Here is a 57,671-nt window from a genome sequence, read left to right as displayed (position 1 = left end):
CTCCGGCGGCGGAGTCACGTTCTCCACCCATCTCGATACGGTTCCGCCTCACATCGCTCCGAAGCTCGATGGCGACAAGCTTCGCGGACGCGGCGCATGTGACGCGAAGGGAATCGCTGCCGCGATGCTCGCCGCAGCGGACCGGCTCGTCGCTGCCGGCGAGGATCGCATAGACCTTCTCTTCGTCGTCGGCGAGGAGCAGGGCTCCGACGGTGCGCGAGCGGCCAACAATCTCTCCGCGACGAGCCGTTTCCTCGTGAACGGAGAGCCCACGGAGAGCAAGCTCGCGAGCGGCGCCAAGGGATCGCTCCGCGTGAAGGTCAGGACGCGCGGCCGCGAGGCGCATTCGGCCTATCCTCATCTCGGCGAGTCTGCCATCGAGCCGATGCTCAAACTGCTTCCAACGCTTCATGATCTGCCGCTTCCGTCGGACCCGGTGCTTGGCGAGACCACGATCAACGTCGGCCTGATCAGTGGCGGCACCGGCGCCAACATCATTCCTGCCCACGCCGAGGCCGAGATGATGATCCGTCTCGTCGGCGACGTCGAGCCGATGAAGAAGATGATTCGCAGCTGGGCGAAAGGGCGCGCAGAGGTGGAGTTCGGATCGCACATCCCGGCGCAGCGCTTTCATATAGTGGAAGGATTCGACGTCGCCCCAGTGGCGTACACGTCCGACATTCCTCTGCTGTCGCGGTGGGGAACGCCGTTGCTGTTCGGACCCGGCTCCATCCACGTCGCGCACACGCCCGACGAATACATAGACGTCAACGAGCTCCGCGCGAGCGTCGGCGCCTACGAGCGCATCGCGCGGCAGCTGCTCGCATCATGACATACTCACCGCCCAACGGACAGAAGTGGCCCGTCGCCATACTCGGCGCGACCGGCGCGGTTGGGCAGACGTTCATCCGGCTGCTCGCGAATCACCCGTGGTTCGAGATTGCCGAAGTTGCAGCCTCAGAGCGCAGCGAGGGCAAGCGCTACTCCGACGCAGCGTGGTGGCTCGAGGGAGAAATGCCGACCTCGGTCGCAAACATGATCGTGAAGTCCACGGATCCAGCCGGAATCCGATCGCCGATCGCGTTTTCGGCGCTCGACTCTTCCGTCGCCGGTGACGTCGAGGGCGCCTTTGCGGCTGCGGGAAAGTTCGTGCTCAGCAACGCGAAGAACTTCCGCATGGACGCCGATGTGCCGCTGGTGATCCCCGAAGTGAACGCGAGCCATCTGCAGCTTATCGAGAGACAGCGCTGGGAACGTGGCTGGACCGGCGCTATCGTCACGAACGCCAACTGCGCCGCGACCGTTGCGGCGGTTGCGCTCGCGCCGCTTCAGGAGCGGTTCGGAATCGATCAGCTTTTTCTGACGACGATGCAGGCGGTCTCCGGCGCGGGCTATCCAGGCGTTGCGTCACTCGACATTCTGGGAAATGTGATTCCGTACATCGCCGACGAAGAGCCCAAGCTCGAGTCCGAGATGCTCAAGCTCCTTGGCCGGTATGCGGACGGTGTCGTCGAGCTCGCGAACATGAAAGTCAGCGCGCAGACGAACCGGGTGGCGGTGGAGCACGGACACACCGTGTGCATTACGGCGTCGTTCCACGAGCCCGCCACCGCCGAGCAGGCGCTGGCGGCGCTGCGCGGATGGCGCGGAGATGAGGCCACATGGAATCTGCCGAGCCATCCCGAGCGTCCGCTGGTCGTCGCCGATGAAGCGAACAGGCCGCAGCCGCGCCGCGACGTCAACGCTGGCGCCGGCATGACGGTCACCGTCGGACGCGTGCGAGCAGACACCGTACTCGACATTCGGATGGTCGCGCTGGGGCACAACACGATTCGCGGGGCCGCGGGCGGGTCCGTTCTGAACGCCGAGCTTCTCGCCGCGACCGGCCGACTCGGCAAAGCGTGATCGTCATCAAGTTCGGCGGCACCTCGGTAGCCGATGCGACGGCGATTCATCGCGCCGCCGACATCGTCAAGCGGAAGCTCGATCGTTCTCCGGTCGTCGTCGTATCCGCGCTCGGCGGCACGACCAACGCGCTTCTTGCAATCGGAGAGCAGTCGGCCAAGGGGCATCTCATCGGAGCGTTGCGCGGCGTGGAGACTCTGCGCGACAGGCATCTCGGCGAATGTGAAGCGCTCCTTGGCGGGACGGATGCGGCCGATGAGACAGCTGCCGAGCTCAGCGCGATGTTCGACGAGCTCGCTCATCTCGCCGAAGCGCTATCCACGCTTGGACACGTGACTCCGCGCTCGCTCGACACCATCGCCGGCTACGGCGAGCAGCTCTCCGCGAATCTTGTCGCGGCGTTCTTTCAGAGGATGGGGATCGCGGCGGAGTATGTGGATGCGCGCGACGTGATGATCACGGACGAGCATTTCATGGAAGCCGAGCCGCAGACGGACATCATCGCGGAACGCTCGCGCGAATTGATACGACCGCTCGTGGACGGTGGGAAGGTTCCGGTGATGGGCGGGTTCATCGGCTCGACGACCGGGGGAATCACGACGACACTCGGCCGCGGCGGATCGGATTACAGCGCGTCGCTCATCGGGGCCGCCCTCAATGCGGAAGCGATCGAGATATGGACCGACGTGGACGGGATGTTGACGGGAGATCCACGAGTGGTGGAGGGATCGCTGCTGATCGAACAGATAAGGTTCGATGAGGCGTCGGAACTGGCGTCGTTCGGCGCAAAGGTGCTGCATCCGAATACGATCGCCCCCGCTGTGCGCCTTGGCATTCCTGTTTTTGTCTACAACTCGCGGAATCCGGACGGAAAGGGAACACGAATCACTTTCGACGCGCCGCACAGGCCGGTCAGCGCCATCGCTGGAAAGACCGATGTGACGGTCGTCAAGGTGACGGCGGCCCGCATGCTTCTGGCGCATGGTTTTCTGCGCCGCGTGTTCGAGATCTTCGAAAGGCACAAGACATCGGTGGACGTCGTCGCGACCTCCGAAGTTTCGGTATCCGTCACGATAGACGACCCGGCACGGCTCGACGCGCTGTTGGTGGACCTGCGCGACCTGGGTGATGTCTCGATCGAGCGGAACCGCGGCATCATCGCGATCGTGGGCGCGGGGATCTGCGACGCGGGCGGCGCGATGGGGCGGGCCCTGATGGCGCTCGGCGACGTGAAAATTCACATGATGTCGCTCAGCGCGACGGGGATCAACCTGACCGTCATTGTGAACGCCGAGAACGTGCAGCCGGCGATGCGCCGTCTGCACACGGAATTCTTCGGGAACGCGTCCGCATGAAAGAGCCGGCGATCGCCATCATCGGCGACGGAAAAATGGGCCGCATCATCGGCCAGATGGTGCAGGAGCGCGGGTGGCACCTCACCGCGATGCTGGGCGAAGAGCACAATCGCGATGGCGTCGGAATCACACGGCGTGCGCTCGGCGACCCAGACGTTGCGATCGAGTTCACCGAGCCGTCATCGGCGGTCTCCAACATCATGGCGTGCATTCACGAGGGAGTGCCGGTGGTAATCGGCACCACCGGATGGTACCAGGCGTTGCCGCTGATTACCGCGACCGCCAACGAGGAAGGCGCATCGCTGCTGTGGGCGCCCAACTTCTCGGTGGGTGTCACGCTGTTCGTCGAGCTTGCGCGAGAGGCGGCGAGGATCATGTCGCGATCCGATTTCTCCGCGGCGATGGTCGAGACGCATCACTCTGCAAAGAAGGATGCGCCGTCCGGCACCGCGCTGGCGATCGCGCGCGCAATGGAAGGTGTGATGGGAAAGCCGCTGCCGGTGACCAGCATCCGCACCGGCTCGGTGCCGGGTACGCACGAGCTGATATTCGACGGAAAGTTCGAGCAGATCATCATGCGTCATGAAGCCCGCGACCGGCGCGTGTTCGCCGATGGCGCGCTCCGTGCGGCTCAATGGCTGATCGGAAAGAAAGGAGTGTTCACGATGCGTGACGTCCTCGGGTTTTCACCGGAAGGGACGCCGGAGGCGAAATGATTCGAATGCCCTCCGATACCAGGTTGAGGCCGCTCCTGCGTGGCTGCGGTACCGCGCTCGCCACGCCGTTCACGGATTCCGGAGAGCTGGACGAGGCGGCTCTGCGCGCGTTCGTCGAGTGGCAGGTGACAGAGGGCATTCACTTTGTGGTCCCTTGCGGCTCGACGGGTGAAGCGGCAACGATGACGCCGGACGAGCACCGGCGCGTGGTCGAGATCACCGTCGAGCAGGTGAACGGCCGCGTGCCGGTAGTGGCCGGCGCCGGCTCGAACGACACGAAGAAGGCGATCGCCCTGTCGAAGGAGATGCGGTCCGCGGGGGCGACGCACCTCCTCCATACGTCGCCGATGTACAACAAGCCGCCGCAGCGAGGAATTATCGCGCACTTCCGGGCGATCGCCGACGCGGTGGATCTGCCTCTGGTCGTGTACAACGTTCCCGGGAGAACCGGCAGCAATGTCGAGGCGGCGACCACCCTCGAGCTTGCGGAACACGGCAACATCACCGCTGTGAAGGAGGCGTCGGGAAACCTCGGCCAGATCGCCGAGATCATTCGCAACCGGCCCGAGAACTTCACGGTGCTGTCGGGAGACGACGGTTTGACGCTGGCGGTGATGGCCGAGGGGGGGGACGGGGTCGTCTCGGTCACGTCGAACGTCGTTCCGCGGCTGGCGTCGAAGCTCGTCGAGCTCTACGACGCGGGGGACACGAGCGGCGCCCGCGAAATCGCGCACCGCCTCGCGCCGTGGACGACGGCCGCGTTCGTCGAATCGAACCCCATGCCTGTGAAGGCGGCGTTGGCGATGATGGGGCGCTTTCGAAATGTGCTGCGCCTTCCGCTGGTGCCGCTCAGGGACGCGCACGAGGGTTTGTTACGCGACGCTCTTCGCGCCGCCGGAGCGATGGACGCGTGACGCCGTGAGCAACGCAACCGCGCTGCGAGATCGTATAGAGTCCGCGTTGTCCGATGCCGCCGCCGGCAAGCACGCGGTTGGCGCACGCGAGGCGGTGGACGCGCTGCTCACTTCGCTGGAAGCGGGCGAGGTCAGAGCAGCGGAGCGGGGTACAGATGGATCCTGGAATGCAGTTCCGTGGGTGAAGCGGGGAATTCTTCTCGGATTTCAGGTCGGCACGCTGACGGACATGTCGAGCGGCTTCAGTTTCTTCGACAAGGACACTTATCCGCCGCGTAACCTCACGCTCGCCGACGGCATTCGCGTGGTGCCGGGCGGCTCGGCGATCCGCCGCGGAGCGTACGTCGCCGCGGGAGTCGTTTGCATGCCCCCGATGTACATCAACGTCGGCGCGTACGTCGGAGCGGGAACGATGGTTGACTCGCACGCGCTCGTCGGATCGTGCGCGCAGGTCGGAGAGCGCGTGCATCTCAGCGCGGCGGCTCAGATCGGTGGCGTGCTCGAGCCGGTGAACGCGTCGCCGGTCGTGGTCGAGGATGACGTCATCGTCGGCGGCAACTGCGGCATCTACGAAGGCACGGTCGTGAGGGAGCGTGCGGTGATCGGAGCCGGAGTCATACTTACGAGAGGAACGCCGGTGTTCGACCTCGTGCGCGAAACAGTGTACCGGGGGACGGCGGACAGGCCGCTCGAGATTCCAGCGAGCGCGGTGGTCGTTCCAGGCGCGCGGCGTGTGACGTCGCGGTGGGGTGAGAGCGAGGGACTGTCTCTTCAGACGCCTGTCATCGTGAAGTACCGCGATGACAAGACGGATAGCGCGACAGCCCTCGAAGGCTGGCTGCGATGACGGGGCGCGGCACCGTCCGCGTACCCGGTGACAAGTCCATCTCGCACCGCGCGCTGATTCTCGGCGCGCTTGCAACGGGCCAGTCGCGCATCGGAGGAATTCTCCAGTCGGCGGACGTGCGTTCGACGGCTGCCGTGCTTCGCGCGATGGGTGCGCGCATTCCTGACCTGTCGCCGAGCTTCAGAATCGCCGGCATGGGATTGCGCGGACTCACCGAACCCGGCGCCGCCCTCGACGCCGGCAACAGCGGGACGACAGTGCGCCTGATGGCCGGAGTCGCCGCTGCATATCCGTTCTCGTCGCGCTTCGAAGGCGATGCCAGTCTCAGCAGGCGCCCGATGAAACGCATCGCGGAGCCACTCACCGCGATGGGGGCCCGGTTCGAGTTCGCGCGCGGCGACGGGCTTCCGATGACGGTGCATGGGGGCCACCTCTCGGCCATCGCGTGGAACACGCGCGCCGCAAGCGGGCAGACGAAGAGCGCGATCCTCCTCGCCGGCCTCGTCGCCGGAGTCCAGGTGTCGGTCCGCGAGTCCCACAAGTCGCGGGATCACACCGAGCGCATGCTCGTCTCGCTCGGCGCGGCGGTCTCGACCGATGATGTCACCGTGAGTCTGGCGCCCGTCGCGTCGCTCGGCCCGCTGGACATGGAGGTGCCCGGCGATCCGTCTTCCGCCGCCTATCTCGTCGCGCTCGGCATATTGCGTGGCGGGGGAGAGGTCGTCCTGCCCCGTGTTTGCATCAATCCTACTCGCACGGGGTTCCTCGACGCACTGGCGGCGATGGGGGCCGACATCGAGTATGTGGAGAGAACGGCTATCGCGGGAGACAGCGCGGCCACTGTCGTCGCGCGTCCCTCCAGACTTTCCGATGCGGTGATCTCCGGCGAAGAAGTGCCGGCGATGATAGACGAGCTGCCGCTCATGGCGTGTGTTGCGGCGGCGGCGGGCACAAATCTCGAGGTGACCGGAGCCGCGGAGTTGCGGGTGAAGGAGAGCGATCGTATCTCGACGGTCGTTTCGAACCTCAACGCAATTGGCGCCACCGCCGAGGAGCTGCCCGATGGCTTTCGTATTTCAGGGCGGCGCATGCCTCTCACGGGCCGCGTAGCCACGGCTGGCGATCACCGGATCGCGATGGCCTTCGGAATCCTCGGCGCGCTTCGTGGAAACGCCATCGAGATCGACGATCGCGAATGCGTCGAAGTGTCGTATCCGGGATTCTGGGCCGATCTCGAACGATTACGACAGTAGCCGGACGGCAATCGTCTTCATGAAAGTTCTTTTCATCGTGACGGCTTATCCGCGCCATGAGGGTGACGTCATCACTCCGTGGATGGGCGAGACCATTGACCGGCTGCGGATGGCGGGCACGGAGGTCGAGGTTCTCGCTCCATCGTATCGCGGATCGCGAACAGGTACGATCGGTGGCGTGAAGGTCCATCGGTTCCGATACGCGCCCGCGAGGCTCGAGACGCTCACGCACGACGTGCCGGCGCTCGACAGGATCGCCGCGAATCCGTTGTTCGCCGCTCTGCTGCCGTCATATCTGGCCGCCGGCTCCGCGGCTGCGGCGCGCATCGCACGCGAAGGGGAGTTCGATGTCGTGCACGCATTCTGGCCGATCCCGCATGGCCTGTTCGCGATCGCCGCGAAGCGGGCGTCGCGTGCGGCGCTCGTGTCCACTTTCTTCTCGTCGGAGCTGAACTGGACGGGCCCTGCGCGAGGCGTGTTCGGACCCCTTCTGCGCAGCATCGTGCGAGCCTCCGATGCCGTCACCGTGATTTCCAGCCATACCGCCGCGCGGCTTCGCGAGCACGTGCCCGGCGCACAGAGCGTCACGGTGCCTTTCGGCGCGGCCGCGGTGAGCCGCACTGATTCTTCCGGCTCAGCTACCGTCGTGCGTCGTCGCGACGATCCGTTCGAGCTTCTCTTTGTGGGGAGACTCGTGCGCAGAAAGGGAGTGGACGTGTTGCTGCGCGCCGTCGCCCTCATCGCTTCGGATGCGCGGCTCCATCTTCGGATCGTGGGCGGAGGGCCGGAGAAGGAAAATCTGATCGCGGCATCGGAGGCGCTCGGGCTCGGGAACCGCGTGACTTTCGAAGGCGTGGTGGACAAGAAGCGAGTGAACGAGCTGTTCGAAACCTGCGATGCGCTCGTCCTTCCCGCGATCGTCACCGCGACGGGCGAGACGGAAGGGCTCGGCGTCGTATTGATCGAAGCGATGGGATACGGGAAGCCGGTAATCGCCGCGTCCGCCGGCGGCATCGTGGACATCATCTGCGACGGCGATACCGGCCTCCTCGTTCCGCCGGGTGACGCAGTGTCACTGGCCGTCGCTATCTCGAAGGCGATGGACGATCCGGCAGAGCTTGCGATGATCGCCAGCCGCGGGGCAGCGTACGCTGGACGTGCCTTCGGATGGAACACCATCGTATCGCGTCTTCTATCGGTCTACGAATCGGCGATCGCCGCGAAAATCGCCGCGAAAAGACTGGCGCGAATCGGGGGCCATTGAGAGCTTTGTGGCACGCCGGCACGGGGCTCGCCTCGCCTGGCGCACGAAGGCCTTCCATCCAGGACCCCGACATGGTCTCCCACGGCCCTTCAATATTGCCACACAAGTGAGCGCATCCAAACAGGCTTCGCGGAAGGACCGGCAAACGCCCGGTCCGCGCACGACGGTCCCGGCGCGACCGGCCGACACTGACCTCGTCGTGCCGTTCCGCCTTGCTGCCGCTATTTTCTTCGCGCTCGCGATCATTTACTTCGCTCCGGCGTTTCTGCCGGACCGCGGGATTTTCGGCACGGATTATCTCGCCGGCGGTTACCAGTTCATGGAGTTCCTCTCCAGCCAGCTGCGCGCGGGAGTGATTCCAAAGTGGGTGCCGTACGTCTACGGAGGCGTTCCCCTTCATGCCAATCCGGGAAGCACGTACTACCCGACTCGCCTCCTGTTGATGTTCCTTTTGCCGGACTCCCGGATTTTCCCCGCGCTGCTGCTGACGCAGTTTGCGATCGCGGGGACCGGGATGTATCTGTTCGCGCGCGAGCTTGGAGTGCGCACCTGGGTCGCGTTCGTCGCCGGTCTCGCTTTCATGTTCACCGGCATGACGATGTCGGGCGTGTACAGCGGGCACGATGGCCGGATAATCGTCGCGACATTCTCGCCGCTCGTGTTCTGCTGCATCCACCGGGGCATGCGCACCGGCGCAATCGCCCCCTTCGTCGGTCTCGCGGCGACGCTGGGCTTCTCGCTGCTGTCATTCCAGATCCAGAGCAACTACTACCTGCTGCTCGTCGCCGCCGCGTGGACTCTCTTCTGTGCGTGGCAGTTCCGCACCGCTGGCCGGCCGAGGGTCGCGGCACGAATGGGGAAGGCGCTGCTGGCAGTGGGCTTCGCGTTCTCGCTCGCCGCGGTGAACTTCCTCCCGTTCCTCGACTACGTCGCAGAATCTCCGCGAGGTGCCGCCGGCGGGCGCGGGTACGAGTACGCAACGTCCTTCTCGATGCCCCCGGCGGAGATCGCCGGCCTGGCGATTCCCGAGCAGCAGGGCACGCTTCAGACGTATCACGGCAAAAGCTTCTTCAAGCAGCACACTGAGTACGTCGGCGCGTTCGTCATCGCCATGCTTCTGCTCGGGTTCTATTTCTCGAGGCGCAGCCGCTACTGGGCATTCTTCGGCGTGACTGCTCTGGTCGCGACAAGCATGTCGTTCGGCGGATACACACGACTCTATAAGGTGTATTTCAACTATCTGCCGGGAGTCAACAAATTCCGCGCGCCGTCCATCTCGTTCTTCCTCGTGTCGGTATCGCTCGTGACGATGGCGGCACTCACCCTCGAGGCGATCGCCCGTGTACGGGACAACGCAGCGGAGAGCGAGCGCACAGTGAAGAGGTCGGCGAAGGCCGGAACGAAAATGCGGACCGACGCGGACTATGCGCGCTACATGACGGCGGGTCTGATGATTCTCGCGGTGCTCCTGCTGTTCACGTCTCAGGCGATTCCGTCGCCGATGGGAGAGGCGGTCGGGTGGATTCGATTCGGGCTCTTCCTTGGCGTGACCTCGTTCCTGCTGTGGCGGTGGGCATCCAACAAGCTTTCGTCTCGCGTGCTGGCGACGGCGCTCAGCGTCCTCACACTCACCGATCTCTGGGTAGTGACGCGAAAGTTCTTCCAGACGGTGCAGCCGCCGGACCAGGTGTACGCGGCGGATGACGTCGTCGAGTTTCTGAAGTCACAGGGCGACAGCGGTCGCGTGTGGGTGTTTCCATTCGGCAACCAGGCCGTGTACCACGGAAACGACCGCGTCGGCAACAATAGCATTCCTCTCCGGAACTACCTGATGCACTTCGGGTTCGAGCAGGTCGGCGGAGAGCACGGTAATCAGCTCGAGCGCTTCAACAAATTCGCCGGCGCTGGACGGCAGGTGTATGTGGATTGGCACAACTTCACACAGTGGCCGGCGTTCATGAGCGCCGCGAACATCCGCTACATCGTAAGCGGCCTGGAGCTCCAGATGTTCAGCACCGACAGCAACAAGGCGACGCCGGACATCGAGGAGGTCTATCGCGGGTCCACAGCGATCGTGTATCGGAACAACCGGGCGCTGCCGCGCGCATACATCGTCCCCGAGGTGCGCGTGATTCCGGATGCCGACAGCGCTCTCGCGTTCATGAAGCTCAACGGATGGGATCCGGCCTTCGTCGCAGTCGTCGATCGCCCGGTCGGCGAACCGCTGCCGCAGACGCCGTTGACGCAGGCCGCCGCCATCACGGAACGGAAGCCCGACCGCGTGGTAGTGCGCACGACGACCAACCGGCCCGCGCTGCTCGTTCTCAGCGACGTTTACGCACACGGGTGGAAGGCATGGGTGGATGACAAGCCGACACTCATCGCGATCACCAACGTCGCGTTCCGCGGAGTCCCCGTGGGAAGCGGCACGCACGTCGTGAGATTCGAGTTCGACCCCGACTCACTGACGAAGGGACGCATGATCAGCTCGATTCTCTTTCTCGTACTGATCGCCTACGGAGTCGGTTACGCGGGGGTGAGCGCGCGGCGGCGGAAGGGCGAGCCCGAGCCAGCGTGACGAAAGCTCCCGCCTTCACCGTCATCATTCCGGCGTACAACGAAGCCGAGAACATCGGGCCGTTGTTCGACGCGCTGGAGGCGACTTTCGCCAGGCACGGTCTCGATGGAGAAGTGATTCTCGTGGACGATGGATCCACCGACGAGACGTGGGCTCTCTCGGTCGCAGCCGCGACGCGAATGGGAGACCGTGCGCGCGTCGCGAGACATCGCCGGAATCTCGGCAAGACCGAGGCGATACTCACCGGTGCGCGTGAATCCAGGGCCGATGTCTTCATCGTGTTCGACGCGGACCTGCAGCATTCGACCGAGGAGATCCCGCGGTTCATGGCGGAGATCGACTCCGGGTGGGACATCGTGACCGGACGAAAAGTCGGCGCATACGAGAAGCGCGCCGTCAGCTCCGTTTACAATCGGCTGTCGCGCTTCCTGTTCGATGTCCCGGTGCGCGACCTCAACTCGATGAAGGCGTTCCGGCGGGAAGTTCTCGACAGCGTGTCCCTGCGCCACGACTGGCACCGCTTCTTCGTGGTGATTGCGTACGCCAACGGGTTCTCGGTCGCCGAGATTGACATCGAGCTGTTTCCCCGACGCGCTGGAGTTTCGAAGTACACCGGCGCGGGACGCGTGACATCGAGCGTCGGTGATCTGCTGGTCGTGTGGTTCTATCTCCGCTTCAGTCGCAAGCCGATGCAGCTGTTCGGCGGGGCAGGGCTGGCGCTCACCGGTCTCGGCGTCCTGATCGGGCTCATCGCGACAATCCTGAGGGGATTCGGGATCGGGCCGCCGCCCACGGGATACCGCCCCCTGCTCGGCCTGGTCCTGCTGCTGATCGTCGTCGGAATCAGCTTGTTCGGATTCGGCTTCACGGCCGAAATGATCGCTCTGCTGCGGAGTGAAGTGGAGCAGCTCAGGCGCGGCGACAAACGGTCATCCACCTAGCCGCGCCGATTATATTCGGCTGATGTCAAGTCAGAAGATGGTCGTCGCGATAGATGGCCCGGCAGCATCCGGAAAATCATCCACCGCGAAAGCGATCGCCCGTGCACTCGGATTTCGTCATGTCGATTCCGGCGCACTCTATCGCGCCGCCACGGCCGCGCGCGTTCGCATGGGCGGGGCTGTCGAAACGTGGACCGAAGAATCGGTCCTCGAAGCCGCGAAGATCGTATCGCTTGCACCTACCCAGTCGGGATTCACTCCGCTGCTCGAAGGTGTCGTCGCCGAACGGGAAATGCGCGGTGAAGCGGTGACCAGCAAGGTATCGGTCGTGGCGAAGATGGCCGCCGTCCGGGAGTGGGTGAACTCACTCGTTCGCAAGGCGGGCGAGGAATACGACGTCGTCGTGGATGGGCGCGATATAGGCACGGTCGTTTTCCCGAACGCGCGGCTCAAGGTCTTTCTCATTGCAGCGCCGGGCGAGCGCGCGAGACGTCGCCTCATCGAGCGGCTGGAGCGCGAGCCAACGGAGAGTGAGATCGCGGAAGAGACGGAAAAAATCGGCCTCCGCGACGAGATGGACGCTGCGCAGAGTGCGCGCGCGCCGAAAGCCGTCGTCATTGACACTACGCATCTGGCTCAGGCGGAGCAGATAGAGCGCATAGTGTCGCTCGCCCGGGCGGCCAGGGGCTGACCGCGTCGCCGGTGATCGCGCGACGGAAAGGCCACAAAAATGGGTGCTCCTCACGCTCCTCGCGTTCGAGTAAGGCATCGCTCTTGCCGAGATTGACTGGTAAGGCCGTCACCGGCGGCGGATCGATAGCCGACGTCCGGACGGGCGGTCGAGACACCAGAGAGGGAGGACTGATGAAAGCACGCGAGATCATGACGGGGAACCCGGCCTGCTGCACCACTGAAGACTCGCTCGAGCAGGCGGCGAACCTGATGGCGCAACACGATTGCGGGTGCCTGCCCGTGGTGGACGGAAAGAGCGGTCGAGTGGTAGGAGTCGTGACGGATCGCGACATCGCTGTACGCGGCGTGGCGCGCGGCCAGAGCCCGGCAGCGAAAGTCAGCGAAGTGATGACGGCGTCCCCGCACACCTGCGGCCCTGACGTCGATCTCGCGGACGTCGAGCGCACGATGGCCGAGCGGCAGATACGTCGCATGGTCGTGGTGGACGATGCCGGTCGCTGTGTCGGCATGATAGCGCAGGCCGATCTTGCGCGCGCCGCGGCACGGAGGGGCGAGGTGACTGATCGTGAAGTCGCGCGCGTTGTTGAGCGGATCTCGGAGCCCGCGGTCGGCGCGAGCCGCCTCCCGCCATCCGACGCGTCGCGTCAGCCGGAGCTCGAGCAGCGTTTCTGACAGAGGCTCACTGCGTGCGGGGCCAGCCGTAGTGACCCCGCGCGCGGCGATGTCAAGCGTGTCCGACGAACCAGTCTCGAGCGAGCCGGGCAACCTGCTGCAGCGTTCCCGGCTCCTCGAACAGGTGAGTCGCGCCAGGGACGATCTCGAGCGTCACCGGCGCGTGCATCTGAGCCATCGCCGCGCGGTTCAGCTCTATCACCTGTTCGTCGCGGCCGCCGACGATGAGCAGCGTAGGGGCCTTAACGCGCGGCAGCGCCGCGCCGGCCAGATCCGGTCGCCCTCCCCGCGAAACGACGGCTGAGACTCGATCGGGCCGGTCCGCGGCGGCGACGAGAGCGGCGCCTCCGCCGGTGCTCGCGCCGAACAGGCCTACCGACAGCTCACGTGTCGAGGCTTCGTCGTTGAGCCAGTCGATCGCGCCCACCAGGCGATCGGCGAGAAGTTGGATGTCGAACCTGTGCTGCCGTGTAATGACGTCGGTCCTTTCTTCCTCTTCGGTGAGCAGATCCACGAGGAGCGTCGCGAGGCCCGCCTCTTTCAGCACCTGGGCAACGTACCGGTTGCGGGGGCTATGACGGCTGCTTCCGCTTCCGTGGGCGAACAGAACCACTCCGCGTGCGCCCCCCGGGGCGGCGAGTGTGCCTTCGAGGATCGCGCCCGCGGCGGTGACATGCACCGTGATCTCATCGGTGTCGGTCGGCGATGTGTATTGCATCTTTGTCTGGAGTCTCGCGTTGGTGTTGAAGTCGCGCTCAGTGGCGCGCGAGCGCGGCGGGGCCGCCGTGCTCCTGGCGTGCGCGCTCGAGAATCTCGTGCACCTCTTCGTCGGTGGTCTGGCCGAAGTCCTCGTACCAGAGCCCGACTGCGTAGAACGGCTCGGGCGTCAACGCGCACACCACTTCGTCCGCCTCTGACCGGAGCATCTCGCATGTGGATTGCGGCGCGATCGGCACGGCAACGACGATACACGCGGGTTTTTCCTGCCGGAGAGCGGAAATGGCGACGCGCATGCTCGATCCCGTGGCGAGGCCGTCATCCACGAGAATGACGGTGCGGCCGGCGACCGCCGCCTGGGGCCGATCTCCTCGATACTGCGTCTCGCGCCTCTGCAGCTCCAGTTGCTCGGCGTCGATCACCTTCTGCACTTCCTCTTTCGTTACTCCGGCTCGATGTATGAGCGATTCGTCGAGCAGGCGAGCTCCTCCGCTGGCGATTGCTCCCATGGCGAGCTCCTCGTGCCATGGAAGTCCCAGCTTGCGGACGACGAAAACGTCGAGTGGGGCGCCGAGGGCGAGGGCGACCTCGAACGCCACCGGGACTCCGCCGCGAGGCAGGCCGAGGACGCTGACGTCGTGCCGGTTCGCGTACTTGGCCAGTTTCGTCGCGAGCTGACGGCCCGCGTGGGTCCGGTCGTGAAAGCGGGGGGAAATCACTTCGCTGCCTCCTGCCGGCATCTCTCCTCAGAACGGAGCATGTTGCTTGCCAGGGGAGCGCTAATGGGCCTGACTGTGCGGTCGAAATGGTGCATGTCCGTGACGGGGGCGTTCGGCATATCTGCACGGGCGATATCTGCTGGACATATCTGCATGGCCCGATTGAACTTGCACAAGCAAACGGATATTATTGAAGGCTACCCCAGAAAGCACCCACTCAACCCTTTCACCCAGTAGAATGCCCGACCTCGATACCCAAGACACCCCAACCGGCACGGCGCTGACCGCGCGCGAGAAGCGCGATCTGCAGAAGGCGCAGCTGCGCCCGCTTGCCAACCTCCGCCCCGAGCTCTACGACGAGGACGATTACTCCCCCGACGAGCTCGAGTCCATGATGGCGATGTACACCGGCACCATGGCCTCGATCGAAGAAGGCGAGATCGTCAAGTCAATCGTCCTTGACATCCGCGACAACATGGTCGTCCTCGACATCGGATTCAAATCCGAGGGAACCGTCCCGCTCGAGGAGTTCAAGGACATGCCCGACCTCAAGGCCGGCGATGAAGTCGAAGTGCTCCTCGAGCACCTTGAGGACATGGAAGGCTCGGTCGTCCTGTCCAAGAAGAAAGCCGACTTCATGCGCGTGTGGGAGCGCATCCGCGTCGCCTACGAGAGCGATCAGCCAGTAACCGGAACCCTGGTCAAGAAAATTAAGGGAGGAGTCGTCGTCGATCTCATGGGAGTGGATGCATTCCTTCCCGGCTCGCAGATCGCCCTTCGCCGTGTTCCGAACGTGGACGAGCTCCTCGGCCAGTCGTTCGAGTTCAAGATCATCAAGCTCAACAAGCGCCGGCGGAATATCGTCGTCTCGCGCCGCGTGATCCTCGAGCAGGAGAGGGCGGGCAAGCGCGCCAAGCTGATGAAGGACCTGCAGAAGGACCAAGTCCGCAAGGGCGTCGTCAAGAACATCACCGACTTCGGTGCATTCATCGACCTCGGCGGCGTGGACGGACTGCTCCACATCACCGACATGTCGTACGGACGCATCCAGCATCCGTCGGAGATGGTTCAGATCGGGCAGGAGCTCGAGGTCAAGGTTCTGGACATAGACTGGGAGAGGGAGCGCATCTCGCTCGGACTCAAGCAGCTCCAGAGCTATCCGTGGAAGGACGTCGCGGAGAAGTATCCGGTCGGCACGCGCGTGTCGGGCAAGGTGGTCTCGATTACCAACTACGGCGCGTTCATCGAGCTCGAGCCGGGCATCGAGGGACTGGTGCACATCAGCGAGATGAGCTGGACTCGCAACGTGCGTCATCCGTCGAAGCTCGTCTCCATCGGCGAGGCGATCGAGGCAGTGGTGCTGAAGGTCGATCCGAACGAGGAGAAGATCTCGCTCGGTATGAAGCAGACGGAGCAGGATCCGTGGATGATGCTGCCGCAGAAGTATCCGGTCGGCACGCGTCTCAACGGCAAGGTGAGAAACCTCACCAGCTTCGGCGCGTTCGTGGAGATCGAGCCCGGCATTGACGGACTGATTCATATCTCCGACATGTCGTGGACCAAGCGGGTACAGCATCCTTCGGAAGTCGTAAAGAAGGGTGACGCGGTTGACGTCGTGATTCTCAACATTGACGCCGACAACAAGCGCATCTCGCTCGGCTTGAAGCAGGCGCAGGACGATCCGTGGCTCAAGATCGGCGAGACCTATCCGGTCGGAACCGAGCTCGATGGCACCGTGGTTCGCCTGATGGACAAGGGTGTCGTCGTGGACATCGGCAACGACATCGAGGGCTTCGTGCCGGTGAGCCAGCTCAACTTCGGCGACCCGGTGGACAGCCCGGCCGACATCACGTGGGAGACCATGAAGGTCGGCGTGCGCGTGCTCGAGGTTGATCCGATCCAGCGCCGCATCGTGCTCGCGGTGACGAACATCCCTGAAGGCCAGGAGCGTCCGGAGACCCCGAGCAAGGTGATTCCGATGGAGTCGGACGACTACAACATGTCCGATCCGATTCCGCTTCCGGCGGTGTTCGACGAAGGCGAAGGGTGAGGTTTTCTTGTCACAGAAGGCCCGACAACCGCCCACATCCAGGGAACATCGCCCCGCTCTCTCCCGATCACCCCGTCCGTACTCCCGAATGCCACAGCACCGCGAAGAAGTGGCAGGTGCTGCCCGCCAGCACGAATACATGCCACACCGCGTGGCCGTACCGAAGGCGCGTGTCGGTGGCGTAGAAAACGACGCCCCCCGTGTAACAGAGCCCGCCCGCGAGCAGCCACCAGAATCCTGCTGCCCCAACGTGTGTGATAAGGGGCCGGACGGCGACAATGCTCAGCCATCCCATGGCGATGTAAAGCGTGGTGGATAATCCCGGCCTGACGAATCCATGGATGCTCTTCAGCGCGATGCCGATGAGAGCCATCGCCCAGACCGCGGCTAGAAGGGCCCATCCCCAGGGTCCCCTGAGCGGGCCGAGCGCGAATGGTGTGTAGCTGCCCGCGATCAACAGATAGATCGCGGAGTGGTCAATCATGCGGAGCACGCGCGTCGCCGAAGATCGCGGGAATGAGTGATAGACCGTGGATGCGCCGTAGAGCAGGACGAGGGACAAGCCGAATACGGCGGCGCCGACCACCTGCAATGGATCGCCCCGCTTCAGCGACGCGAAAATCACAAGCGGGAGGGCGATCAGGCTTGCCGCCAGTCCCACTCCGTGTGTGACGCTGTTTGCGATTGTCTCACCGATTCGGCGATCAGCGCCTGTTGCCAATTGGGTCATTCGAGCCGGTGCAAAGGTATACCGCCTACTTCGCCGGCGTTACCGCGAACCCGCCAATGTGAACGTCGAGGTTGTGATTCACGCGGATGCCGGCGATGCCAGCGGAACCAGCGTTCCCCGAGCCGCTCTCGACAACGGCTCGCGGAAGCGTGTGCACTTCCTTTCCGTTGACGAGGAAGCTGATCGTCGTCGCGCCAACTGCGACCGCCAGTGTATTCGACGCCTTGCCCGACGCGTCTATCGCCTTGACGGCATCGTTCGCCGTCCAATCCACGATCTTGTGAACGGTCGAATCGTTCGCGCGGTGGTTGATCAGGAACTTGCCGTCCTGCCGCACGAGAAAATACGCGTAGCTCTGATTCGGCGTGTCCAGGCCACGGCCGGCGACGATGAGACCGTATCCCTCGGCGTGTGCCGAAGCTTTGGTCTGACTGAATGTCGCTTGGACGGTATAGTTGCCGCGCGGCGAATTCGACGGATTCCAGTAGATCGCGGCCGGGCCCGCCGTCACGTGAATGCCGCTGCCCATCGAGATGAACTTCGCTTCGGTGATCTTGCGCCCCTGGGCAGCGGGTCGCGGATCCACGCGGCCCGTCCATCCAGCGACCTTGACGCCGCCGTCGGTCACGAGCTTGTCCGGATCGTTTCCCTGAGCCGACAGTGACGTTGTAGCCAGCGCGACGAACGCCGCGGCGATAATCGAAACCTTCATGCTTCCTCCTTCGTGCGATTGACGGGGTTGTCGAACCGAAACGGATATTAGTAGCTGTGCTCGTGGACGCGCCAGCGGCAAGGCCGATTGTGTCAAGGCCGATTGTGTCAAGGCCGATTGCGGTGGCCGGCGAGGGCTCAGCGGCGCCCCGGGTTGTCCACCGCCTGCTGCGCCAGCTCCGCGTCGCGCTTCTCGGCGGGGGTGGCGCGAGGATTCAGAGCGAGGGAACGGCGGAGCGATTCGACCGCGCGCGCTTCGTCACCCGCCTTGCGATACGCCATGCCCATTCCCATCTGCACCGCATAGGATTTCGGCAACAGCTCACCGGCGTACGAAAGCAGGGTGATCGCGTCCCCGGCTTTCTCCCGGGCGACCAGCTCGCCGCCGAGATCGCCCAGCGATTTATCCGAGACTTCCCAACTCGAGATGGTGGTTGCGCCAGAGCTTCCGCGGAGCGCCGCTATCGTCTCCTGCATGCTGCGTCCTTCCTGCAGCGAGTCGCGAATGGCGGTGACGAGCGCCGGCTTCGCTGGCGATATGAGGATCAGCTTGTCCCCTCGCGGACTGACCACGTACGTGGTGACACTGTGGAGCTCGGGATTGTCGAATGCGGCGATTCTCTTCCATTCCGTATCGCCCCCGGGCGCCCGCAGAAATACGGCATTCCCTTTGCCCATCAGGATGCCGCTCCTGGTCCACGCATGCACGACGCGGCCGGTTACCGCCGGAGCGATGGCCGAAGTCTGCAACGTGGAGAGATCGAGGCGGCGGATCTCATTGCTGCCGGTCGAATCTATCCGCGTATAGCTGATGGCTCTCTGCCCGGGTATCAGCTGCGGCGGGAGATTCGCCACCTGCCAGTCGTAATCCGTCATCGTCTTTCGTCGCACGTCGAACAGCGCGATGGCTGAGCGCGATTTCGGTCGCATCATCGCGAACGTCACGGAGTCCACGCGCACGTAATAGCCGACCGTGTCGGGACCGGGGAGAACGCCATGGAGCGGCTTCCCGCTCATGTCGTAGATCCACGGCCCCCATTCTCTGAACAGAGTTGCGGGAGTCCACCTGATCACCATCAGCTTTCCATCCGGCGTGATGGTGGGGCTGTTCTCCATTTCCGGTGTGGCAGTGACGCGGGTCTCGGTACCGGTGGCGAGGTTTATCCGGTAGATGTCGCCTTGGCCGTCCGCGCCGTCCCGGCGGCTCACGAACAGGACAAATGCGCTGCCGGGGGTGAATGACGGCTGGCTGTTGATTCCGCGGTCGCCGGTCAGCTTGCGCGGCGCGCCGACTTGAACGCCGCCGCTGTCGTACTTCAGATCGGCGACGAAGAGATTGACGGGCACCGGCGCCTGGGCACGGCCCGTACTGGCGGCGCCGATGCAAAGCGCGACGATGAACGCGGCGCAATGTACGAGCGCTCTGAACTTGTCTGTCATGTTCGTAATTTGTGAGCGCGCGTCGGATCGAGCCAGAGCCACATCTTCCACGAGGGCCGGGTTTTTGCCATTGTCCGACGCTGGAATGGCAGGCGACAACAGCGGAGGATTCGGATGCGCTGGACTCCAGGTGGACGCAGTGACAATCTCGAGGATCGCAGATCGGGCGGTGGCCTTGGCAGAGGTCTCGGCATCGGCGGAACTGTCATAATCCTGGCGCTCAGCCTCATCATGGGGCGAAATCTGTTCAACGACCTCGGCGTCCAGCCGGGGGTCAGCGCGAATGCTCCGATGACTCCGGAGGATTCGGCGCGGGAAGAGACCGAGGTGCTGTTCGTCTCGTTCATTCTCGACGACGCACAGAATACGTGGGCGCAGATTCTCTCGCGAAACAGCGTCGCGTACCACCCGGCCAAGCTCGTCCTGTTCAGGAATTCGACGGAATCAGGGTGTGGCTTCGCGCAGTCGGCGATGGGGCCGTTCTACTGTCCGGTGGACGAGAAGGTCTACATAGACCTCGGCTTCTACGACGAGCTGAAGACCCGCTATGGTGCGTCAGGCGATTTCGCGCAGGCGTATGTGCTGGCGCATGAGATCGGGCATCACGTCCAGCATCTGACCGGGACAGATTCCGAGGTGCGCCAGGCGCAGGAATCGAATCCGCAGGAGGCCAACCAGCTTTCGGTGCGAATCGAGCTGCAGGCCGACTGCTATGCGGGCGTATGGGCGAACGCGACGAAACGTGAGAACCGGCTCGAGGCGGGAGATGTCGAAGAGGCGCTCGGTGCCGCGTCAGCGGTTGGAGATGATCGCATTCAGCAGCAGAGCGGGCGTGGCGTGAACGTCGATGCGTTCACGCACGGCTCGGCGGCGCAGCGGATGGAATGGTTTCAGCGAGGGTTCCAGAACGGCGATCCGCGAAGCTGCGATACCTTCGGCGGGTAAGATCAACTGCAGAAAAGCAAAGGTACCCAGGCGCCAGTCTTATAAGCGGCCAGCGGCGTGATCGAGATTACGAAATGACCGTCCCGATCGCGGCACCCACGACCGCGTAACCGGCGGCCGCCGCCGCCGCTACTCCCACGGCACTGATGAGAAACCGGATCGCCACCAGGGTCATCCGCACCGGTCCGGGCAGGCTGCGCCGTCCTTCCTGCAATACGTGCTCGACCACTCCCCATAATCCGTAGGCGCTCAGCGCGAGGAAAGGGAGGGCCAGCGCCCACCGATCCGGCGTCCAGATCCATACCGCGAGCGCTGCGGCGAGTCCGATAGATTCGGCGCCGACGAGCCACCCGTTGGGCGCGCGGCGCGCACTGCCGGCGAGCGCGGTGAGCGCGTTTCCGGGGTCGTTCCTCAGCGTGTCGGCAGTCATGGCTTGCTCACAGACAACTTTCTCATCTCCACGAGAACCGTGTCGAGCTGCCGGCGAAGTTCGGTGTACCGCACCACGGCGTCGCGACCGACCCTCTGATCGGCGGAGAGTGCCGCTTTGTACAGATACTGGATCTGCGACTGAAGACCGGGCCGGCTGTAGCGCACGGGCGGAGTGAGCAGAATTCGCTCGACAGCATCCACCGCTTTGCGGGCATCGCTTCCCGCAGGTATGGCCTCCGCATTCTTCTTTGCCAGCGCGAGATCCGCGGCAGCGCGATTGGCGTCGCTAACCAGGTCGCGCACGCGAAGGTTGTGCGCCAGCTGCCCACGCATGATATCGCGCGACACTCCATCCTTCACGACCCGCGGGTCCGGGCGAAGGACGAGCCGTTGCGACTCGATGATCCCGTTCGCCGAGAGTCGCACGGTGTATGTGCCCGGCGCGGCAACGGGGCCATCGCGACCGCTTCGCCTCGTGTTCACGTCCCACGGACCGGCATACCGCATGTCCCATATGATCCGGTTGAGACCGCTCAGGCGAGTGAGTCTTTGCGCGCCAAGGGCGGCGAGCTCGTCCGGAGTTTGCACCGGCGATTGCGCGGATGCCTGTCGCGATTGGGAGTCCGCAGCGGATTCGCTCGACAGCCGTCTGACGATCTTCCCGTCCGGTGCGACGATTTCCATGGTCACAGCTCCTGAATTCGGCGAAAGCCAGTAGTCGATCATGGCCCCTGCCTGCGGATACTGCGGATCGCCGCTGGACATCCGGTTCGATTCCGCTCCGCCGAATCCCGCATTGTACCGGAGGCGGTAAGACTCACGTGGCGCGAAGAGATGGGCGGCGCGCGAGGCGACTCCATCGGCCAGCTGACGCAGTGGCTCGAGGTCGTCAAGAATCCAGAACGAGCGGCCCTGAGTGGACAGAACGAGGTCACCGCGCTGGACTTTCATGTCCGTGATCGGCGTCGCCGGAAGATTGAGCTGGAGCGAATGCCATTTCGCTCCGTTGTCAAACGATACGAACGCGCCGAACTCCGTACCCGCGTATAGCAGGCCTTGGCGCACCGGGTCCTCGCGAACTACGCGAACGGGATGATCCGGCGGAATGCCGTTCGCTCCCGTTGTCAGCAGCGTCCACGACGCGCCAAAATCGTCGGTGCGCCAGGCGAAGGGACGGAAATTGCCCAGCAGGTAGCAGAGCACCGCATAGTACGCGGAGCCGGCACGATGCGGAGACGGCTCGATGTTCTGCACGCGGCATCCCTGCGGCTGACCGGCCGGAGTGATCTTCTTCCACGTTCTGCCGCCGTCGCGGGTCACGTGAAACGGTCCGTCATTGGCTCCCGTCCAGATAACCCCCGCGCGGAGGGGCGATTCACGAATCGCATAGAGCGTGCTGTAGAATTCCTCTCCCGTCACGTCAATCGTGATCGGCTCGCCGGAGACTTTCTGCTGCCGCTCCGGCGGGTTCCAGGTGAGATCGGGGGATATGCGCTCCCACGTCACGCCTTCGTCGCGCGTGCGGTGGACGTACTGCGATCCGTAGTAGAGCGTCGTCGCGTCGTGCGGCGAGTATTCCATTGGGGAGACGCGCTGGAACCTGTAGATGAGGTCCTTTCCCGGCATGCCGTAGATGGACTGCGCGCCGACCCAGTATCGCTTCTCCTGTCCGGTGCGGAGCGACAGGCGTGAGAACTGTCCTTTGCACGACCCATAGACCGTGTCGGGATTCGTCAGATGCGGGAAGATGGGACCGGTCTCGCATCCGGGTCCGGTGCGCCAGCTCTGAATCGGATCATCGGGAAGCGAATCAGTCACGGGAAGACCTGGCACGATGAGCGTCGTGTTGTCCTGCTGCGCTCCATAGACCCGATACGGAAACTGGTTGTCCGTGTAGATCTGGTAAATCTCGGCGGTCGGCTGATTGTACTGCGTGGACCAGCTGCGGCCGCTATCGAGCGAGACGTTCGCACCGCCATCGTTGGACTGGATCATGATGGACGGATTGGCGGGGTTGATCCACATGTCGTGGTTGTCCCCGTGTGGCGTGGACATCGTCGCCCACGTCTTTCCCGCGTCCGTGCTCTTGTAGAAGTCCTCGGTACCGACATATACGATGTCGCTGTTGGTCGGATCTGCGTCAATGTTGGTGTAATAGAACGGACGGGTGATCAGGCCGCGCGTCGTCGTGTCAACCGCGATGAACGAGCGTCCCGCATCGTCGGAGCGATAGAGGCCGCCGCCGGGCTTTGCCTCGATGAGCACATAGAGGCGGTCCGGCTTTGCGGGAGATACCGCGAAGTCGGACTTTCCGACGAGGCCCGCGGGAAGTCCGCCCGAGAGCCGGCTCCAGTTGTCGCCCCCGTCGGCGCTGCGATACACGCCGCCTTCGCGAGCTCCGCTGATGATCGTCCACGGTTTGCGCTCCGCGCGCCACATCGCTGCGTACACGACATCGGATTTACCTGGCTGAAGCTCGAGGTCCACGGCCCCGGTCGAGTCGGAAACGAAGAGGACCTTCTGCCAGTTGCGTCCTCCGTCGCGAGTTCGATAGACGCCGCGATCCGGAGTTGGTTTGAACGGATCGCCAAGGGCTGCCACGTAGACGATGTCGGGATTACCCGGATGAACCACGATCGAAGCGATCTGGCCCGCGTCGCGCAGGCCGACATGCGACCAGGTGCGACCCGCATCCACGGACTTGTACACGCCCTTGCCGATGGAAACGTTGCTGCGGATTCCATCCGAACCGGTGCCGGCGTAGACGATGTCCGGATTCGAATCGGCGACGTCTATCGAGCCCGTGGATGCAGCTTCGAAGTATCCGTCGGATACATTCGTCCACGATTGCCCGGCGTTGACGGTCTTCCAGACGCCGCCGCCAGTGGTGCCCATATAGAAAGTCATCGGCCGTTGCGCTATGCCGGTAACAGTCGTGACGCGGCCGCCACGCGCGGGTCCGATCATGCGATACCGAAGGCCGCGAAGCCGCGCCGTGTCGAGTGTCGTGACGGCTCCCGGATTCCGCGACGCAACCGCGCGCGTGCTGCCGGTCTGCGCGGCTGCGGTGACAGGCAAGGCGAGGATCAAAGACAGGGAACGCAGATGCATCATTTCAATCCTCGGGGATAAATCGGCATGCCGCCGCCTTCCTGGGGCAGGCGGCGGTGACAACGAGGTCCTGCTGGTCAGGTCAGGCGACTGAGGGAAGCTGGAGGACCACGCGATATGCCTGGATGTCATCGCGCTTGAAACCATCGTAGCAGCCCCAGAGGAACAGTCGGAATTTCCTGTACTGCGCGCGTCCCCACCGGCGTTCGATCTCTTCTCGCGCGGCGTCGAACCGTTCCGCCCAATGCTTCGCCGTCAGGGCGTAACTGTGGCGGTCGTCGTGGACGCCTTCGAGCTGGAACGGAGACTCCGAAACGGCCCGTAAGTAGTCGTGCAGACACATCGGCGAGCCATTGCCCGGGTAGATGTGCCTCCGGAGGAAGCTGGATATGTCGTACTTCTTTCTCTTCGCGCTGGCGTCGAGATAGACCTTGCCGCCCGGCTTGAGCATTGAGCGATAAAGTCCGAGTGTCTTGTCGTAGTCCGGAAGGTGCTCGGTCACGCCGAGAATGCAGATGGCGTCGTACGGTTTGTCGGGGTGATGCTCGTGCAGATGCTGGTACTTCACCTGGCAGGGAAGCTTTTCGCGGGCGATCAGGTCGTTCAGGAACTTCTCGGACTCACGCGAAATGGTGAGTGACGTAACCTGCATGTCCTTCTTCCCGGCAAATTCGGTAAACGCGCCCCATCCTCCACCGACGTCGAGAATTCGATAGCCGGGCCGCGCTTCGACCGAATCCAGCGAGAACTGCAGCTTGCGCGTGATGCCGTCCTCGAGTGACTCATCGTCGCACTCGAAGATGCCGTGGGAGTAGCAGCGGTGTCGCTTGTCGAGGAACGAGAGAAAGAAATCGGCGTCAATGTCGTAGTGATGAGAGATGTGCTCGGCGTCAGTCCGCTCCTGGCCGTGGATCTTCGGCCAGAACATGTGCCAGGCCGTCACCATCGGATGCGCGTCCATAAAGAAATTGCGGTGCGCCAGCACGGGCTCGATGTTGCCTTCGATCTCGATTCCGCCGTTGAGGTAGGACTCTGCGATGACGAGCGCATCCAGCGTCGCCATCGCGTCGAGCGACCTCTTGTCGGAGGCGATGAGCGTGAACTCCGGCTCACCGCTTCCGAAGACATGGCGGCTGCCATCCGGTCCCTTTATCGCGAAAGCCGGTCCCGCCGTACCGCCGAAATATTCGCGATATCTCTTCTTGAATTTCGATGCGACGCGATCGATTCCGGAACTCATACTGTGGAGGCTCCCTGAGTGACGACCCGCGATTCGCTCCTTCGACAGCAAAAAATACTAGCAAACCGGGCAAGGAAGCGAACGAGGGCGTCTGCGTCGGCGATCTGCTTGTCGAGCACGGTAATCCTTCCGTCGAGCGAATTGATTCGCTGCTCGAGTCCCCTGCGGTCGGCGCCAGTGACCGATGGCTGTTCAAGGCGGCCCGACAACTGCTCGCGCGTGTCTTCCAGAGTCTCGAGCGTCGGCGCGACGGGAACGGCGGGAGTCTCCTGCTGCATCAATCAATCCTCCTTTACTCAAGCGCGCGAGGTTACATGTTCTTCATACATGTTCTTCACTTCAAGCTCTCGCCTAGTGCGCGATCCCGCCAGTCACAATGACGCCGGACGAGGGGGAAACAATTTCGTATCCCTTCACAAATTCTGCGCGGATCCACCGACGCCCGCCGGCGCGCAGTCCGATCCGCAGCTCTCCCAGATTTTCAACCCCCCGAATCGCGGCGTGCGTCGTCCCGTGAAGCTGGCCGAGAATCGCGATGGAAGGAGCGATGTGCCATCCGCGGTATTCGGCGCGCGAAGCATAGAGCAGCAGATCGTCCTGCTCGAAGCTCTGCTCCCGGGAGGAATGAATTCCGATGCCGGCTTCGCTGTCGAATGCCAGCCCTCCACGCAACGTTGACGCCCCTACGGTCGCGAAGAAATCGACCGCATCGCGATCGAGGCCGGTCGTGTTGTCGGTGCTCGGCAGCCTCGTGCCGAAGCGAACGGCGCTGCGCACCGGCCATTCCTCGGGCGTGAGCCGGATGGTCGTCGAGATGCGGAAATCCCCCGAGTCGTGACGCCTGTCGTCATTGGCGGGCTCGACATCGGGATACGGCTCCTCGAACCGGCTCCGTTCACGAAAAAATCTTTGCGCCGTGCCTGCCACCTCTACAACGACTCGGCCGGTTCGCCAGGCGAGGGAAATGTTGCCGACTTCCCACAGGTCACCGCTCGTGCCGGCGAGCGATGCGCGCTGGTCACTCAGTCTCGAGAAGCCGGCTTCGCCCGCGACCGTGGCTCCGCCCCGAAGGAGCCGCCAATTGATCGGCTCGAGTGGACGAAGCTGCGCGCCCATGGGATGCGCAACGAGCGCGAAGAGCGGGATGGCCGCGATCGCGCGAATACTTCTCCGCACGAATTCCTTATCTATGGGTTCGCTAAAGGTATCTACCGAACGGTGGCCTTCTCCAGTGTCGTCGTCGTACCGTCGCGGTTCAGCAGATAGACGGCGCCGCCTGGTCCAAAGCCGACGATACTGCGACCCACCGGGATCTGCACGCGTTCGACGATCTCTCCTGTTCGATTGACGACATCATACACCGGTCCCCCGGCGATCGCGGAGGTGGGAATCGTGCGGATCCAGAGGTTGCCATCGGTATCGGCGCGCGTCGAGCCGGCGAAGAATGGCGGCTTGTAGTCGGGCAGCTCGTTCGCCGGAACGAAGCTGGGCGGCTGAAGTGCGCCATTCGGCCCGGTGCGCAAACCACCGCCTGCGCCGGGCCCGCCTCCCGGACCGCCCGGCCCCGCGAAGATCATCACCTGCGGAGTGCCGCCGCCCGCGCCTGGAGGAGCCCCGCCTCCGGTTGGGACGGGTGCATTGGCTCCGAGGCGCTCTCTCGCCGCCTTGAGCGAGTCTATGAAAGCGATCTTGTCCTCGTCGGTCATGCGCTGCCAATCGAATGGAATCTTCGCAGATGACGTTTTCGATCCGTCGGAGTTCACCCAGTCCACGTGATAGTCGCGCCCTCTCACGAACGCGACGGCACCATCGGACGTCACAGCCCAGTCATCCACGACAGGCAGCGGGTTGATCATGGACTGGACGCTGATGTTGCCGCGATCGTCGCGCTTCACGTCGAGCTTGATCTTCGGCGTTCTGATGAATCCAAGTGTGTCGAGGTGCCGCGTCGTGAGGTCAACGCGAAGGATGAGAGCGGAGTCCGGCGGATCGGGCATGGTGAATCCGCCGGGACCGCCAGCCCCTCTGCCGACCATCTGGAATCGTGCGCCGGCGCGATACACGAGGCGACCCGACGCGTCGAATGCCGAGTTGCCGAGCGTGCCGCCGATCATCAGCGCGTCCTCTGCGCGGGGTATCGCCATCACCCGAGCCACTTTCCCGGCGGCGTCTATCACGAGCATCGAAACGGAAGTGGGGTCTATGAAGAGACTCGAGTCGCCGCGGTAAGCGATAAGCGATCCGGTTCTTCCGGCATAGGCATTCGCAGTGGCGCTCGTCGAGTCGGCGATGACCGTGAAGCTGCTCAATGCAGGGTTGAAGAGAAGGACCCTGCGTCCGCCGACGTCGTTGACGAGCACGCTTCCGTTCGACAGCGCTCGAACGCTCGCGGCGTTCACGAAGGTCTCGGTGGACTTGGCGACGACCGCGCCGAGCTGTCGCACGGGTGGCCGCTGCTGCGCGCCGGCCACGGTCGCGGATGCCGCGAGGAAGGCGACTGACGTGATGCGGATGCGAAGATTCATGGCTCTGCTATTGAAGGTTGAGATTTGCCGGCATGTCCTGACGCCGATCAACGGTGGATGATGATGGTCTGTGTTCCACCGCCCATCCCCGGCACCATCATGTCGCTGCTCATCATGACGGGTGCTCCCGCGCCGAACATTGAGCTTCCGGTAAAGCCGGCGGTACCGGAGCGGATCGACGCGAGGTATCGCGGTTCGAGATAGCTGGCGATGAAGGGCGGAAGCTTGCGGCGCTGTTCGGCAGTGAGAAGGCCCTTGATGCCCGGCGCGAGCCTGGCGAGCAGATCGATCGTCGCCTTTCTCGCGCTCATGTAGCGATCGTATGCCTCATCCTTGTCATAGCCGTTGGGCAGCTCCGCAAAATACTTCGTGAGTGGCGACCAGAGAGCGTCGTTGCGAATCGTGTAGATACGATTCAGCGTCGCGAGACTGTCGGCCTGCGGACCGCTAAGGCGCAGCGAATCCTGCTGGCGAAGAATCGTCGCCAGCGGATTGGGGATGCCGCCGTTGCCGTAGATCGCCTTGAGCATCATCTCGGGCGCCCTGGTTCCCTCCGTTCGGCGTCCGCGGTCGAGCTGCTGGGTCAGCATCTGCCGCTCTCGCGTCGGGCCAACGTCGAACCGCATCATCGCGGTCAGCGTCACCGGGAGGCGGAACGATCCAACGCCCTGATTAGTGGACCCGAAGCGCTGGTTCACTTCGTACTTGTAGCGGCGGGTCTGAGGATCGAAGCCGCGCACGTACAGCAGCTGCTGGTCGGGTAACGACGGCTGTCCCCATCCGCGCAGGTTGCTCGAGCCGTGCGTGATCAGATCGGCGGCGCCGAGAGGATTCGAAAGCTGGAACGAGAGCGTGGCGCGCTGTGGCATCCGCACCTTCAGCGGATTGAACGACACCGACATGGACGCCGACGAGAACCACGGGCCCTGACAGCTGTTGCGCCCGGCAAGAGTGCCGAGCTGCTTCCGGAGACAGCTGCGGGCTTCGGCTGATGTGTTGTCCAGCAACGATTTCACCGAGCTGACGAGTGCGGGGTCCGAATCGGAGAGACTCGGGATAAACGCGCGATCGTTGGCGTACCCGTCTCCGTTGATGTCGCCGGCGACCATCGGCGTGTACGGCGATCCGGAGCGGAACTGGCCGAACCAGTTCACGCGCACGAAGTCGAAGAAGTTGTATCCGACGTTGTACACGAGCTGGTTTCGCGAATCGAACGACGAGCGTCCCCACTCGACAGCCAGCGGATTGCTGACGGTGCTCGAGAAGCCGCGGAACTGCTCGCGCACGTTTGAATAGACGTAGGAGAGACTCCAGCTCAGGTTCGTGCTGAACGTATTGGGCGAGAGTCTGAGGCTCACCTGCCGGCTCTGCGACTCGAGATCGGAGGTGAGCTGTGTGACGCGCGAGAAGCTCTGGCTCAAGCGCGCGTCGAGCGGCGAAGCGACGCCGGTCGCCGGAAAGATGCTCGTCGGCTGCACGAAAACGGGGCGATTGTCCTCGCCGGCGAGAGTGAAGCGGGTGACCGGATTGAAGTTGAGATCCATGGGGCCCGACTGATTCAGGTTGAGCGAGTACGTACCCTCCAGTTGCGCGGAGAATCGGTTTCCCAGCACCGGACCACTCCACTGAAGATTCGACCGCACGCTTCTGGGAGCGGAGAAATCGTTCGCGAACAGAGTCACGTTCGGCGCTCCGCTGGAGAACACGCTGCCGGTCGAGCCATCGGCGCATCGCGCCGGAACTGATGCGGTATTTGCGGCGTATGCGTTCCAGTCCGGAACCGGAGCGGCCATGCCGATGCATGTGATCTGCTGCACGCCGCTTGCGAGCCCGGTGTTGTCGAGCGCGACGCCAACGAGATTTGCCGATGGCGTGTTCCGGAAGACACCGATTCCACCTCTCACGACGGCGCGAGGCCCGCGCGCCGCGCCTTCGAAGCCCGCAATCTGCGGAGCCCGCCCATAGCTCCACGAGAAACCCATGCGGGGGCTCACGTAGAGCCTGCCTGGCACCGGATCGTTGCGGACGCCGAAAACGGATTCGACACCCGGGTTGAGTGCGGGGTCGGCGAGAAAGCGATTTCCATCCACGCGGAGGCCGTACTGAATCTGAAGATTGTCGGTGCGTCTCCACGAGTCGCCAAGGGAGAGGCCAGCGACGAGCTGGCTTACATCGCGCTCGCGGGATCCGAGCTGTCGCGTGAATGACACCGGCCGTGCCGCCTGGAGATCGGCGAGCGAGTTGAACGAGAACGTCCCGAGCAGATTGGACGCCTGCTCCTGCACCGTGCCGTCCCTGCGGAGCTCGCTGGTGAGCTTCACGCGATGCTTGTTATTGGTGCTGAACCACGACAGTTGATTCAGCAGGGCAGCCGAGCCGGTCGTCTGCGTGCTGTTCATCGCCTGATTCCCGCCGAAGACGAGATTCTGAACGCCGCTCGCTCCGTCATCGAACGAGGAGTTCACGCGAACCGCCCCCGTCGGCATGTCGAGATACGGATTGGCCCAGCTCCTCGATGCGCTGTAGCCGAGCGACGTCTCGCTGAGCAGTCCGCGAACATACATGTTCTGGCGCGCCTGCACTCCGCCCCGCCAGGTCGTCCGATCTCCGCTGTGCGCCGGCAACTCGGTGGCGAAACCCGACGAAGGACTCTGCCGGTTCCAGTTTCCGTTGAACGAGAGGTTGAGAGCCTGTCCGGTGGTGGAAGACGGCGGCGCGAAATCGAAGCTGCCGAACAGCGAGCCTTGATCGCCGACACGATCGCCGGGGATGGCGTCGGTGGTGAGCGGAACTCTCTCTCCGTTCAGAATCGAGATGAGGCGCGCCACCGAATCGGAGGACACACCAACGGCCTGCAGTCCGCGAGAATCCGTATTGAGCAATGTCTGCAGATTGTTCGCCCGCCGGCCGAGCTGATATGCGACGTTGTAGAACGCCTTGTCGTACTTGAGCGGGCCCGACACGGTGCCGCCGAGCGACACATTCGAATATTTCTGCCCAAGAGACTGTGCCGCGCGATCGCTCCACTGCATCTGGGGAGCATCCACGTTCAGACTCATGCCGCGAGTGAGGAAATTCGACCCCGATCGCGTGCGCAGCGACATCTGCGCGCCGCTGAATCCGCCGCGCGACACGTCGTACGGCGACGTGATGACCGAGCTCGCTACCGACGCATCGCGCGGCAGGCTCGATCCGCCAAACTGCATTCCGTTGAGCGTCGTGTTGTTCTGATCGGCGCCGAGTCCGAGGACGGAATATCCGTCGGCAGCTCCATCCTGGCCAGGGACGGACTGCACGCCCGGGAGCGAGGCAGCCATCGCCGCCAGATCGCCCATGAGGTTGGCCGGAACCGCGGAGTTGCTGAGGGGTCGCTCGGTTCCGCTGACGTCGGGAGGAGCGTCATTCCGCTGCACCTTCTGGCGCTCGGCCGTGACCATGACCGGGTCGAGGATCGCGCCTACGCGGGAGAGCTTCGTATCTGCGACGAGAATCTCCTCGTCCGCGGAGCGCTTGACCTCGAATCGTCTGGCGGCGTAGCCGAGCGCTGCGAAGGACACCATGTAGTCGCCTTCGCCGCCGGGGAATGTGATCGTGAAGCGTCCGCTGCGGTCCGTCCGTGCGGTCCGGCTGACATTGCCGGAGATCGAGGTCACCGTTACGACGACGTTCTCGATTGCCGCGCTGTCCGGACCCGTCACGCGGCCGCGGATTACATCTGCCTGCTGTGCATTTGCGTCATTTGGGGGCACCATCGGGATCAACGCGGCTGCGACGACGAACAAGAATCGACGAATTGTCATGGATCTCGTTAAAGTTGCCGCCTTTTAGACTCGGAGGCCCTGGGGGAGGGTTTACCGCCTCCGACGGCAGCGGGAGCGCGATTATGCGCGACGCGTTATTTGCTCAAGGCGTAATCAATCGTGGATACCACCCGCACGGTCTTCACGATCTGGCTCGCCTCGGTGATTCCCTCCGCCTGATCGCGAGGAAGGATCTCGAATATTCCCTGGCTGGCCCGCCGAATCCCGCCGATGCTGCTCCCACCGGAGTACTGGTTGGTCTGCGCGTCGGTGACGGAGAAATCCTGCAGCTGCGCCTGCGACGCATCTATCTGATTGGCGGAGAGGAATGTGCGGATCTTCCCGAGACTCGACTGGAGCTGCGCGTTCGCGACCGCGAGGTCGTCGCTTGCGGCGACGACTCGAAGCGGCCAGATCGCGAGGTCGGCCTGAACCTCGCGCTCGGAGATTCCTTTCACCGTTACGAACCGGTCGGCCGACCGCGCCTTGGCGAAGCCGCCACCAATCAACAATCCGGCGAGGGCCATCCCCGCGGCGAGAATCAATGGACGTGCGATGTCGCGATCGCCACTCACGCTGAGCTCCCTTGTCACAGGTTCCCTGCTACTTCCAGCTCGACAAGTCGCTCTTGTAGAGCTGGCTGAGGTCCTTCTTCAGGCTCTCGACCTTTGGCGCGTCATTGATCCTGATGTACAGATCGTTGGGGTGAAGCGTGGCGTAATTCTGGTGGTAATCCTCGGCGACTGTGAACGTGCCGATGGCGGAGATCTTCGTCACGATGGGCCTGCTGAAAACGTTCGCCCTGCCAAGCTGTTCGATGTAGGCCACCGCTATCTTCTTCTGCGCTTCGTTCGTGTAGAAGATCTCGGACCGGTACTGAGTACCGACGTCCGGACCCTGGCGGTTGAGCTGCGTCGCATCGTGCGCGACGGCGAAGAACACTCGAAGAAGCTGGCCGTACGACACCTTCGATGGATCGAAGACTACTCTCACCGACTCCGCATGCCCGGTCGCGCCTGAGCTCACCTCTTCATATGAAGGAGATGCGGTGTGACCGCCCGCGTAACCCGACACCGCCGACTTCACTCCCTTCACATGTTGGAATACGGCCTGGATTCCCCAGAAGCATCCGCCGGCGAAAATGGCCGTCTCCTGTCCGGGCGCGCTGGCGAGTGCGTTGTCCACCGCAGGGGCGGGCACGGACGATGGCGCAGCCGCCAGGGCGGACCCGGATCGGCTGGATAGAGCGACAAACGCGACGGGAATCACGAGCACTGCGAGTGCGATTCGGGCGACTGGGCTGTTCATGGCGACGCGACCGCTACACCGCGTCCGACAGCGAAGTGAAGTTGAAGTCTTTCGCGCGGATGCCTGGCATGACCTGCCCGGCGGACGTCGGCTCGGCGCGTCCGATTTCCTCGATCTTGCTGAGCATGAACAGCGGGCTCTCGTTCCAGCGGAAGTTCTTGAGACTGCGCGTGATCTTTCCGTTCTCGATAAGGAACGTGCCATCGCGCGTCAGTCCGGTGAGCATCACGGTCCTCTGGTCGAGCGACCGGATGTAGAAGAAATGCGTGACGAGAATTCCGCGCTGAGTGCCGGCGATCAGCTCGTCGAGCGACTTGTTGCCACCGGCCATCTTGAGCCCGCCGGGGAATCCGCCGCCGAAACCTCCTCCGCCTCCACCACCACCGCCTCCACCACCGCCTCCACCACCGCCGCCCGTGGGTTGGACGCCCTGCTTCTGCGCCCAGTACCGTGAGTAGGTGAGGTTCTTGAGAATTCCATTCTCGATCCAGACGCGCCGCTGGAGCGGGAATCCCTCGCCGTCGAACGGCGTCGTGAGCAGATCCGAGTCAGTGGGGTCCGAGTACAGCGTGACACGCTCGTCGGCGATCTTCTCGCCGAGCTTCGTTCCGCCGCCGCGCTTGGAGAACGGACTCCGTCCTTCGTCGGCGGAACGACCGTTGAACGCGCCGCCGAGTTGCGGGACGAGATCGGCGACTGCCTGCGGCTCGAGAACGACGGTGTACATGCCTGGCTCGATTGCCGTCGGATTCCGCGAAGCGACCGCCTTCTCCGCCGCGCGGGCACCGAGAGCGGCAGGGTCGATCGCGCCCCAGTTGCGCGCGCCCGCCGAAGCCCAGCCGGAACCGGTCCCGTCAGGCGTGCGCACGGTCGTCGAGAGATTGGCGTCCGTCGAGCGGTGGTACGCGAAGAGCCCCCGATTATTGGCAAGTGCGCGCGCCGTCGCGTTGGCCTCGAGAAATCCGGCGACGAACACGTCACCGGCTGCGCGACCAGTCTGAGCGGCCGTATCTATCACACGCTTTGCCGCCACCGCGCGCGCATCGCCGCCAAGGTTCGCGGTCATGTCAATGAATCCGCGAACCAGCGCGTAGGTCTGCGCGCCCAGCTCGGGCATGATCTCCGGATCGTCGGGAGATAGTTTCGCCAGCCGTTCCGCGAGGTCCACGGTGCGGTGGAGCGATGCGTCCTCGAGAACGTTCGTCGAGGCCGAAGCGCGGCGCTTGCCGATCGTGCTGACGACGGTGATCGTCGTGTCCGTGCTCTCGCCGGAGGTCGTGATCTCCCCGCCGGCGAATCGCGTATTGCCGCTCCAGTCGCTGGATATGGCTACACGCGTCTCGTCGGCCTTTGCCATTCCGAGGACGCGATCAGCGAGCGCCTTTGCCTGCTCGGCCGAAAGAAGATTCTCCACTGACGCGGACGAGCTGAAAAGTGAGCGGGGCCTCACGCGCTTCTCCCTGTGTTGACGATGTTGACCTGAAGGAACCGCGCGGGGACGCAGCCGTGACTGACGGAGTTGGATTGTCCCGGCTCGCCCTTTCCGTCGCCGAAGGATCCGCCAAGCCAGTAGCTCTTCGGCCCGCCGATCATGTCCATGCTGTTCCAGAAGTCAGGGGTGCGGCTCTGATACGCGACGTCCTTGAGCATGCCGGCGATCTTGCCGTTCTTCACCTCGTAGAACACCTGCCCGGAGAACTGGAAGTTGAACCGCTGGTGATCAATTGACCACGAGCCGCGGTTCTTGACGAGGATGCCGCGATCCGTCGCGGCGACGATGTCGTCGAGTCCGATGTCCTTGTCGCCCGGAAGCAGCGATACGTTTGGCATGCGCTGGAACTGCACGCTCGACCACGAATCGGCGAACGAGCAGCCGTGCGACTTCTTCACGCCGGTGAGCGGCGATATCCACGCCGCCTGCTCGCGCGTCGTCTGGTAGTCGTTGAAGATTCCCTTCTTGACGATCAGCCACTTGTCGGCGGGCACTCCTTCGTCATCCCACGCCGTGCGCGAGAGCGATCCTTCCTGCATGCGGTCGCCCTGGATGTTCATGAAGTCGCGGCCGTAGCGGAACTTGCCGATGTATTTCTCAGGCGGAGCGACGAACGACGTGCCGGCGTAGTTGGCTTCGTAGCCCATCGCGCGGTCCAGCTCCGTCGGATGGCCGATGGACTCGTGAATGGTGAGCCAGAGATTGGTGGGATCCAGGATCAGATCGTAGCGGCCTACTTCGACCGACTTTGCCGACAGCTTTTCGGCGGCGAGCGATGCCCATCTCTCGGCATTGCCGGGCATGTTGAGCGACTCGATGTACTCCCATCCCGAGCCGCGCGGAGCGAGCTCCTCGGTGTACGACTGAAAATCACCGTCCCCGATCGCCGTCGCGGAGAACGAAGGCCCGACTCGAACGTACGTCTGCGTGACGAGAGTCCCGTCGGTGGTTGCGAGCGTCTTCTCCTCGCGAAGCAGCTGCAATCCGGAATTGACGAACCGCACCTTGCCGACCTTCAGCGCGGCCTCGTTCGACGCCAGGAGCAATGCCACTTTCTCCTCGATCGGAACGTCAATCGGGTCGCGAGTGATTGGCGTGCGCCACGTGCCTTTGACGGGCGCGACCGGCGCGAGCACCACGGCGCGTTTTTGAACCGCGCGCGCTGCTTTGGCAAGTCGGACCGCTTCCTGCGCGACGCGGCCCACTCCCTCCTTCGTCATCGTGCTGGTCGAGGCAAATCCCCACGAGCCCTGAACGAGCGCGCGGACGCCTATACCATATGATTCGCTGTCGTTGACGCCGGTGACGTTGCGCTCGCGGGTCGCGATGGACTGCCGGCGATAGCGGCCGATTCGCACGTCGGCATACGATGCGCCCGCGGCCTGAGCCGCGTTGAGCGCTTCGAGCGCGAGATCATCCACGATCGCGTCGGATGGTGGATTGGGCAGAAAGCCCGTGATCGGCTGTCCGAAGGCGGCCCGTGCGCCGGTGACTGCGGCGATTGCCGCGGAGGCTTTGACGAAATCGCGACGATTCGTGGGCATTTGTGGGGGTTGGAGGGAGACGACTTAGAGTACGGGTCGGGACGGCCGACTGTCAATGTCACCCCGATCCGCAGCTCTACTGGAGCCATACTCCCGGCGCCGGGGCTTTGTTGAGGACGAGCGAGCTGATGTCGTCGAACGATGCCACGACGAAATCAGCTTTCTCCGTCACCCTGGGCCGGGAGACGAATCCAGTGTAAGCGGCGAACGCGTCCGCGACCCCGCGCATCATGAGATCGGTGCTTCCGTCCCCGACGGCGAGCATCGGGTGAGGCAGGTCGAGGTGGGACAGCATCTCACGCTTTCCGGTTGCGGTGGCGAGTGGCGACGAGCGGTCGAATCCGAGATATGCGCCGATCGCGTCGAACCTGACGTCCACCGCGTGGACATCGTCGGCGCCAAGTCCGATGTGCTGTGCCACGCGAAGGATGGAATGCCGGATTGCGCTGCTCATCAGGATCACGCAGACCCCATTTGCCCGCCACGCGGCGACCGACGACACAGCGCCCGGCGCCAGCGTCTCGATGTATGCGCGTCCGAGCGCGTCCACATCCTCGCGGCGCGGCCGAACGAGTGATAACCGCGCCGCATACACATCTTCGAGCGGAATGTCGCCCCGCATTGCGCGCTCAGTCTCGGCGGCTACGCGCTTCGCCACAGCGGGACCACGCCGCGCCGCAAGCCAGTCAATGCCTTCGATGCCGCACAGCGTCGAGTCCACGTCGAGAATCACCGTCGCAAAGTGCGGCGCTGACGCGGGGGTCATAGTACGTTCCCCGGCGAAAACATCCCCGATGGATCGAGGACGTTCTTCATCGCTCTCATCAACTCGATCTGCCGCGCGCCGAGCTGAAGGCCGAGCCATCTTCGCTTGAGTTTTCCCAGCCCGTGCTCCGCTGAGACAGTTCCTCCCATTCGGACCACACAGACGAGAGTCTCCTCGATCGCTGCTTGAATCCGGTTCAGCGCTTCGCCGTCTTCGGCGATGAAGTTCTGATGCGGGTGACCGTTGCCGGCGTGCCCGTACGTGACGGGCGACGGCGCGCCGTGCCTCTCGATCGCCTCGCGCGACACGGCAAGCGCTTCGCCAAGTCTGCGGTAGTGCACGGCCCAGTCGGTGGAGATCTTCCTTCCGCCCTGATGTCTGAACCTCGCGCCACGCTCGTTCATCGTTGCGGGAACCGCATGTCGCATGACGCGCGCTTCGCGGAGCGCCTGCGCGCCCTCGTACACGCGGATGTCGCCTGACAGCGCGTCGTTCGCTTCGGCGACGCGGAGCCACGCAGCGAGCACCTCGTCCACATCGCCATCGCGGCCTGCGTCGTCTTCGAGATAGACGAGCGCCAAAGCCGATTCCGTCCAGGGAAGCCCGGCCGAATCTGCGGCGATCGCGAGCGCGCCGGCATCGAAGAACTCCAGGCAGCGGGGACTTCGCCTCGATTCCCGGGAGCGAGCGGCGACGACGAAGTCGAGAGCCGCAGTCTCCGTGCGGAACGGAATCGCCAAGCCGATAGGAGTGAAGGGGATCCTGACCAGTGAAAGCTCCGCTTCCACCACAATTCCGAGTGTCCCCTCGCTGCCCACGAACCAGTCCACCGGATCCTGCGCGGCCGCATATCCGACGGCGTTCTTCTCCGGACGGAATCGCGAGTAGCAGGCGACCTCGCCGTCGGCGTGTACGATACTCAGCGCATTGACGTGATTGCGCGTCGGACCATAGTGCAGGCTGCGCGCTCCAGAGGCATTGCAGGCGATCGCGCCACCGATCGTCGCGTCTTCCTCGCTCGTCGGGTCGGGCGCGAACATCAGGCCGTGTTCGGCAAGAGTGCGGTTGAGATCCCCGATTCGAACGCCCGGCTCCACACGCGCGACGCGGCGCTCGACATCCACGTCCGCGATGCGCGTCATCGCAGCAAGCGACAGAATCAGCCCGTGATCGGTAATCGAAGCTGCGGTCATGCTGGTCTGTGAGCCGGCCGGAGTCACCGCCGTTCCCGTGCCGGCGGCGAATCGCACGACTTCCACGACGTCGTCAACGCTCGAGGCCCGCGCGACTCCCTCGGGAACGAGCTCGATTCCCGACGCGTCGCGCGAGTGGGCGAAGAGAACATCGGCGTCCCGCGTCACGACCACGCCTGTTCCCCCGCGGGATCGAGCTTGGAGAAATCGATCACAGTTGCCGATTTCACGTCCGGAAGCTGCATCAGCTTTCGTCGCACCGATTGGCTGATCTCGCCATCCACCGAGATGGCAGCCAGGGCGTCACCGCCTTCCGAGAGCCGCGCCTGGTGATACTCGGCGATGTTGACGGATGAGTTGGCGAGCAGCGTGCCGACGTGTCCAATCACTCCGGGCACGTCGGCGTTGGTGAGCACGAGCAGAGTGCGGCGCGGCGTGACGTCCACGCTGAAGCCGTCAATGCGCGTGACGCGCGGCCCCAATCCGGCGGGAGCGATTCCGGCGACGAGCATTTCCTCGGCTCCGCTCCGAAGCGTGACCTGCGCGCCGTTGTCGGGCTCGTGGGCCAGTGCGGTCGTCACGGAGAGCTCGATCCCGCGGGCCTCCGCCAGGGCGCGCGAGTTCACAAGATTGAGCCGCACTCCGTCTATGATCGAGTCGAGTGCTCCCGCCGCGGCGCTTGCCACGAGAAGATTGCCAGCTTCGGCGAAACCGCGTCCGACCCTCAGCGAGATCGCGTCCACCGCGCGCGCCCCCCGGTCGGCGAGAATGGCTCGCGCGATGGAAGCCATTCGACGCACGAGCACGAGCGCCGGCCTGATTTCGTCCCAGCGCCCGTCGAGACCGCCGACGACGTTGATCGCGCGAGAGAGCTCTCCATCGAGCAGGGCATCCCGCACCGCGGCGCACACGTCAACGGCGACGTTGCGCTGCCCCTCCGCGGTGGACGCGCCGAGGTGAGGCGTCAGCAGGACGTTGCTCAGAGTCCGGAGAGGACTGCCCGCGGCAAGCGGCTCGTGCCTGTACACGTCGAGTATCGCACCGGCGAGTCGTCCATCGTCGACCGCTGATGCGAGCGCCGCTTCGTCAATGATACCGCCGCGCGCGAGATTCGCGACGATCGCGCCGGGCCGAAGCAGGCGAAGCTCGCGGTCGCCGATCATTCCCGAAGTCTCGGGAGTGAGCGGCGTGTGGACCGTGATCACGTCGCACGAACGCAACAGATCATCGAGCGATTTCGCGCGCGTTACGCGAAGCAGATCGAAGCGCTCGTCGGTGACGTATGGATCGAATGACATGAGGCCCATCGCGAACGCGCGACCCCGCGTCGCGACCTCGCCTCCTATGCGTCCCAGGCCGACGATGCCGAGGGTGCGTCCGCGGAGCTCGGTCCCGAGCAGCTGGCTGCGGTCCCATTTTCCCTGCCGCATGGATTCCGCGGCTCGCGGCAGATGGCGCACGAGCCCGATCAGCGCGCCGAAGAAAAGCTCGGCGACGGCGACGGTGTTGCCGGCGGGCGCGTTGATCACGGCGATCCCCAGCGCCGTCGCCGCGGGGATATCTATGTTGTCGGTTCCTACGCCGGCGCGTCCGATGACGCGGAGCCGCGTGCCCCGTTTCAGCAGCTCCGCGGGAAGGCGGGTGGCGCTGCGTCCGACGAATGCATCATACTCGCCGATACGCTCCAGCAGCTCCGAGGCCGGCGTGGTCGGAATCTCGTCCACGACGAACGACTTCTCGGCGCGGAGCAGATCGACTCCATCGCGGTCGATCTGGTCGGTGACGAGCAGTCGAAAAGTTCCCATACACCGCCAAAGCTACTCTTCCCTGGCGGGTGTCGCCTCCGAGCGCGCGCTTTCCTGATCGCGAAGAACGCGGCGCAGAACCTTTCCGACCTGCGTCTTGGGCAACTCGCGGACGAATTCGTATTTCGCCGGCACCTTGTACGCCGCCAGCCGCTCGCGGCACCAAATCCTGATCTCCGCCTCGGTCGCGGTCGCGTCGGTGTGGAGCACGATCCACGCCTTCGCTTTTTCGCCGCGCATCTTGTCGGGCAGGCCCGCCACTCCCACCTCGTGCACTGCGGGGTGCGATGAAATCACTTCCTCGATCTCGCGCGGCCAGACCTGGTATCCGCTCGTCTTGATGAGGTCCTTCTTCCGGTCAACGATGAACAGGTATCCGTCAGAGTCCACGTAGCCGAGATCGCCTGTGAAAAGGAGGCGCTCACCCGACTCGGAGTGGCGGATCATCTCGCGGGTTTCGTCGGGGCGACCCCAGTAGCCCTCCATCAGCTGCGGCGCTCGCATCACGATCTCGCCGAACTCGCCGCGCGGCAGCCGAACGTTGCCATCGTCGGAGTCCACTATGATCACTTCCACGTCGGGCAGCGGCATCCCGACGGAGCCCGTCTTCTTCGGCCCGAGAACGGGGTTGGCGACGACAGCCATCTGGGCTTCGGTCAGGGAATAGCCCTCGACGATCACCCCGCCGGTGAGCTCCTCGAACCGCTGCTTGGTGTCGGCCATGAGCGCGGCCGCGCCGGAGAAGCAGAGCTTGACGCTCTTCCAGTCAACCTTGCCGCTTCGCGTCATCGAATGGCTGAGCAGAGCGTTGAGCAGCGTCGGCACGGCGCAGATGAATGCCGGCCGCACGTCGTTGATCTCCTGAAGCACGTCGCGCAGCTCGCGCGGATTGGGAGTGAGCGAGAGAGGGTTGTGATTGATGAAGGCGAGACTCTGCACGCCCGTATTCGCGTAAGTGTGAAAGAGAGGCAGCGGCACCATGATCGTGTCCGTCCACTCATGCATCGCGGGCTTGAGCCATGCGCGAAGCTGAAGACCCGCCATCACCATTCCCCGGTGCGTTCCGACAACTCCCTTGGGCGTGCCGGTGGTTCCCCCGCTCATGAGAATCACCGAGTGATCTTCCGGCTTCGGCGGTGGCCCGAGACGCGGCTCAACGCTGTGGCGAAGAATCAACTGCCTGAACCGGACGTCGCCCGAACCCAGGGAGATGCGGTCTCCGTCCTTCTTCTCCCGAAGGAACGTGTAAGCGATGCGCGTGTGGAGAGGCAGGTAGTCCTTTATCCCGGTCGCAATCACGCGCCGCACCTGCGTTCGCGGCTGGACGGACTTCATTTTCGCATGGAAGCGATTCAGGACGACGGCGGTGGTGGAACCGGAGGCGTTCAGCGCGTCCTCGAGCTCGCGGTCGGTGTACATCGGATTCACCGGACACGCGATGGCCCCGGCCTTCCATACCCCGAGCTCGGCGATCATGAACTGCGGGCAATTGGGAAGGCAGATTGCGACCCTGTCGCCCCGTTCGACCCCGAGCGACGCAAGTCCGCGGGCGAACCTGTCGCTCCATTTCTCCAGCTCGGCGTAGGTGATCTTCGCTCCCTTGAACAGGAGCGCGGTGCGGTGAGGCCACGCCGAGACCGTATCGCGCAGATAGTCGAGCAGCGTACGATCGGGGTACGGCTCGAGCGTGTCCGGCACGCCCTCGTCGTAGTTCCCATGCCAGATCGCCGATGTCACCGGGGCAGTCATCAGGATGCCGAATGTACTGTCTGCGGGGCCGGGAGCAATATGGCCCGGGCATTCCTACCCCCGCTGTGCGGCTTGTTCCGCAATGCCCGGGCCTGTAGTCAGTCCCTGGCGATGAGCGCCGCGAGCTTCTTCATCTGCCGCGCAGGGTAGATGACCCCACCACGCGGCGTTAGCTTTTCGCCCCTATGACCATGCGGGAGAAACTCGATCTGCTGGAGCGCCGGCGCGCCGAGGCGGAGCAGGGGGGAGGAGAGAAGCGCGTCAAGGCGCAGCACGCCAAGGGCAAGCTGTCGGCGCGCGAGCGGCTCGACCTCCTGCTCGATGAAGGAAGCTTCACGGAGCTCGACCGGTTCGTCGTTCACCGCTCGCACGATTTCGGTCTGGAGAACGAGCGCTATTACGGCGATGGGGTGATCACCGGTCACGGCAGAATTGACGGCCGTCTGGTTTACGTCTTCTCCCAGGACTTCACGGTCTTTGGCGGATCGCTGTCCGAGGCGTTCGCGGAGAAGATCTGCAAGATCATGGATCTTGCGATCCGGAACGGCGCCCCGGTGATTGGACTCAACGATTCCGGCGGGGCGCGCATTCAGGAAGGGGTCGTCTCCCTGGGCGGCTACGCGGAGATATTTCTCCGGAACACTCTCGCGTCGGGGGTCGTCCCCCAGATATCGGCCATTCTCGGTCCATGTGCAGGGGGAGCCGTGTATTCACCGGCGATCACTGACTTCACGTACATGGTGCGCGGCAGCTCGTACATGTTCGTCACGGGGCCGAACGTCGTGAAAACGGTGACGCACGAAGATGTGACGATGGAGAAGCTGGGCGGCGCGACCACGCATTCGGTGGTGTCGGGCGTCGCACATTTCGCGCACGATTCCGAGCCCGCGTGCATCCAGGCAATCCGCGATCTCTTTCACTACATCCCTTCGAACAATGTGGACGATCCGCCGCGGGGCACTTCGTCCGATCCGCGCGACCGGCGCGATGAAGCGCTCCTCGACGTCGTGCCGGACAATCCGAACAAGCCGTACGACATGCACGACGTCATCCGCCGCGTAATCGATGACGGAACGTTCTACGAGGTTCAGCCGGAGTACGCTGCCAACATCATCTGCGGCTTTGCCCATCTCGGTGGGACGAGCGTGGGGATCGTCGCCAATCAGCCGGCGGTTCTCGCGGGCGTGCTCGACATCAACGCATCGGTGAAGGCCGCGCGTTTCATACGGTTCTGCGACGCCTTCAATATTCCCGTCGTGACGTTTGAGGATGTGCCCGGCTTCCTCCCGGGAGTGACGCAGGAGCATGGCGGAATCATCAAGCACGGCGCGAAGCTGCTCTACGCCTATTGCGAGGCCACGGTGCCGAAGCTCACCGTGATCACGCGCAAGGCGTACGGCGGGGCGTATGACGTAATGAGCTCCAAGCACATCAGGGGTGACTTCAACGTCGCATGGCCAACGGCCGAGATTGCCGTCATGGGTCCGAAGGGAGCGGTGGAGATACTGTTCCGGAAGGAGATCGCGGAGAGTGGCGATGCGGTGAAGGCGACCGACGAGAAGATCGAGGAGTACCGCGCGAAATTCGCGCATCCATACATCGCGGCGGGCCGCGGTTACCTCGACGATATCATTGACCCTCGCGACACGCGGCCGCGGCTGATCGACGCACTGGATACGCTCAAGGGCAAGCGCGATCGGAACCCGCCGAAGAAACACGGCAACATTCCGCTCTGATCGTGTGCACGAAGTTGCGGGCAGACGATGATCGGTAAGCTGCTGATCGCCAATCGCGGAGAGATTGCGCTCCGCATCATCCGGGCGTGCCGCGAGCTGGGGATACGGAGCGTCGCCGTCTACAGCGATGCCGACGCGCATTCGCCGCACGTGCGCGAGGCCGATGAGGCGGTGAACATCGGCCCTCCTCCTTCGAGCCAGAGCTATCTCCTCGGCGACGCGATAATCGCTACGGCGAAGCGTTTCGGCGCCGACGCGATTCATCCCGGCTACGGATTCCTTTCCGAGCGCGAATGGTTCGCGCGCGCAGTGATGGATGCGGGGCTCATCTGGGTTGGGCCGCCTGCCGAGGCGATCGCGGCGATGGGGAGCAAGACCGCCGCGCGGACGCTGGCGGTGCAGAATGGAGTTCCGGTCGTGCCCGGAACGACGGAGGCCCTCGTGGATGCCGATGCTGCTCGCGCTGTCGCCGAGGAGTACGGATACCCCATTCTATTGAAAGCGGCGGCAGGTGGAGGCGGGAAGGGGATGCGCGTCGTGCGCGCTGAGTCGGAGCTCGTGTCTTCGCTCGAGGCGGCCCGCCGCGAGGCGAAGAACGCTTTCGGCGATGACGCGGTTTACGTCGAGAAGTTCATCGAGGGCCCGCGCCATGTCGAAATCCAGGTGCTTGCCGACATGCACGGTAACGTCCTCTCGCTCGGCGAGCGGGAGTGTTCGGTGCAGCGCCGGCATCAGAAGATGCTGGAGGAGGCACCGAGCGTCGCCGTGTCGCCCGAGCTTCGGCGCGCGATGGGAGAGACCGCGGTGCGCGCGGTGCGGGCTGCGGGATACGTGAATGCGGGTACGTGCGAGTTTCTCCTGGATGGCGACGGGCGCTTCTATTTCCTCGAGATGAACACGCGGCTGCAGGTCGAGCACCCTGTGACCGAGCTCGTGACCGGCATCGATCTCGTCGAGTGGCAGCTCCGCATCGCGTCGGGCGAGCGGCTGCCGTTCAAACAGCAGGACATCGTGCCTCGCGGGTCTGCGATCGAATGCCGGATCACGAGCGAGGACACCGCCAACGGCTTTCTTCCGTCCACCGGGCGCATTAGTTACCTGCACCTGCCGAGCGGGCCTGGTGTGCGATGGGACGGCGGCATCGAGATGGGGAGCGAGGTAGGGCTTCATTACGATCCGATGCTGGCGAAGTTGATCGTGTGGGCGCCGACGCGTGCGCTGGCGATCGAGAGAATGCACCGGGCGCTGCTCGAGCTGACGATAGAGGGCGTGGAGACATCGCGCGATTTCCACCTGCGCCTGATGGAGGACGACGAGTTCCGGCGCGGCGAGATCGAGGTCCAGTGGCTCGAGCGCCGGCTCGCGAGCCTGACCGCGATCGCCCCCCCAGCGCATGCGGCTCGCGCGGCGGCGATCGCGGCGGCCCTCTTTGCCGATCGCGATCGCAACCGGGGAGCGGTGCGCAACGGCACTGGTGCGGCCCCGGAGTCATCGCCTGGTCGTATTTCCGTGTCGCCGTGGGAGCACGCGGCGCGCCTCGAAGGGCTTCGCTGATGGCTCAGATGATTTCTCTGGAGATCGATTCGATCGCCGCCGGCGGCGACGGTGTGGGGCGGAGCAATGGCCTGGTGGTGTTCGTTCCGCGCACCGCGCCCGGCGAGTTGGTCACCGCGCGTATCAGCGGCAAGGGCTCGTTTGCGCGCGGGACGCTCCGGACCATCGCGCGTCCGTCGGAGGAGAGAATCGAGCCGGAGTGCCCGCACTACACGCGCGACCGCTGCGGGGGCTGCCAGATCCAGCACATGTCGTATCAGTCCCAGCTTCGCGCAAAGCAGCGGATCATCCGCGACGCGATGGAGCGGATCGGCAGGCGAAAGGTCGAAGTCCAGGAGGTCCGATCGAGCCCGGATGAATGGCGCTACCGGTCGAGGCTGACTCTGACGATGCAGAGACAGCCGAGCGGTGAATGGATAGCAGGGCTGCATGCCTACGACGATCCGGCGAAGGTGTTCGCTCTCCGCGATTGCCCGATCACCAACCGGGGTGTGGTCACGACCTGGAGGGAGATTCTCGCCGCCTCGCAGTTCTTCCCGCCCGTGGAGAGCCTTCGTGGAAGCGTGCGAATGACTGGCGACGGGCCCGCGTTCATCGTGACCGGGGGCATTCGATGGGGAAACGCGGAAGCGTTTTTCGGAGCGGTGAAATCTCTTGCCGCGGTGTGGTGGGAGAATGACGAAGGTGCCCGCCGGATTATCGGTGACCGGCGTCCGCCGCGGTCGCTGCAACCCCCGGTAGCCTCATTTGCGCAGGTAAACCAAAAGGTTGCTTCCGAGCTTCGAAGTCACGTTATGACAATCACTTGGGCGCATGCACCTAAGACGGTGGTTGATGCCTACTCCGGAGCCGGCGACACGGCTATCGCTTTCGCGAAGCGAGGGGCGAAGGTGACCGCGATCGAGCTCGACAGCGATGCCGCGAGGTGGTGTGCGCTGCGTCTTCCGGAAGGGTCCGTGTCACTGCGGGCGCGGGTCGAGGAAGCGCTACCCGCCGCGCTGCCGGCTGACGCGGTGATCCTGAATCCGCCGCGCGCGGGTGCCGACGGGCGTGTGACCGAGTTGCTCGAGTCGGCCCTGGTCAAGCCGCGCGTAGTCGTCTACGTGAGCTGCAACGCCGCCACCCTGGCGCGAGACGTGGCACGGATGCCCGGCTACCGGGTCGCTTCGGTCGCGCCTTTCGACATGTTCCCGCAGACGGCTCACGTCGAGACGGTCTGCGAGCTGGTGCCCGAGGCGACATGAGATACATCGTCGATCTGAACGGGACGCGGACCGAGGTAGTGATTGACGGCGGGGATGTGACGCTCGGCGGCGAGACCATCGCCGCCCATGTCGAGGATGTTGCCGGAACACCGGTGCGCCTGGTGACCATCGGGGACGAAGTCCACCGGGTCATCGAGCGAAGGGGCACGGCTCGCGGATCGTATACGCTGTGGGTGGACGGATACCGATTCGGGGGGGAGGCCGTTGACGAGAGGACGCGGGCCATTCGCGACATCACCGCCGCTTCCGCGGGTCCTGCCGGTCCCGCTCCCGTTGTGGCTCCCATGCCGGGTCTGATCGTCCGCGTGAGCGTCGAGGTAGGGGACCTCGTTCAGGCAGGTCAGGGCCTCGTGGTCATGGAGGCGATGAAAATGGAAAATGAGCTTCGATCGTCCGCGTCGGGAATCGTCAAGGCCGTCCACGTCGCTCCCGGGAAGGCGGTCGAAAAGGGGACAGTCTTGGTGGAGTTCGACGGCTAGAACCACGGCACGCGGCATCCCACTGAACCGCGGGGGGTTGGGCGTCCGGAGTCCGGCGGACCGGGTGGGCGGTGAATAACAGATATTGCGACGAGTCTTGCTGCGTTGGCAGAATCAGGGGTAGTATCCTGCGCAGGTGAATAGAGAGTTATGCCAACCAACGACCATCGGTGTGAGAACTTGGTTTGGGCCAGACCACCCTCAGTTGCCATCTGCCACGTTACACGTTACACTGCTGAATGGCGATTGTCGGGTTCAGGCACAAAGGCCTGGAGCGTTTCTTCACTCGAGGAACCACCGCGGGGATCCAGAGCAAACACGCCAAACGCCTCCGGCTGATTCTCGGTCGGCTCGGCGTGGCGACGGAGCCTCGGGACATGGGACTTCCGGGTCTCAATCTTCACCCCCTCAAGGGAGACCGCCAAGGCACCTGGGCCGTGCAGGTCAGTGGCAACTGGCGCGTGACCTTTCGATTGGTCGGGCCGGATGTCTCGAACGTGAACTACGAGGACTATCACTGATGAAGACTGTTCGCATGCACAACCCGCCGCACCCGGGAGAGATCCTTCGTGAGCTCTGCCTCGTGCCCTTGAATCTCAGCGTCACCGACGCTGCCGCGTCTTTGGACGTGAGCCGGAACACGTTGTCCGCCATCCTGAACGGACGGGCTGGCATCAGCCCCGAAATGGCAGTTCGCCTATCGATCGCGTTCAACACGACGGCCGAGAGCTGGTTGCATCAACAGATGCAATACGATCTCTGGCATGCGGAGCAATCGCGGAAGCGGTTGCGAGTTCGGAAGCTCGCGGCCGCGTAGGCCATGTCCCCGCGACGTTGGTCCGGCCCATCATGGCTCGAGAGATGAGCCGACGAGAACGCCGGCTTTACGCGGAGCAAGAGAATGCCCAAGAAGCGCCTTAAGTCCATTCCGCAGTTCCAGACCGAGGCAGAGGAGCGCCAGTTCTGGGCAACGCACGATACCGTGGACTACGTCGACTGGTCCAAGGCGAAGCGCGCCGTGTTTCCCAACCTTCGCCCCTCGACCGAAACGATCTCCCTTCGGCTTCCGGCCCCGTTGCTGGCCGACCTCAAAACGTTGGCCAACGAGCGCGATGTTCCGTACCAATCGTTGCTCAAGGTCTACCTGGCGGAGCAAGTGCGCCAAGAGCAGGCGGCAGCTGGGCAGCATAACCCGCGCTTGCAACTGACGGGGCGTAAGCACGGCGGGCGCGGCCCTTCACCAAGCCCGAAGGGTAGCCGCGCCCGCCGTACACCCCGCAGCTGAAGCGCAGGCCGTTAGGCGGACTATTCCATCTTATCCAGACGTCGTGCGTCGAGGCCCCAATGTCCGAGCATGCGACCGTAGAGCTACTGTGAAGTGTCTACGGTGGCGGCTCGTGCGCTGATTCGCCACCAGGCCTACATAGTTTCTTAGCTTAAAGCGTTATGCGTCACACGACCTTGAGCGACAGGAGGGCACGCATGCAGGTTACCATTCGCCGCTGCACCTACTGACTGTCCGCGATCCAAGCTGCCCGTGTGGCAGCTGCGCTTCGCGAGGATCCATCCCTTACCGTTGAGCTCGCGTCAGGGCACTACGGGGAATTCACTGTGCTGGTGGAAGGACATGAAGTGCTGTCAGCGGGTGCGATCGCGTTACTTGGCATCCTCCCGTCCATCCGGGTCGTGCGAGAAGCCGTTGATCGCGCCCGCTCACAAGCGCCAGGGTCGGCGTGACGCCTGACCGGCGCATGGAGCTGGCAACGCGCGGCCCATCAGGTAGTTTAGGCCGAAGATCACGCGCCGCGCGTTGCAGCTCAGGGAGGAGTCCGACACCCTACCACGGTCGTCGTTGTTCGCGAGGTTCTTGACCTTCGTGCGCCTCGTCTTGGCGATTGCGGCTGGGGTGGACAGTGACTTTGATGCACCGACATACGCCGAGGTACTGACTCATGCATGCAAATCACTGCGCAGCCTGAGGCTACCGTTGCGGAGTCAAGCGCCCCGCAACCTTGCCGCCAGCTTCCCGCGACTGATGTCTGAGTCTCTTACGCGGCCGCGGTTGATCGCTCGAGTCCCGGCATCGTGAAGCCAACACCATCGAGTTCGCTGACAAGTGAAGTCTTCTGCTCGCTCGTCAGTTCCACGAGTGGCGGCCGCACAGTCGTCCACGACGCATCTCCGCTGTAATGCGCGATCGCGGCCTTGAGCGCGGGTATCATCGGATACCTTGCGAAGATGCCGCGAACCTCGTTGAGCCGCTGCTGCTGCGCGTCTGCATCCGCCGCCTTCCACGTGGCAAAGAGCCGCGCGATAGCCCCCGGATTCACATTGGCCGTAGCGCTGATGCACCCCGCGCCGCCGTAGCGCATGCCCTGGAGCAGGAACGTCTCGCTTCCCGGAAAGACGTCGAAGCCCTGCTGCGCGAAGTTGTCGATATACGCCTTCGTGTTACTCCAGTCGCCCGAGGAATCCTTGGCGCCCGCCACGATGCCGGGATACGCTCTGAGCAGCCGCTCTATCAAAGGAACTGTTATCGCCACTTGTGAGACCGGCGGGATATTGTAGAGATAGATCCGCAACCGGCTGTCCCCCACGCGCTCGATAACCTCGGCGAAGTTCCTGAAGAGCCCTTCGTCGCTCACACCCTTGTAATAGAAGGGCGGCAGCATCAGCACGCCTCCGCAGCCGAGCTTCACCGCATGTGCCGTGAGCCGCACCGAATCTGTCAGCGCGCAGCAGCCGGTGCCCGGCATCATCCGAGCCGGGTTCACGCCATCGCTCACCAGCTGGTCAAGGAGCTCGATCTTCTCGTCGACGGCCAGCGAATTCGCTTCGGAATTAGTCCCGAATACCGCCAGTCCAACATTATGGGAGAGCAGCCAGCGGCACTGCCTCACGAATCGCTCCGGGTCCGGGGAGAGATCGGCCTTGAATGGGGTGACGACGGGGGAGAGTACGCCGGTGATGCGCTCTATGTTGGGGGCCAAAGTGGTGTCCGTTGTATGTGATGACCAGCAGGGCTTTATCGGCCAACCTCAGCTCGCACGCTCCAAACGGCCTCTTTCGATTAGCGTCGTCCGACTCCCTGCGTTACCAACCGGAACTCGCCGTCACATTCGATCCAACGCGACCATCATCGGTCAATAACGGCAAAGACCCAGTCCTTGAGCATTTGCCTATCTTCTCGATGAAAACCTCAGTCGGCAAGGAGGAAAGGCATTGTGTCGCCCGCCTAACGCATTCGCCCGGACGAGATGCCGCCGCCGCTTGGTAGTTTGATTCATGGATTGCAGCGGCCTCGCCAGGCCTCACGGCAGAAGCGCAGGGCGTTTCTAGGCACACTGCCGACGATCGGTGTGCGCTCTTGACAAGCGTATATACACAGCATATACTCCCGTGGTGAACGACGGCATTTATCGCAGGCTCGGCGAGTGCGAGGGCTTCGAATGGGACGCCGGGAACGCACCGAAGGTGCGCACGCGGCACGACGTCGAACCCGGCGAGTGCGAGCAGGCGTTCTTCGGTGAGCCGCTCCTCGTGTCTGCCGACGTCAAACACTCGCAGGCTGAGGAACGGTGGCGAGCGCTAGGCTGTACGCTTGGGGGACGGAGACTGCACCTGGTGTTCACGATCCGGAGCACCCACATCCGAGTGCTGGCTGCGCGGGACATGAATCGCAAGGAGCGACGAGATTATGAGCAAGCCAAAGCACGCGCTAAAGAAGATTCCGACCTTTAATACCGAGGACGAGGAGCGCACCTTCTGGGCCACGGCGGACTCGACGGAGTACGTGGATTGGTCGCAGGCGCGCTTCGTGACGTTCCCGAAGCTGCGCCCGACATCGACCGCGATTTCCGTGCGTCTGCCGGAGACACTGCTGACCGAGCTCAAGCTGCTCGCAAACGAACGCGACGTGCCATATCAGAGTCTGCTGAAGATGTACCTTGCAGATCGGGTCCGCACCGAGCGCCGTCGCGTTCGTTCGCGCAATAGTGCCTAACCAACGTTGGTGCTGACGGCGCATGTAAGGAAGCGGCCGCGGCCGCATCTGTTAGAAGCGCCGCAGCACAACGCCATTCGTTAGGCACACCACGAGGGACTCCCTATGAATAAGCGCGCTCACGCTTCGCGCGCGGCGACGCTGCTCGCCTCCGGAGCGGAAAGCGACCTTCCGTACGCTGCCCTCGAACTGCGCATGGCGATGGAGGTCATCGCTTATGAGAAGCTCCGCTTGTATGCGCCCCGTCTGCCCGCAGCTGTCCTCGACAAATGGCAGCCACCACAAGCCATGAGGGCGCTGCTGGAGTTCGAGCCGCTGGCAACGCAGAACAAGCGGATGCGCATGGCCAGAACGACTGAGGACGGTACTCCACTAGGCCCGTGGATCGACTTGGGAGAGCATCGCTCATTCAACGTGTCGTGGCTGCGCAAGGCCTACAACAAGCTCGGGAGCTTTCTCCACGTGCCGTCACCGAGGAAGGCAGCGCAAGGGATTGCGACCGCTGCCGCTGCATCGTCGATGAGAGACGATCTACTGGAGATCCTCAAGGAAGTCGAGCATGTTGCAGCGTCCCGGTCAGACTTAAGCCTTGCTCGAACGATCGAGTTCAATTGTGCTGCGTGCGAGTCACTGATTATCTGCAACGAAGATGGCGCGCGCACAACTCAACGTGCCATTTGCCTCGACCCGTTGTGTGCGGCCGAGCACTACGTCGAGTTCTCGGCTGACGGTGGGGTGATGCTTCATCTAATCGCGACTGAGTTTGACTGCATGGCGTGTAAGGCGCCGGTACCGGTGGAGGATCGAAAGCTCGCCATCGGTTACGAGTTTGCCTGCCCCGAGTGTCGCGAAGTACATGTCATCTCAACCGCGCACTGGGGATATAGCCTGAAGACTAATGTCGCCGTAAAGGGTGCTTAACTCCGGCTTGGTGCTGACAAGCGCCCGCGCGCGTCGACCTCCATGCGCTGGGATGCATGGCGTACGAAAATTCGCAGCTGAAACGCAATCCGTTATGTGGCAGCCAATTCACACGGAGCTTCTGTTGTGATTAGGCGGGTCAAGATTCAGAACTTCCGAAGTATCGAAGACCTAGAGTTCTTCCCGACACAGTGCTGCGCGTTGATCGGGGAGAACAGCAGCGGCAAGACCAACATCCTGCGCGCGATCAAGATGGTACTCGAAAAGGAATGGCATCGGGTAACCGACTTTTCGCCTGAGGACGTCATCGATGGCAGTCTCGACAAGGACGTTCTTATTGAAGTTGAATTTGACCCTCCCCCGACGTTTGTTGCGTTCAAGAATGTGGCCCCAGTCCCGATTCCGGTTCTGCGGTTCGACTTGACGAGGTACAAGATCAATACGGCGAACGCTGAGAAGGGCGACCTTCGTCTAGAGGGGACGCCGCTAACCGCGAAGGGGAAGCCGGTCCAAATTCTCGCGAAAGCGCCAAGGAAGGGTCAGCCGCCTGAATTCAGGCCGTTGACGAACATCCCACCAGGGCTCAAGGCCCAGGTACCAGTGATTTACGTTCCAGCCGACCGCCGCCTCGAGTCCCAGATGCCCAGCTCACGGTACAGCCTCCTTCGCCGCCTGTTCGAGGACATTGACGAGATTGTCAAGAAGCGCAAGGCCGCTGCGCCAAATGCGGGGCGCACCATTGCCGAAGTCTTCGCTGAAAAGGTGCTCGAGGCGGTCCAAGTGCTGCGCATACCAGAGTTCGTTCTTTTGGAGAACCTCCTGCAGCGTCACTCGGTCGAGAATCTCGGCTGGGACCCGGAAATCGACCTTGAACGTTTCAGTGTGCATTTCGGGCTGCAAGATCCCATGGATTTCTTCAAGGCCATTCGGCTGATGGTAAAGGACGGTCCCTACGAGTTGGACGCAGTTGACCTGGGGGACGGTGCTCAAAACGCACTGGTAGTCGCGATTTTCCAGGCATACGAATCTCTAAAGCGCGCCGGCGCCGTGTTCTTGGTTGAAGAGCCGGAAATGTACTTGCATCCGCATCGTTGCCGGCTCTTCTACAGCACGCTTCGGCACGTTGCAGAAAGCAACCAAGTCATCTACTCAACTCACTCTCCGTACTTCGTAGCTATTCCTGAGTATGAAGAAATCCGCGTCGTAAGCCGAAACGCAGCGTCCCGCACGCAGGTGCGTGGGTCAACCTTGGCGGGAACGGCCGAGCTCAGAGAAAAGCTACGAAAGGAATTCGACCCAGAGCGCAACGAGCTCTTCTTCGCAAAACACGTTGATTCTGGTGGAGGGTGACTCCGAAAAGCTCGCACTTCCGGAGTACGCGAACAGGCTCTCTGTGGCGATGCACCGCGAGGGCATCTCAATCGTCGAGGTGGGCGGCAAGCGCAACCTGCCCGCATTCTGCGATGTGGTCCTGTCGTTCGGTATTCGACTCACAGTTGCATTCGATACAGATTCGTCCGACTTCTTGAAGGCTGGGAAGGCTCAGGAGGAAGAGTTCAATGACGGGTTACGGCAGCTTGCCAAGCGCGGCGCCACCGTTGTCGAACTGAATCCCCGATACGAGGCCACACTCCGGGCCTCACTTGGAGAGGCTCTGTACGCGGACATGTGCAACAAGTACCCCGGACTCTCGAAAGCCGTGCGCGCTCGCCGCATTGCGGCCGACCCCGGTGCGCCCGTTCCGGAATTCATCAGGACCATTTTCGGCCCGTACCTACCGCAAGTCGAGGTCGCGGATCCGGCTGCCTCGAAGGACCCCATGAATGCGGTGATTCTGCGCCTCGAATAGTTATTCTAACTGAACTCGAGCTCTTAGACAGGCAATACAACAGGACTCGCTGAATGCAAAAGGACTGGCCGAAAGGGATTCTCCAGGCGATTAGTGACGCGCTGGTCGGCTATCTCACGTTTCAAGCACGATGTGGGCTTTCGCCTGCGTATTCGGAGTACCTGCTCTACGATCCTATCGTGCGAGTGTGCCGAAACAGGTCGTGGCATGTCGAGTGCGAGGTCGCCATCGACAAAACGATTCGGGGAAGAGGCGACCACAAGCGCGTGGACTTTCGCCTTCGGAAGCGTCGCTCAGCCCGTCGGGCTTTGCTTCTTGAGGTGAAGTATCATCCCAGAATAATGGGTAGACCGGTTCCGGTTAAACCAGACTGTGTGAAGCTGCGAACGCTACTCGGAGAAAGTGGTGCAGGTTCTCGGGCTTTTGTTTTGATAGCAGGGCGCCAACAGAAATCAAACGGCGGTTTTGCCGTGACGCCGGCCCTAAACGACGCTTATTACACAACGGTATATCCGGCCGCTCACACAAACTTTGGTGTAACTGTGTATGAGGTGGGGCAGACTAACAACGGCATGCAGTCTGACGGCGCTCCGCGCCGCAGCTGATGCCGATGGCGTTAGACGCACTACAACTTTCAGTGAAATGAACGCGCAAACCCTCCTCGATCTTGCACGCGATCACGCGATGTGGCTGCGTAAGAGCGCTGACCTTCGCGCCTCCGCTGATCTTCTGTGGACCGGATACCGCACCGAGGCAGCACATTGGGCACGACTCCAGGGTGTCAATCCGGTAGAGGCCGATGCAGCATGGAGGCGCGCAATGGCGCATTTGTCTGCGGCCAAGATGCTTTACGCGCTGGCGCTTGAGACGGCGTTCAAAGCCGTGATTGTTCGCGACAGACCGGCCGAGGTACAGTTCAAGACCAAGACGGACTCTGCGGGCAACGTTGTGTTCGCCGAACTAATGCAAATTGGCGTCTCCAAGGGAGCCGGTCACAGCTTGTCCGCTCTCGCTGAAAAGACTGAGGTTTTTCATCGCGGCGGCAATCCGATCTTCGCCACCGATGCGGACGTCACGAGCGCCAGAGCGACGGTCGATGAGCTGAGCGCTTTCATCACATGGATCGGACGCTATCCGACGCCCACGCGTGCTGACCAACATCCCAACTATCCAGTGCCGCCGTTGTCCGACGCATGGGGGGACGATATGCGGCGATGGACGGACCCCATGCTCGACCGTTTGCATGGCCTTGCTGAGAGCGTCTAACTCGACGCTGGTGCTGACGGGCCTGCGCACGCACATGCTTCGTCGTGTAAGGTAGGGTACCGTAGGTCGGTCCGCGCTGCAGACCTCTTGCGGCACGGGCCGGAAGATCGCGTGGGACGTAACGGGCCGGCCGGAGCCGGACTGGACGTCGTCGTTGCATCGATGGGGTCTGAATCGCTCGCGCGAATCCATTGCACGTTGATTTGCGACCGGGGTAGTCGCCAGATTCCTCGGGATGTCTCACGTTACTAATGACCGGTTCTACGTCGATCCGGAGACGGGCGAGCTGCATGCGGTGCCCTTGTCGTCGCTCCCGACAGGCTGGGCTCTTTGCCTCAGCGCTCTTCGCGCTGGGGCTGCCGTTCGTGTTGGTGTAGTTGCTGCGTATCTGACGTTCGCCGCATCTTGGGCGTATGACGTCCGAGATTTCGCGCCGACCACTGGTTACGACTTCTTGCCCCGATCCCGCTGAGGGCAGACACCGTTGCGCTGCGAGTTGACCAAGTGACCGACCAAGATCAGCGACGGAGTTTTGCCCGAGCCGAGGTGCGCCGGGTTTGGGAACGGCAAGGCCGCATATGCGTGCTCTGTCAGCGCTCTATCCCGATTGATCTCATGCACGGAGATCACCTCGTTGCATGGAGCAAAGGTGGCCCGACGACCTTGTCGAACTGCCAGGCTCTCTGCGGAAGCTGCAATCTTCGAAAAGGTTCAGAGCCTCAGGCCGTCGTCCAGCAGCAGTTCAACCCGGACAAGCTGGCGCCAGGTGAGAGCGTGTTGCGGCTTTGGCAGGCCGAAGCACTCAAGGAGATCCTACCGCGCCTGGCAACCGAGCCGATTCTGGTCGAGGCATGTCCTGGGGCTGGCAAGACACACTTCGGGCTGGAGGTCGCGTACCGCTTACTCCAAGACCACTCGTGTAGCCGTGTCTTGGTGTTTGTGCCGAGCCTCGGGATCGCGGATGGTTGGCTGGCCAGTGCATCGAAGGCAGATCGTGCCTCCCCGACAATACCGTTGCTTGGCCCGCGAGCCTGGGGGCCGGTCCAGCCGATTGGGGAACGCTGGGCAGGCGTCGTAGCGACTTACCAGAGTCTGTTCTCGGCACCGGACATGTTCCTGGCTCATGCCACCGATCCCGGGCACAACACCCTTGTGATCTTTGACGAGATCCACCACGTGGGTGTGGACTCAGGTTGGGGTCGAAGCGCGCAGGAGGCTTTTAGACGCTCGGCCCGGAGCATTTTGGCACTTACGGGCACACCATTTCGCACCAACCAAGACGCGATTGCGTTCGTCCCCGTCGAAGGAGGAGCAGCGAGACCGCATTATCGCTATGGCTACGACCGCGCTCTGGTGGACCAAGCGTGCCGTCCAATACAGTTCGTCTACGGAGCCGGCACGACGACTTTCCGGACCGAGGATGGGGCCACTCACACGGTCAGCTTCGATGACTCGCTCACCGAAGTTGGGGACCGGAGACGACTCAGAACCGCGCTCGAATACGTGGGCCAGGGTTCAATCGCCGACCTACTTCTCTCGGACGCTAATGACTACCTACTCGACCTGCGGCGTCGGGGAGATCTCGACGCTGCTGGGTTGGTTGTTTGCGTTGACTGTAGTCACGCGGATCGGGTCGCAGAGTTCATGCACGAAGAGATTCTCGGGTGGCGGCCCGTTGTCGCTTGCTCGAAGCTGTTTGATCCCGCCGACCCGCAACCAGCAAACGCGATCAGGAAATTCGGGGGATCGCATGATCCGTGGATCGTGGCCGTGAACATGGTTTCCGAGGGCATCGACATTCGCAGATTGAGAGTCGTGGTCCATCTGACCAACCGGCTGACCTTGTTGAGTTTCCGGCAGATTGTCGGACGCGTGGTGAGGATCGATCCTGCGAATGTTGATGACCATGGCCGAGTCTATCTTCCGGCGGACCACACACTCGTCAGCATGGCCCGCACGATTACCGATGAGGTGGCATTCCTTCCTCCGCCGATGGTTATCGGGACGGACCGCCGGCCGTCGTCCGTGAAGATTCGGGAAGACGAGGGCGCCGAGCGAGGCACATTTCAGTCGCTTGAGTCGGTTGGTGAACGTGGCGCGGTGTCCGACACCGAGGGTCGGTTCGCCGAACCGTCGCTCGTCCGGCTCGCCCGGCTCTACATCGACAGGAACGGTCTGACCGGCACAGACGCAGAGAGTCTCGCGCTCGCCGCGTCCGAGAATCCTGAACTTCGGGCAGCCTTGGAGCGCTCTGATGGCTAAACACGCAGCTGGGCCCACCATCGTGCTCATTGGCGGCAAGATGACCCTCGATGAAGGAGGGCTCATCGATTCAAGACAGGCACTCCAAGGTGACCAGTGGGACTTCATCCTGCGGTCCGCACTGACCCGTTCGGAGCAGTGGTGGGAGGAAGCCCGGAAGCTGGTCGATGCCATCCTAAGGCATGACGGCGAAGGGTCCTGGGCGCTCATCTGGCCACCCAAGGCGATTCTCCGCCCGGTCTGGGGCAGTGGACCTATGAGGATTCGGATCGCGTCAGTTCTCCCCGGAATTAGGTCGCTCAGTACTTACCGCGATTACTGGTCTAGGTCTCCGTCCGGCACCGACACGAAGATAGAAGTGGACGCCTGCGATGCTCGGTATCGCATGTTCGACAATCCGTGGCACGTCACACTAATGAAGGCGTCCCAACCTCCGTCGGTGTTTGTTTCTGGACATCCTGGACATGATTGGAGGGGTCAGGACGTGAGGACCTTGCACCCGCTCGATGTCGTACTGCATGAATGGCCCGATACGGCGCTGGTGCTGCCGCACACGCCTCTGGCGGACCAGAAGGCGGATAGCCTGGTCCGATGGTTCGGGTCAGGCCGACCCAAGATCCCATGGCTCCACTACTCGCAGCTCTCCGCTGAAGAGAGGCCGGAGGAGGAAGAGGTCATGGCTGCGCAAGAGTCCTTCAGGCATCACAGGCCGGTTGTACTCCATGCGGACTTCCAGATCACTCGTTTCATCGACACCGGATCTGAGGCTGACGCGGCTGACTTAGTGGTCTAGTTCGGAAATTCGATGACGTATCTTAGGCACAACGAACCAACGGAGCATTGGGAAGCGCAAGCTTGGCGAGGAGTCGTGCAAGGTCCTGCCGCGTGTATTTCCAGTCAAAGGGCTTGGCAGTCTGCTGG

Annotated in this window: 49 protein-coding genes (1 of these 49 running past the window's edge); 28 read left to right on the top strand and 21 right to left on the bottom strand. The window is 63.3% G+C overall.

The genetic code is table 11. The features are described from left to right. From Q7S20_10130 to Q7S20_10075, 12 genes are all read left to right on the top strand, one after another. A protein-coding gene (locus tag Q7S20_10130; protein ID MDO8502189.1) for a M20/M25/M40 family metallo-hydrolase crosses the window boundary here: on the top strand, positions 1 to 832 show its 3' portion. It extends 164 nt beyond the left edge of the window; only the last 832 of its 996 coding nucleotides appear in the window; the start codon falls outside the window, past its left edge; the stop codon is at positions 830 to 832. Then, positions 829 to 1,905: an aspartate-semialdehyde dehydrogenase gene (gene asd, locus Q7S20_10125; GenBank protein ID MDO8502188.1), complete on the top strand. Its 1,077-nt coding sequence runs from the start codon at positions 829 to 831 to the stop codon at positions 1,903 to 1,905. The genes Q7S20_10130 and asd overlap by 4 nt, the downstream gene beginning before the upstream one ends. After that, on the top strand, positions 1,902 to 3,260 hold the full coding sequence (gene lysC, locus Q7S20_10120) for a lysine-sensitive aspartokinase 3 (GenBank protein MDO8502187.1): 1,359 nt from the start codon (positions 1,902 to 1,904) through the stop codon (positions 3,258 to 3,260). Before asd ends, lysC begins: the two co-directional genes overlap by 4 nt. Continuing rightward, complete coding sequence (locus Q7S20_10115) at positions 3,257 to 3,976, top strand: dihydrodipicolinate reductase C-terminal domain-containing protein (protein ID MDO8502186.1); 720 nt, start codon at positions 3,257 to 3,259, stop codon at positions 3,974 to 3,976. Before lysC ends, Q7S20_10115 begins: the two co-directional genes overlap by 4 nt. Beyond that, a complete protein-coding gene (gene dapA, locus Q7S20_10110; protein MDO8502185.1) occupies positions 3,973 to 4,890 on the top strand; it encodes a 4-hydroxy-tetrahydrodipicolinate synthase in 918 nt (305 codons plus the stop codon). Before Q7S20_10115 ends, dapA begins: the two co-directional genes overlap by 4 nt. 4 nt (positions 4,891 to 4,894) lie before the next feature. Next, complete coding sequence (locus Q7S20_10105; GenBank protein MDO8502184.1) at positions 4,895 to 5,737, top strand: 2,3,4,5-tetrahydropyridine-2,6-dicarboxylate N-succinyltransferase; 843 nt, start codon at positions 4,895 to 4,897, stop codon at positions 5,735 to 5,737. After that, on the top strand, positions 5,734 to 6,990 hold the full coding sequence (gene aroA, locus Q7S20_10100) for a 3-phosphoshikimate 1-carboxyvinyltransferase (protein ID MDO8502183.1): 1,257 nt from the start codon (positions 5,734 to 5,736) through the stop codon (positions 6,988 to 6,990). The genes Q7S20_10105 and aroA overlap by 4 nt, the downstream gene beginning before the upstream one ends. A gap of 19 nt (positions 6,991 to 7,009) precedes the next feature. Continuing rightward, positions 7,010 to 8,254 (top strand): glycosyltransferase, encoded by a 1,245-nt coding sequence (locus Q7S20_10095; GenBank protein ID MDO8502182.1) that lies wholly within the window; start codon positions 7,010 to 7,012, stop codon positions 8,252 to 8,254. 106 nt (positions 8,255 to 8,360) lie between these two features. Next, entirely contained in the window at positions 8,361 to 10,832 is a 2,472-nt protein-coding gene (locus Q7S20_10090) for a YfhO family protein (protein ID MDO8502181.1), read from the top strand. Next, positions 10,829 to 11,773 carry a glycosyltransferase family 2 protein gene (locus tag Q7S20_10085; GenBank protein MDO8502180.1) on the top strand — a complete coding sequence of 315 codons (945 nt, stop codon included), beginning with the start codon at positions 10,829 to 10,831 and terminating at the stop codon, positions 11,771 to 11,773. The genes Q7S20_10090 and Q7S20_10085 overlap by 4 nt, the downstream gene beginning before the upstream one ends. A 22-nt stretch (positions 11,774 to 11,795) precedes the next feature. After that, positions 11,796 to 12,464, top strand: a complete 669-nt coding sequence (gene cmk, locus Q7S20_10080) for a (d)CMP kinase (GenBank protein ID MDO8502179.1) — start codon at positions 11,796 to 11,798, stop codon at positions 12,462 to 12,464. Positions 12,465 to 12,637: 173 nt separating this feature from the next. Next, positions 12,638 to 13,138 (top strand): CBS domain-containing protein, encoded by a 501-nt coding sequence (locus tag Q7S20_10075; GenBank protein ID MDO8502178.1) that lies wholly within the window; start codon positions 12,638 to 12,640, stop codon positions 13,136 to 13,138. Positions 13,139 to 13,190: 52 nt separating this feature from the next. Here Q7S20_10075 and Q7S20_10070 read toward each other — a convergent pair whose 3' ends face one another. Both Q7S20_10070 and Q7S20_10065 read right to left on the bottom strand, forming a co-directional pair. After that, on the bottom strand, positions 13,191 to 13,856 hold the full coding sequence (locus Q7S20_10070) for a dienelactone hydrolase family protein (GenBank protein ID MDO8502177.1): 666 nt from the start codon (positions 13,854 to 13,856) through the stop codon (positions 13,191 to 13,193). Positions 13,857 to 13,893: 37 nt separating this feature from the next. Next, positions 13,894 to 14,574, bottom strand: a complete 681-nt coding sequence (locus Q7S20_10065) for a phosphoribosyltransferase (GenBank protein MDO8502176.1) — start codon at positions 14,572 to 14,574, stop codon at positions 13,894 to 13,896. 238 nt (positions 14,575 to 14,812) lie between these two features. Between Q7S20_10065 and Q7S20_10060 the strand changes: the two genes are divergently transcribed. Next, positions 14,813 to 16,624, top strand: a complete 1,812-nt coding sequence (locus Q7S20_10060) for a 30S ribosomal protein S1 (GenBank protein MDO8502175.1) — start codon at positions 14,813 to 14,815, stop codon at positions 16,622 to 16,624. A gap of 67 nt (positions 16,625 to 16,691) precedes the next feature. Here the strand turns inward: Q7S20_10060 and Q7S20_10055 are convergent, their stop codons facing one another. The 3 genes from Q7S20_10055 to Q7S20_10045 all read right to left on the bottom strand — a co-directional run bounded on the left by Q7S20_10055 (position 16,692) and on the right by Q7S20_10045 (position 19,505). After that, positions 16,692 to 17,345, bottom strand: coding sequence for a hemolysin III family protein (locus Q7S20_10055; protein MDO8502174.1), 654 nt, complete (start codon positions 17,343 to 17,345; stop codon positions 16,692 to 16,694). 34 nt (positions 17,346 to 17,379) lie between these two features. Then, positions 17,380 to 18,066: a hypothetical protein gene (locus Q7S20_10050; protein MDO8502173.1), complete on the bottom strand. Its 687-nt coding sequence runs from the start codon at positions 18,064 to 18,066 to the stop codon at positions 17,380 to 17,382. Between the two features lie 137 nt (positions 18,067 to 18,203). Continuing rightward, on the bottom strand, positions 18,204 to 19,505 hold the full coding sequence (locus Q7S20_10045; protein ID MDO8502172.1) for a hypothetical protein: 1,302 nt from the start codon (positions 19,503 to 19,505) through the stop codon (positions 18,204 to 18,206). 114 nt (positions 19,506 to 19,619) lie between these two features. Here Q7S20_10045 and Q7S20_10040 point away from each other — a divergent pair, with 114 nt between their 5' ends. Further along, entirely contained in the window at positions 19,620 to 20,450 is an 831-nt protein-coding gene (locus Q7S20_10040) for a neutral zinc metallopeptidase (protein ID MDO8502171.1), read from the top strand. Positions 20,451 to 20,517: 67 nt separating this feature from the next. Here Q7S20_10040 and Q7S20_10035 read toward each other — a convergent pair whose 3' ends face one another. From Q7S20_10035 to Q7S20_09965, 15 genes are all read right to left on the bottom strand, one after another. Further along, positions 20,518 to 20,880, bottom strand: a complete 363-nt coding sequence (locus Q7S20_10035; protein MDO8502170.1) for a hypothetical protein — start codon at positions 20,878 to 20,880, stop codon at positions 20,518 to 20,520. Further along, positions 20,877 to 23,996: a hypothetical protein gene (locus Q7S20_10030; GenBank protein MDO8502169.1), complete on the bottom strand. Its 3,120-nt coding sequence runs from the start codon at positions 23,994 to 23,996 to the stop codon at positions 20,877 to 20,879. The genes Q7S20_10035 and Q7S20_10030 overlap by 4 nt, the downstream gene beginning before the upstream one ends. A 79-nt stretch (positions 23,997 to 24,075) precedes the next feature. After that, complete coding sequence (locus Q7S20_10025; GenBank protein MDO8502168.1) at positions 24,076 to 25,233, bottom strand: class I SAM-dependent methyltransferase; 1,158 nt, start codon at positions 25,231 to 25,233, stop codon at positions 24,076 to 24,078. After that, positions 25,230 to 25,514 (bottom strand): hypothetical protein, encoded by a 285-nt coding sequence (locus tag Q7S20_10020; GenBank protein ID MDO8502167.1) that lies wholly within the window; start codon positions 25,512 to 25,514, stop codon positions 25,230 to 25,232. Before Q7S20_10020 ends, Q7S20_10025 begins: the two co-directional genes overlap by 4 nt. 70 nt (positions 25,515 to 25,584) lie before the next feature. After that, positions 25,585 to 26,409, bottom strand: coding sequence for a hypothetical protein (locus Q7S20_10015; GenBank protein ID MDO8502166.1), 825 nt, complete (start codon positions 26,407 to 26,409; stop codon positions 25,585 to 25,587). Between the two features lie 32 nt (positions 26,410 to 26,441). Beyond that, positions 26,442 to 27,758, bottom strand: coding sequence for a hypothetical protein (locus Q7S20_10010; GenBank protein ID MDO8502165.1), 1,317 nt, complete (start codon positions 27,756 to 27,758; stop codon positions 26,442 to 26,444). Positions 27,759 to 27,805: 47 nt separating this feature from the next. Then, entirely contained in the window at positions 27,806 to 31,558 is a 3,753-nt protein-coding gene (locus Q7S20_10005) for a carboxypeptidase regulatory-like domain-containing protein (GenBank protein MDO8502164.1), read from the bottom strand. A 95-nt stretch (positions 31,559 to 31,653) separates the two neighbouring features. Next, the gene (locus tag Q7S20_10000; protein ID MDO8502163.1) at positions 31,654 to 32,151 is read right to left on the bottom strand and encodes an SIMPL domain-containing protein; all 498 of its coding nucleotides are present in this window, start codon (positions 32,149 to 32,151) and stop codon (positions 31,654 to 31,656) included. A 10-nt stretch (positions 32,152 to 32,161) separates the two neighbouring features. After that, positions 32,162 to 32,866, bottom strand: coding sequence for a peptide-methionine (S)-S-oxide reductase MsrA (msrA, locus tag Q7S20_09995; GenBank protein ID MDO8502162.1), 705 nt, complete (start codon positions 32,864 to 32,866; stop codon positions 32,162 to 32,164). A gap of 13 nt (positions 32,867 to 32,879) precedes the next feature. After that, positions 32,880 to 34,316: a TldD/PmbA family protein gene (locus tag Q7S20_09990; protein MDO8502161.1), complete on the bottom strand. Its 1,437-nt coding sequence runs from the start codon at positions 34,314 to 34,316 to the stop codon at positions 32,880 to 32,882. After that, positions 34,313 to 35,902 carry a TldD/PmbA family protein gene (locus Q7S20_09985; GenBank protein ID MDO8502160.1) on the bottom strand — a complete coding sequence of 530 codons (1,590 nt, stop codon included), beginning with the start codon at positions 35,900 to 35,902 and terminating at the stop codon, positions 34,313 to 34,315. Before Q7S20_09985 ends, Q7S20_09990 begins: the two co-directional genes overlap by 4 nt. Before the next feature lie 76 nt (positions 35,903 to 35,978). Next, entirely contained in the window at positions 35,979 to 36,668 is a 690-nt protein-coding gene (locus Q7S20_09980; protein ID MDO8502159.1) for an HAD-IB family phosphatase, read from the bottom strand. Then, on the bottom strand, positions 36,665 to 38,029 hold the full coding sequence (locus Q7S20_09975) for an FAD-binding oxidoreductase (GenBank protein MDO8502158.1): 1,365 nt from the start codon (positions 38,027 to 38,029) through the stop codon (positions 36,665 to 36,667). The genes Q7S20_09980 and Q7S20_09975 overlap by 4 nt, the downstream gene beginning before the upstream one ends. Then, the gene (gene serA, locus Q7S20_09970) at positions 38,026 to 39,666 is read right to left on the bottom strand and encodes a phosphoglycerate dehydrogenase (GenBank protein ID MDO8502157.1); all 1,641 of its coding nucleotides are present in this window, start codon (positions 39,664 to 39,666) and stop codon (positions 38,026 to 38,028) included. Before serA ends, Q7S20_09975 begins: the two co-directional genes overlap by 4 nt. 12 nt (positions 39,667 to 39,678) lie before the next feature. Beyond that, positions 39,679 to 41,415, bottom strand: coding sequence for an AMP-binding protein (locus Q7S20_09965; protein MDO8502156.1), 1,737 nt, complete (start codon positions 41,413 to 41,415; stop codon positions 39,679 to 39,681). Between the two features lie 185 nt (positions 41,416 to 41,600). Here Q7S20_09965 and Q7S20_09960 point away from each other — a divergent pair, with 185 nt between their 5' ends. The 7 genes from Q7S20_09960 (at position 41,601) to Q7S20_09930 (ending at position 47,734) form a co-directional block, all read left to right on the top strand. Beyond that, positions 41,601 to 43,151, top strand: coding sequence for an acyl-CoA carboxylase subunit beta (locus Q7S20_09960; protein MDO8502155.1), 1,551 nt, complete (start codon positions 41,601 to 41,603; stop codon positions 43,149 to 43,151). 27 nt (positions 43,152 to 43,178) lie between these two features. Then, the gene (locus Q7S20_09955; protein ID MDO8502154.1) at positions 43,179 to 44,705 is read left to right on the top strand and encodes an acetyl-CoA carboxylase biotin carboxylase subunit; all 1,527 of its coding nucleotides are present in this window, start codon (positions 43,179 to 43,181) and stop codon (positions 44,703 to 44,705) included. Further along, positions 44,705 to 45,949 (top strand): hypothetical protein, encoded by a 1,245-nt coding sequence (locus Q7S20_09950; protein ID MDO8502153.1) that lies wholly within the window; start codon positions 44,705 to 44,707, stop codon positions 45,947 to 45,949. The genes Q7S20_09955 and Q7S20_09950 overlap by 1 nt, the downstream gene beginning before the upstream one ends. Beyond that, entirely contained in the window at positions 45,946 to 46,449 is a 504-nt protein-coding gene (locus Q7S20_09945) for a biotin/lipoyl-containing protein (protein ID MDO8502152.1), read from the top strand. Before Q7S20_09950 ends, Q7S20_09945 begins: the two co-directional genes overlap by 4 nt. A gap of 239 nt (positions 46,450 to 46,688) precedes the next feature. Further along, a complete protein-coding gene (locus tag Q7S20_09940) occupies positions 46,689 to 46,970 on the top strand; it encodes a type II toxin-antitoxin system RelE/ParE family toxin (GenBank protein ID MDO8502151.1) in 282 nt (93 codons plus the stop codon). Next, on the top strand, positions 46,970 to 47,266 hold the full coding sequence (locus tag Q7S20_09935; GenBank protein MDO8502150.1) for a HigA family addiction module antitoxin: 297 nt from the start codon (positions 46,970 to 46,972) through the stop codon (positions 47,264 to 47,266). Before Q7S20_09940 ends, Q7S20_09935 begins: the two co-directional genes overlap by 1 nt. Positions 47,267 to 47,350: 84 nt before the next feature. Continuing rightward, the gene (locus Q7S20_09930; protein ID MDO8502149.1) at positions 47,351 to 47,734 is read left to right on the top strand and encodes a BrnA antitoxin family protein; all 384 of its coding nucleotides are present in this window, start codon (positions 47,351 to 47,353) and stop codon (positions 47,732 to 47,734) included. A 763-nt stretch (positions 47,735 to 48,497) separates the two neighbouring features. Here Q7S20_09930 and Q7S20_09925 read toward each other — a convergent pair. After that, positions 48,498 to 49,439, bottom strand: a complete 942-nt coding sequence (locus Q7S20_09925) for a dihydrodipicolinate synthase family protein (GenBank protein ID MDO8502148.1) — start codon at positions 49,437 to 49,439, stop codon at positions 48,498 to 48,500. Between the two features lie 707 nt (positions 49,440 to 50,146). Between Q7S20_09925 and Q7S20_09920 the strand changes: the two genes are divergently transcribed. The 7 genes from Q7S20_09920 to Q7S20_09890 all read left to right on the top strand — a co-directional run bounded on the left by Q7S20_09920 (position 50,147) and on the right by Q7S20_09890 (position 57,543). Continuing rightward, the gene (locus Q7S20_09920; protein ID MDO8502147.1) at positions 50,147 to 50,452 is read left to right on the top strand and encodes a BrnA antitoxin family protein; all 306 of its coding nucleotides are present in this window, start codon (positions 50,147 to 50,149) and stop codon (positions 50,450 to 50,452) included. A gap of 195 nt (positions 50,453 to 50,647) precedes the next feature. Beyond that, on the top strand, positions 50,648 to 51,373 hold the full coding sequence (locus Q7S20_09915) for a hypothetical protein (protein ID MDO8502146.1): 726 nt from the start codon (positions 50,648 to 50,650) through the stop codon (positions 51,371 to 51,373). A gap of 126 nt (positions 51,374 to 51,499) precedes the next feature. After that, on the top strand, positions 51,500 to 52,723 hold the full coding sequence (locus Q7S20_09910) for an AAA family ATPase (protein ID MDO8502145.1): 1,224 nt from the start codon (positions 51,500 to 51,502) through the stop codon (positions 52,721 to 52,723). A gap of 43 nt (positions 52,724 to 52,766) precedes the next feature. Further along, entirely contained in the window at positions 52,767 to 53,222 is a 456-nt protein-coding gene (locus Q7S20_09905) for a hypothetical protein (GenBank protein ID MDO8502144.1), read from the top strand. Between the two features lie 819 nt (positions 53,223 to 54,041). Beyond that, positions 54,042 to 54,488, top strand: a complete 447-nt coding sequence (locus Q7S20_09900; protein ID MDO8502143.1) for a hypothetical protein — start codon at positions 54,042 to 54,044, stop codon at positions 54,486 to 54,488. A gap of 504 nt (positions 54,489 to 54,992) precedes the next feature. Beyond that, positions 54,993 to 56,750, top strand: coding sequence for a DEAD/DEAH box helicase family protein (locus Q7S20_09895; protein ID MDO8502142.1), 1,758 nt, complete (start codon positions 54,993 to 54,995; stop codon positions 56,748 to 56,750). Beyond that, the gene (locus Q7S20_09890; protein MDO8502141.1) at positions 56,743 to 57,543 is read left to right on the top strand and encodes a hypothetical protein; all 801 of its coding nucleotides are present in this window, start codon (positions 56,743 to 56,745) and stop codon (positions 57,541 to 57,543) included. The genes Q7S20_09895 and Q7S20_09890 overlap by 8 nt, the downstream gene beginning before the upstream one ends. Positions 57,544 to 57,671: the final 128 nt, after the last annotated feature.

The organism is Gemmatimonadaceae bacterium (assembly GCA_030647905.1).
Taxonomy (GTDB): domain Bacteria; phylum Gemmatimonadota; class Gemmatimonadetes; order Gemmatimonadales; family Gemmatimonadaceae; genus UBA4720.
This window is presented reverse-complemented; position numbering and strand designations above follow the sequence as displayed.

Coding starts and splice junctions, on each gene's coding strand:
- asd (MDO8502188.1), top strand. CDS start 829: ATGACATACTCACCGCCCAACGGACAGAAGTGGCCCGTCGCCATACTC.
- Q7S20_10115 (MDO8502186.1), top strand. CDS start 3,257: ATGAAAGAGCCGGCGATCGCCATCATCGGCGACGGAAAAATGGGCCGC.
- dapA (MDO8502185.1), top strand. CDS start 3,973: ATGATTCGAATGCCCTCCGATACCAGGTTGAGGCCGCTCCTGCGTGGC.
- aroA (MDO8502183.1), top strand. CDS start 5,734: ATGACGGGGCGCGGCACCGTCCGCGTACCCGGTGACAAGTCCATCTCG.
- Q7S20_10095 (MDO8502182.1), top strand. CDS start 7,010: ATGAAAGTTCTTTTCATCGTGACGGCTTATCCGCGCCATGAGGGTGAC.
- cmk (MDO8502179.1), top strand. CDS start 11,796: ATGTCAAGTCAGAAGATGGTCGTCGCGATAGATGGCCCGGCAGCATCC.
- Q7S20_10075 (MDO8502178.1), top strand. CDS start 12,638: ATGAAAGCACGCGAGATCATGACGGGGAACCCGGCCTGCTGCACCACT.
- Q7S20_10070 (MDO8502177.1), bottom strand. CDS start 13,856: ATGCAATACACATCGCCGACCGACACCGATGAGATCACGGTGCATGTC.
- Q7S20_10060 (MDO8502175.1), top strand. CDS start 14,813: ATGCCCGACCTCGATACCCAAGACACCCCAACCGGCACGGCGCTGACC.
- Q7S20_10050 (MDO8502173.1), bottom strand. CDS start 18,066: ATGAAGGTTTCGATTATCGCCGCGGCGTTCGTCGCGCTGGCTACAACG.
- Q7S20_10045 (MDO8502172.1), bottom strand. CDS start 19,505: ATGACAGACAAGTTCAGAGCGCTCGTACATTGCGCCGCGTTCATCGTC.
- Q7S20_10040 (MDO8502171.1), top strand. CDS start 19,620: ATGCGCTGGACTCCAGGTGGACGCAGTGACAATCTCGAGGATCGCAGA.
- Q7S20_10035 (MDO8502170.1), bottom strand. CDS start 20,880: ATGACTGCCGACACGCTGAGGAACGACCCCGGAAACGCGCTCACCGCG.
- Q7S20_10030 (MDO8502169.1), bottom strand. CDS start 23,996: ATGATGCATCTGCGTTCCCTGTCTTTGATCCTCGCCTTGCCTGTCACC.
- Q7S20_10025 (MDO8502168.1), bottom strand. CDS start 25,233: ATGAGTTCCGGAATCGATCGCGTCGCATCGAAATTCAAGAAGAGATAT.
- Q7S20_10010 (MDO8502165.1), bottom strand. CDS start 27,758: ATGAATCTTCGCATCCGCATCACGTCAGTCGCCTTCCTCGCGGCATCC.
- Q7S20_10005 (MDO8502164.1), bottom strand. CDS start 31,558: ATGACAATTCGTCGATTCTTGTTCGTCGTCGCAGCCGCGTTGATCCCG.
- msrA (MDO8502162.1), bottom strand. CDS start 32,866: ATGAACAGCCCAGTCGCCCGAATCGCACTCGCAGTGCTCGTGATTCCC.
- Q7S20_09985 (MDO8502160.1), bottom strand. CDS start 35,902: ATGCCCACGAATCGTCGCGATTTCGTCAAAGCCTCCGCGGCAATCGCC.
- Q7S20_09980 (MDO8502159.1), bottom strand. CDS start 36,668: ATGACCCCCGCGTCAGCGCCGCACTTTGCGACGGTGATTCTCGACGTG.
- serA (MDO8502157.1), bottom strand. CDS start 39,666: ATGGGAACTTTTCGACTGCTCGTCACCGACCAGATCGACCGCGATGGA.
- Q7S20_09965 (MDO8502156.1), bottom strand. CDS start 41,415: ATGACTGCCCCGGTGACATCGGCGATCTGGCATGGGAACTACGACGAG.
- Q7S20_09960 (MDO8502155.1), top strand. CDS start 41,601: ATGACCATGCGGGAGAAACTCGATCTGCTGGAGCGCCGGCGCGCCGAG.
- Q7S20_09955 (MDO8502154.1), top strand. CDS start 43,179: ATGATCGGTAAGCTGCTGATCGCCAATCGCGGAGAGATTGCGCTCCGC.
- Q7S20_09950 (MDO8502153.1), top strand. CDS start 44,705: ATGGCTCAGATGATTTCTCTGGAGATCGATTCGATCGCCGCCGGCGGC.
- Q7S20_09945 (MDO8502152.1), top strand. CDS start 45,946: ATGAGATACATCGTCGATCTGAACGGGACGCGGACCGAGGTAGTGATT.
- Q7S20_09940 (MDO8502151.1), top strand. CDS start 46,689: ATGGCGATTGTCGGGTTCAGGCACAAAGGCCTGGAGCGTTTCTTCACT.
- Q7S20_09935 (MDO8502150.1), top strand. CDS start 46,970: ATGAAGACTGTTCGCATGCACAACCCGCCGCACCCGGGAGAGATCCTT.
- Q7S20_09930 (MDO8502149.1), top strand. CDS start 47,351: ATGCCCAAGAAGCGCCTTAAGTCCATTCCGCAGTTCCAGACCGAGGCA.
- Q7S20_09920 (MDO8502147.1), top strand. CDS start 50,147: ATGAGCAAGCCAAAGCACGCGCTAAAGAAGATTCCGACCTTTAATACC.
- Q7S20_09915 (MDO8502146.1), top strand. CDS start 50,648: ATGGCGATGGAGGTCATCGCTTATGAGAAGCTCCGCTTGTATGCGCCC.
- Q7S20_09900 (MDO8502143.1), top strand. CDS start 54,042: ATGGCGCATTTGTCTGCGGCCAAGATGCTTTACGCGCTGGCGCTTGAG.
- Q7S20_09890 (MDO8502141.1), top strand. CDS start 56,743: ATGGCTAAACACGCAGCTGGGCCCACCATCGTGCTCATTGGCGGCAAG.